The 57671-nt window shown below is 30.5% G+C and carries 55 protein-coding genes and 1 riboswitch (2 of these 56 running past the window's edge); of the genes, 39 read left to right on the top strand and 16 right to left on the bottom strand.

All coding sequences use genetic code 11. The features are described from left to right. From BN1075_RS14355 to BN1075_RS14380, 6 genes are all read left to right on the top strand, one after another. Positions 1-830, top strand: partial view of an ABC transporter permease gene (locus BN1075_RS14355; RefSeq protein ID WP_040193910.1) — the 3' portion only. The gene continues 274 nt to the left of window position 1, outside the view; the window shows 830 of its 1104 coding nt (coding positions 275-1104); the start codon falls outside the window, past its left edge; it ends in the stop codon at positions 828-830. A 1-nt stretch (position 831) separates the two neighbouring features. Continuing rightward, a complete protein-coding gene (locus BN1075_RS14360; RefSeq protein WP_040193911.1) occupies positions 832-1746 on the top strand; it encodes an ABC transporter permease in 915 nt (304 codons plus the stop codon). Positions 1747-1811: 65 nt separating this feature from the next. Further along, complete coding sequence (locus tag BN1075_RS14365; protein WP_040193912.1) at positions 1812-2387, top strand: hypothetical protein; 576 nt, start codon at positions 1812-1814, stop codon at positions 2385-2387. 45 nt (positions 2388-2432) lie between these two features. Beyond that, complete coding sequence (locus tag BN1075_RS14370; protein WP_052406562.1) at positions 2433-3527, top strand: BMP family ABC transporter substrate-binding protein; 1095 nt, start codon at positions 2433-2435, stop codon at positions 3525-3527. Between the two features lie 117 nt (positions 3528-3644). After that, positions 3645-4031, top strand: coding sequence for a hypothetical protein (locus tag BN1075_RS14375; RefSeq protein WP_040193914.1), 387 nt, complete (start codon positions 3645-3647; stop codon positions 4029-4031). 158 nt (positions 4032-4189) lie between these two features. Further along, positions 4190-5854, top strand: a complete 1665-nt coding sequence (locus BN1075_RS14380) for a ribonuclease J (protein ID WP_040193915.1) — start codon at positions 4190-4192, stop codon at positions 5852-5854. A gap of 47 nt (positions 5855-5901) precedes the next feature. On the opposite strand, the gene BN1075_RS14385 is transcribed toward BN1075_RS14380, so the two are convergent. Continuing rightward, complete coding sequence (locus BN1075_RS14385; RefSeq protein ID WP_040193916.1) at positions 5902-7188, bottom strand: MFS transporter; 1287 nt, start codon at positions 7186-7188, stop codon at positions 5902-5904. A 210-nt stretch (positions 7189-7398) separates the two neighbouring features. Between BN1075_RS14385 and BN1075_RS14390 the strand changes: the two genes are divergently transcribed. Next, entirely contained in the window at positions 7399-8310 is a 912-nt protein-coding gene (locus tag BN1075_RS14390; RefSeq protein ID WP_040193917.1) for a LysR family transcriptional regulator, read from the top strand. Here the strand turns inward: BN1075_RS14390 and BN1075_RS14395 are convergent. The 3 genes from BN1075_RS14395 to BN1075_RS14405 form a co-directional block, all read right to left on the bottom strand. After that, positions 8279-8839 (bottom strand): chromate transporter, encoded by a 561-nt coding sequence (locus BN1075_RS14395; RefSeq protein ID WP_081911614.1) that lies wholly within the window; start codon positions 8837-8839, stop codon positions 8279-8281. The genes BN1075_RS14390 and BN1075_RS14395 overlap by 32 nt on opposite strands. 2 nt (positions 8840-8841) lie before the next feature. Continuing rightward, the gene (locus tag BN1075_RS14400; RefSeq protein WP_040193919.1) at positions 8842-9426 is read right to left on the bottom strand and encodes a chromate transporter; all 585 of its coding nucleotides are present in this window, start codon (positions 9424-9426) and stop codon (positions 8842-8844) included. Between the two features lie 327 nt (positions 9427-9753). Next, complete coding sequence (locus BN1075_RS14405; RefSeq protein WP_042387358.1) at positions 9754-10092, bottom strand: FMN-binding protein; 339 nt, start codon at positions 10090-10092, stop codon at positions 9754-9756. Between the two features lie 168 nt (positions 10093-10260). Between BN1075_RS14405 and BN1075_RS14410 the strand changes: the two genes are divergently transcribed. Continuing rightward, the gene (locus BN1075_RS14410) at positions 10261-11274 is read left to right on the top strand and encodes a DUF7309 domain-containing protein (RefSeq protein ID WP_040193920.1); all 1014 of its coding nucleotides are present in this window, start codon (positions 10261-10263) and stop codon (positions 11272-11274) included. A 126-nt stretch (positions 11275-11400) separates the two neighbouring features. Then, complete coding sequence (gene ebgA / locus BN1075_RS14415) at positions 11401-14475, top strand: beta-galactosidase subunit alpha (protein WP_040193921.1); 3075 nt, start codon at positions 11401-11403, stop codon at positions 14473-14475. Between the two features lie 55 nt (positions 14476-14530). Here the strand turns inward: ebgA and BN1075_RS14420 are convergent, their stop codons facing one another. Next, positions 14531-15433, bottom strand: a complete 903-nt coding sequence (locus BN1075_RS14420; RefSeq protein ID WP_235777818.1) for a cation diffusion facilitator family transporter — start codon at positions 15431-15433, stop codon at positions 14531-14533. Between the two features lie 357 nt (positions 15434-15790). On the opposite strand from BN1075_RS14420, the gene BN1075_RS14425 reads away from it, so the two are divergent. Beyond that, positions 15791-16261 carry a L,D-transpeptidase gene (locus BN1075_RS14425; protein WP_040193922.1) on the top strand — a complete coding sequence of 157 codons (471 nt, stop codon included), beginning with the start codon at positions 15791-15793 and terminating at the stop codon, positions 16259-16261. 366 nt (positions 16262-16627) lie between these two features. Continuing rightward, positions 16628-19213: a bifunctional acetaldehyde-CoA/alcohol dehydrogenase gene (gene adhE / locus BN1075_RS14430; protein ID WP_040193923.1), complete on the top strand. Its 2586-nt coding sequence runs from the start codon at positions 16628-16630 to the stop codon at positions 19211-19213. Positions 19214-19267: 54 nt separating this feature from the next. Here adhE and BN1075_RS14435 read toward each other — a convergent pair whose 3' ends face one another. Continuing rightward, positions 19268-19642, bottom strand: a complete 375-nt coding sequence (locus tag BN1075_RS14435) for a DUF1622 domain-containing protein (protein WP_040193924.1) — start codon at positions 19640-19642, stop codon at positions 19268-19270. A 173-nt stretch (positions 19643-19815) separates the two neighbouring features. Between BN1075_RS14435 and BN1075_RS14440 the strand changes: the two genes are divergently transcribed. Continuing rightward, a complete protein-coding gene (locus BN1075_RS14440; protein ID WP_040193926.1) occupies positions 19816-20184 on the top strand; it encodes a pyridoxamine 5'-phosphate oxidase family protein in 369 nt (122 codons plus the stop codon). Between the two features lie 35 nt (positions 20185-20219). Here BN1075_RS14440 and BN1075_RS14445 read toward each other — a convergent pair whose 3' ends face one another. Beyond that, a complete protein-coding gene (locus BN1075_RS14445; RefSeq protein ID WP_040193928.1) occupies positions 20220-21068 on the bottom strand; it encodes a DegV family protein in 849 nt (282 codons plus the stop codon). Between the two features lie 19 nt (positions 21069-21087). Beyond that, positions 21088-21543 carry a MarR family winged helix-turn-helix transcriptional regulator gene (locus BN1075_RS14450; protein ID WP_040193929.1) on the bottom strand — a complete coding sequence of 152 codons (456 nt, stop codon included), beginning with the start codon at positions 21541-21543 and terminating at the stop codon, positions 21088-21090. Between the two features lie 274 nt (positions 21544-21817). Here BN1075_RS14450 and BN1075_RS14455 point away from each other — a divergent pair, with 274 nt between their 5' ends. Continuing rightward, a complete protein-coding gene (locus BN1075_RS14455) occupies positions 21818-22213 on the top strand; it encodes a ribosomal maturation YjgA family protein (protein WP_148315565.1) in 396 nt (131 codons plus the stop codon). 107 nt (positions 22214-22320) lie between these two features. Here BN1075_RS14455 and BN1075_RS14460 read toward each other — a convergent pair whose 3' ends face one another. Next, complete coding sequence (locus BN1075_RS14460; protein WP_040193931.1) at positions 22321-23571, bottom strand: HlyC/CorC family transporter; 1251 nt, start codon at positions 23569-23571, stop codon at positions 22321-22323. Positions 23572-23804: 233 nt separating this feature from the next. Here BN1075_RS14460 and BN1075_RS14465 point away from each other — a divergent pair, with 233 nt between their 5' ends. From BN1075_RS14465 to fsa, 7 genes are all read left to right on the top strand, one after another. Further along, positions 23805-24587: a ZIP family metal transporter gene (locus BN1075_RS14465; RefSeq protein WP_040193933.1), complete on the top strand. Its 783-nt coding sequence runs from the start codon at positions 23805-23807 to the stop codon at positions 24585-24587. A 657-nt stretch (positions 24588-25244) separates the two neighbouring features. Continuing rightward, complete coding sequence (locus tag BN1075_RS14470) at positions 25245-25727, top strand: TspO/MBR family protein (RefSeq protein ID WP_040193935.1); 483 nt, start codon at positions 25245-25247, stop codon at positions 25725-25727. Positions 25728-25988: 261 nt separating this feature from the next. Beyond that, entirely contained in the window at positions 25989-26549 is a 561-nt protein-coding gene (locus BN1075_RS14475) for a TetR/AcrR family transcriptional regulator (RefSeq protein WP_040193936.1), read from the top strand. Positions 26550-26619: 70 nt separating this feature from the next. Continuing rightward, positions 26620-27033, top strand: coding sequence for a DUF2871 domain-containing protein (locus BN1075_RS14480; protein ID WP_040193938.1), 414 nt, complete (start codon positions 26620-26622; stop codon positions 27031-27033). Positions 27034-27421: 388 nt separating this feature from the next. Next, positions 27422-27523, top strand: a riboswitch (purine riboswitch). Positions 27524-27585: 62 nt separating this feature from the next. Next, a complete protein-coding gene (locus tag BN1075_RS14485) occupies positions 27586-28887 on the top strand; it encodes an NCS2 family permease (protein ID WP_040193939.1) in 1302 nt (433 codons plus the stop codon). 138 nt (positions 28888-29025) lie between these two features. Further along, positions 29026-29175, top strand: coding sequence for a CPC_1213 family protein (locus tag BN1075_RS21645; RefSeq protein ID WP_268871558.1), 150 nt, complete (start codon positions 29026-29028; stop codon positions 29173-29175). Positions 29176-29393: 218 nt separating this feature from the next. Beyond that, complete coding sequence (fsa, locus tag BN1075_RS14490) at positions 29394-30041, top strand: fructose-6-phosphate aldolase (protein WP_040193941.1); 648 nt, start codon at positions 29394-29396, stop codon at positions 30039-30041. Positions 30042-30191: 150 nt separating this feature from the next. Here the strand turns inward: fsa and BN1075_RS14495 are convergent, their stop codons facing one another. After that, positions 30192-30767: a manganese efflux pump MntP gene (locus BN1075_RS14495; RefSeq protein ID WP_040193942.1), complete on the bottom strand. Its 576-nt coding sequence runs from the start codon at positions 30765-30767 to the stop codon at positions 30192-30194. Between the two features lie 406 nt (positions 30768-31173). Between BN1075_RS14495 and BN1075_RS14500 the strand changes: the two genes are divergently transcribed. Further along, a complete protein-coding gene (locus BN1075_RS14500; protein ID WP_040193943.1) occupies positions 31174-31992 on the top strand; it encodes an alpha/beta hydrolase in 819 nt (272 codons plus the stop codon). Positions 31993-32033: 41 nt separating this feature from the next. Here the strand turns inward: BN1075_RS14500 and BN1075_RS14505 are convergent, their stop codons facing one another. Then, positions 32034-33242: an NAD(P)/FAD-dependent oxidoreductase gene (locus BN1075_RS14505; protein ID WP_040193944.1), complete on the bottom strand. Its 1209-nt coding sequence runs from the start codon at positions 33240-33242 to the stop codon at positions 32034-32036. A gap of 251 nt (positions 33243-33493) precedes the next feature. Between BN1075_RS14505 and leuB the strand changes: the two genes are divergently transcribed. The 8 genes from leuB to BN1075_RS14550 all read left to right on the top strand — a co-directional run bounded on the left by leuB (position 33494) and on the right by BN1075_RS14550 (position 45301). Further along, a complete protein-coding gene (leuB, locus tag BN1075_RS14510; RefSeq protein WP_040193945.1) occupies positions 33494-34573 on the top strand; it encodes a 3-isopropylmalate dehydrogenase in 1080 nt (359 codons plus the stop codon). A gap of 307 nt (positions 34574-34880) precedes the next feature. After that, complete coding sequence (locus BN1075_RS14515) at positions 34881-36221, top strand: DEAD/DEAH box helicase (protein ID WP_081911616.1); 1341 nt, start codon at positions 34881-34883, stop codon at positions 36219-36221. Positions 36222-36379: 158 nt separating this feature from the next. Further along, positions 36380-36724: an FMN-binding protein gene (locus BN1075_RS14520; protein ID WP_040193947.1), complete on the top strand. Its 345-nt coding sequence runs from the start codon at positions 36380-36382 to the stop codon at positions 36722-36724. Between the two features lie 540 nt (positions 36725-37264). Beyond that, complete coding sequence (locus BN1075_RS14530) at positions 37265-38014, top strand: SDR family NAD(P)-dependent oxidoreductase (RefSeq protein ID WP_040193948.1); 750 nt, start codon at positions 37265-37267, stop codon at positions 38012-38014. A gap of 84 nt (positions 38015-38098) precedes the next feature. Beyond that, on the top strand, positions 38099-38368 hold the full coding sequence (locus tag BN1075_RS14535; RefSeq protein ID WP_042387363.1) for a YgjV family protein: 270 nt from the start codon (positions 38099-38101) through the stop codon (positions 38366-38368). Positions 38369-38532: 164 nt separating this feature from the next. Next, entirely contained in the window at positions 38533-42900 is a 4368-nt protein-coding gene (locus BN1075_RS14540) for a 2-hydroxyacyl-CoA dehydratase (RefSeq protein WP_081911617.1), read from the top strand. Positions 42901-43141: 241 nt separating this feature from the next. Beyond that, positions 43142-43546, top strand: a complete 405-nt coding sequence (locus tag BN1075_RS14545) for an RDD family protein (protein WP_040193949.1) — start codon at positions 43142-43144, stop codon at positions 43544-43546. 102 nt (positions 43547-43648) lie between these two features. Beyond that, positions 43649-45301 (top strand): bifunctional metallophosphatase/5'-nucleotidase, encoded by a 1653-nt coding sequence (locus tag BN1075_RS14550; RefSeq protein WP_052406564.1) that lies wholly within the window; start codon positions 43649-43651, stop codon positions 45299-45301. A 41-nt stretch (positions 45302-45342) separates the two neighbouring features. Here BN1075_RS14550 and BN1075_RS14555 read toward each other — a convergent pair whose 3' ends face one another. After that, positions 45343-45945: a histidine phosphatase family protein gene (locus BN1075_RS14555; RefSeq protein WP_040193950.1), complete on the bottom strand. Its 603-nt coding sequence runs from the start codon at positions 45943-45945 to the stop codon at positions 45343-45345. 165 nt (positions 45946-46110) lie between these two features. On the opposite strand from BN1075_RS14555, the gene BN1075_RS14560 reads away from it, so the two are divergent. Further along, positions 46111-46641 carry a 2'-5' RNA ligase family protein gene (locus BN1075_RS14560; protein ID WP_040193951.1) on the top strand — a complete coding sequence of 177 codons (531 nt, stop codon included), beginning with the start codon at positions 46111-46113 and terminating at the stop codon, positions 46639-46641. Between the two features lie 105 nt (positions 46642-46746). Here the strand turns inward: BN1075_RS14560 and BN1075_RS14565 are convergent, their stop codons facing one another. After that, positions 46747-47007: an ATP cone domain-containing protein gene (locus BN1075_RS14565; protein ID WP_197072326.1), complete on the bottom strand. Its 261-nt coding sequence runs from the start codon at positions 47005-47007 to the stop codon at positions 46747-46749. A gap of 301 nt (positions 47008-47308) precedes the next feature. Between BN1075_RS14565 and BN1075_RS14570 the strand changes: the two genes are divergently transcribed. After that, complete coding sequence (locus BN1075_RS14570) at positions 47309-48244, top strand: DMT family transporter (RefSeq protein WP_040193953.1); 936 nt, start codon at positions 47309-47311, stop codon at positions 48242-48244. Positions 48245-48285: 41 nt separating this feature from the next. Here the strand turns inward: BN1075_RS14570 and BN1075_RS14575 are convergent, their stop codons facing one another. Then, positions 48286-48843, bottom strand: a complete 558-nt coding sequence (locus tag BN1075_RS14575) for a metal-dependent hydrolase (protein WP_040193954.1) — start codon at positions 48841-48843, stop codon at positions 48286-48288. Positions 48844-49022: 179 nt separating this feature from the next. After that, entirely contained in the window at positions 49023-49760 is a 738-nt protein-coding gene (locus BN1075_RS14580) for a superoxide dismutase (RefSeq protein ID WP_052406566.1), read from the bottom strand. Between the two features lie 149 nt (positions 49761-49909). Here BN1075_RS14580 and BN1075_RS22240 point away from each other — a divergent pair, with 149 nt between their 5' ends. The 5 genes from BN1075_RS22240 to BN1075_RS14605 all read left to right on the top strand — a co-directional run bounded on the left by BN1075_RS22240 (position 49910) and on the right by BN1075_RS14605 (position 55948). Then, entirely contained in the window at positions 49910-51913 is a 2004-nt protein-coding gene (locus BN1075_RS22240) for a S9 family peptidase (RefSeq protein ID WP_040193955.1), read from the top strand. 192 nt (positions 51914-52105) lie between these two features. Then, positions 52106-53941 carry an asparagine synthase (glutamine-hydrolyzing) gene (gene asnB / locus BN1075_RS14590; RefSeq protein ID WP_040193956.1) on the top strand — a complete coding sequence of 612 codons (1836 nt, stop codon included), beginning with the start codon at positions 52106-52108 and terminating at the stop codon, positions 53939-53941. Positions 53942-54173: 232 nt separating this feature from the next. Then, positions 54174-54653, top strand: coding sequence for a peptide deformylase (gene def / locus BN1075_RS14595; RefSeq protein WP_040193957.1), 480 nt, complete (start codon positions 54174-54176; stop codon positions 54651-54653). Between the two features lie 327 nt (positions 54654-54980). Next, positions 54981-55376, top strand: a complete 396-nt coding sequence (locus tag BN1075_RS14600; protein ID WP_040193958.1) for a hypothetical protein — start codon at positions 54981-54983, stop codon at positions 55374-55376. A 2-nt stretch (positions 55377-55378) separates the two neighbouring features. After that, entirely contained in the window at positions 55379-55948 is a 570-nt protein-coding gene (locus BN1075_RS14605) for a flavodoxin family protein (protein ID WP_042387366.1), read from the top strand. 5 nt (positions 55949-55953) lie between these two features. Here BN1075_RS14605 and BN1075_RS22530 read toward each other — a convergent pair whose 3' ends face one another. Further along, positions 55954-56136 (bottom strand): aspartyl-phosphate phosphatase Spo0E family protein, encoded by a 183-nt coding sequence (locus BN1075_RS22530; protein ID WP_040193959.1) that lies wholly within the window; start codon positions 56134-56136, stop codon positions 55954-55956. A 211-nt stretch (positions 56137-56347) separates the two neighbouring features. Between BN1075_RS22530 and BN1075_RS14615 the strand changes: the two genes are divergently transcribed. The 3 genes from BN1075_RS14615 to BN1075_RS14625 form a co-directional block, all read left to right on the top strand. Beyond that, a complete protein-coding gene (locus BN1075_RS14615) occupies positions 56348-56557 on the top strand; it encodes a DUF896 domain-containing protein (protein ID WP_235777819.1) in 210 nt (69 codons plus the stop codon). 29 nt (positions 56558-56586) lie between these two features. After that, positions 56587-57495: an HPr(Ser) kinase/phosphatase gene (hprK, locus tag BN1075_RS14620; protein WP_040193960.1), complete on the top strand. Its 909-nt coding sequence runs from the start codon at positions 56587-56589 to the stop codon at positions 57493-57495. Positions 57496-57617: 122 nt separating this feature from the next. Then, on the top strand, positions 57618-57671 hold the start of the coding sequence (locus tag BN1075_RS14625) for an aminopeptidase (protein ID WP_040193961.1). Its footprint extends 1353 nt past the window's final position; 54 of the gene's 1407 nt are visible here — the first part of the coding sequence; its start codon is at positions 57618-57620; its stop codon lies off the right edge, out of view.

The following is a 57671-nucleotide window of genomic DNA, read 5'->3' on the forward strand; positions in this document are numbered from 1 at the left end:
TGGGTGGAGTTATCGCAGCATTCATAGCACTAAAGTTTCCAATAGCTAATGGGATAAATCAAGCATTGATTCTTACTGTGGCAGCAATTACTGGTGGTCTTATATGTATGCTTCCGGTAATTATAAAGAAGTATACAAATGCAAATGTAACAGTGTTATCAATTATGTTTAACTATATATTTTATTATATTGGAGTTGCAATTGTCAGCAACACACTTCTTGAAAAGGGAGCAGGCTGGAGAAGTTATGAGTTCCCATCAACTGCGAAGTTAGGAAAATTAATAGAAGGTACAAATATGCACTGGGGCTTCATAATTATGATTGCAGTAGTGATATGTATAGTAATTTTAATGAATAAGACATCTTTTGGTTATAAGCTGAAAGTAACAGGAATGAATAAAAACTTTGCAAAAGCGTCAGGCATAAACACAGTTAAAACAATTCTCCTTGCTCAATTTGTTGGAGGTATGCTTGCTGGTATGGGTGGAGCTATAGAAATGATAGGTCTAAATAAGCGTTTCACATGGCAGAATCCAGTTAATTATTTGTGGGATGGAATATTGGTTAATCTTCTAGCAGGGAGTAAGCCACAGTTAGTACCAATAGCTGCATTTGGTCTTTCATATTTAAGAGTTGGAGCAGATATAATGTCTAGATCAACGAGCATAGATACAGAAATAGTAGCAATAATACAAGGAATTATAATTTTATTGGTTGCTTCTGAAAGATTTTTACATGGTTTGAAAGTGCGTCAAGAACAAAAGGAAGCATTAAGAGAAGCGGAAGAAACATTAACTGTAGAAACTGGAGTACAAGGAGGAAGGATTTAATATGGATTTTATAATGTCACCAAATTTCTGGTTTGCTGTATTAAGAGCAACAACTCCTGTATTGTTCGCCACACTCTGTGCGAATATAGTTAGTAAATGTGGAATGGTAAATTTAGCAATTGAGGGTACAATGCTAATTTGTGCCTTTACTGGAACAGTTGTAAGTGCGTATAGTCAAAGCTTGCTTATTGGATGTCTGGCAGGTTTAGCAGCAGGAGTTATAACATCGTGGATATTAGGGTATTTTTCAATAAAAATGAAAGCAAATATGGTAGTGTCAGGTGTTGCAATAAACTTAGCGGCAAATGGAGGGACTATATTTATGCTTGCAACTTTAACGGGTGATAAAGCTGTAAGTACATCTTTAAATAGTTTATCTTTCCCTAATATAAATATTCCTATAATTGAAAATATACCAGTCATAGGGGAAATATTTTCAGGACATAATGCCTTGACATATTTAGCATGGATTAGCGTTGTTGTGTTATACATATTGATTTTTAAAACTGAATTAGGGGTAAAGATCAGAGCTGTCGGAGAAAATGAGATAGCTGCAAAATCAGTAGGAATTAATACTACAAGAACAAAATTTATTTCTCTTGCTATTGGAGGTATTCTTGCAGGATTTGGAGGAATGTATCTTTCAATGGGATATCTTTCAGTATTTACTGCTGGAATGGTATCAGGAAGAGGTTACTTAGCCTTAGCAACTGATTCAATGGCTGGTTCGAATCCTATTGGTGGATTATTAAGTTCTTTAATTTACGGATTCTCTGATTCGGTTTCAATATATTTACAACAAAGTAATATACCTTTAGAGCTTATAAGAGCATTTCCATATATATTCATAGTAGTAATTTTAATCATTTTTACTGTAATAAAAAATAAGAAACATAATGTGACAATAGAGATATAAGAGCATATTGCTTCCATTTGGAGGTTATATATAAATAAAAGTTATATACTTAGGAGGAATTTAAAATGTCAAACACGTATTATGATCCATGGTCAAACACTTTAACAAAAAATGGTGTAGAGGCAGACTTAGTTATTTCAGCAATGCAAAAATGTATACGTAGAGGTGAGGAAGATAAGGCTTTACGTATGGCTTATGAATTATACATAACTTCAAACTTCCATGAAGAAAAAATGTGGAATAGATTATTAGTAATAAGTGTAGAAGATATAGGATTTGGAGATGTTACTGCACCAAATTTTGTATATACAATGAATCAGTTAAGAAAAGAATTCCCATATGGTGATGGAGACAGACCAATATTCTTTATGCATGCCATCCGTTATATGTGTAAATGTAAAAAAGAACGTTCAACAGACCAAATAAAGAACATAATCATGAAGGAATTTGAAAAAGGATATAAGGTTGAAATTCCTGATTATGCTATGGATATGCACACTATAAAAGGAAGAGAAATGGGAAGAGATGTATTCTATTTCTTAAATGAAGCAAGTAAGGTTGAACCACTTTGGGAAGAGTATGATGACTCTTATCGTCAACAATTAATTAAAATGTGTGAAGAAGAAGTAAATCAAAAATAGAAATCAACTTTGTTAAGGTATAAATATGAATAAGGGGTGTAAGATATGAAAAAAATTACAGCATTAGTATTAGCAGCAGCTATGTCTATGACTATGTTAGTTGGTTGTGGGAGTAAGGGGAATGGAGATGGAAAACCTTCAGGTTCCGATGAGAAGGTTGTAGTAAAATTTTTAGGAAAAGCCTTTGGAGACAAGTCTTACTGGGATAGTGCAAAAGAGGGAGTAGAAAGAGCAAAAACTGATTTTGCTGATAAAGCAGATATAGAAATTGTTGAAACTACTGCAGATGAACAAAAGCATTTATCTGCGATGTATGAAGCTGTAGACGCAGGTGCAGATTATATTATTACTGCTGACTTTGTAGATAATCTAATGGAAGTAGCAGAAGCTAATCCAGATGTTAAGTTTATAACATGGGATGAACCAATCGAAGGGGTAGATAATATATATTCTATTGGATTCCAAACATCAGAAGCTGCATTTTTAGGTGGAATAGTTGCTGCTGACATAGCTTCAGGAGATTTAGAAGGTACAAGTGAAGAGAAAAGAATTGGTTTTGTTGGAGGAATGGACGAAACTCCAGTAATTCAAGAGTTCTTAGCTGGATATTTACAAGGGGCTAAGTTCTATGATGAATCAGTTAAATTTGATGCATCTTATGTAGGTAGCTGGTCAGATTCAGCAAAAGCAAAGGAATTAGCTTTTGCTCAATTTAACAATTCTAAAGATGATGTTATATTTGCATGTGCTGGTTCTTCAGGAATAGGTGCTATAGAAGCAGCTGCAGAAACAGGAAAATATATAATTGGCGTTGATGCTGATCAATCAGAGCTTTATGTTGGAAAAGATGAAAGAAAAGTATTTGTTACATCTGTTCTTAAATTAATTGGTAATGCGTTATATGGTGCCATAGAAGATGCTGTTACTGGAGAATATAAAAGTGGTTATGAGATTTTAGGTTATGCTGATGGAGTTGTTGATATAGTTAAAAACGATTTATATGAGCAATATGTTTCTGAAGCAGGTAAAGCAAAAATTAAAGAAGCTGAAGAAGGCTTAAAAGCTGGTACTGTTGAAGTTAAGAGCATAATGGGAAAAAGTCAAAAGGAAATAACAGAATTTATAAATCAATTCAAATAAGAAAAAGCCTCGGATAACGAGGCTTTTTTATTAATAAATAAAATATTAAGAAAATTAGAAAAATAAATTGATATGTGCGCAAAAAAATAGTAAAATTGTAATGGGGGTGGAATCAAAATGTTTGAAATTGGAAAAGTATATAACAAAACGCAACTTCATGAACAATTTGGTGCACAAGAGATAAAAAGTATGATTACACAGAAGAATTTTCCTCCGATAATGATAGTCACAGGTGATAGAGCAAAAATTTATGGTGACAGCGGTGAATGGATTTCCGAGGATACATATGTATACACTGATCATTTGTTAAATAGCAAACTAAATTTAAAGCCTGAAAGCAAAGAGCATGCTATTGATGAGGGGGATGTATACCTATTCAAGCATGTTAATGAAGAAAAGGTTGAGTTTGAAAATAAAATGAAGCTTGTAAAGTTGAGAATTGAAACAGGCTATGATGAAGAAGGTAGTTATACAGAAAGAATAAGATATGAATTGAAAAAATAATTAATTTAAAAGTGAAACTCTCTAGAGATAATTCTAGGGAGTTATTTTTATTTAAATATATTTATAATTATTTTCGCAATAAAGATTTAAATATAAAGATATGACAAATAATATGAGTAATAATAAATGAACGACTTTAAACGAAGGGAAGGGATCTGATGGAAGAAAAAAAATATTTAAAAGTAATACCTTTAGGTGGTTTAGGTGAAATAGGAAAAAATATTACGGCAATAGAATATGAGGATGAAATAATAGTTATTGATTGTGGAATTGCATTTCCGGATGAGGATATGTACGGAGTGGATTTGATAATTCCGGATATATCATATTTAAAGGAGCATTCATCAAAGGTAAAAGGTTTCTTTTTAACTCATGGTCATGAGGATCACATTGGGTCATTGCCGTATGTTCTAAAGCAGCTTAACGCACCTATATATGGCACCAGATTGACATTAGGCATAGTAGGAAATAAGCTTAAAGAACATGAAATGTTAAGTGAATGTAAACTTAATAATGTGGAAGCAGGAGATATAATTAAACTTCAGAAAATGCAAGTTGAATTCATTAGAAACACACATAGTATTGCAGATTCATGTTCACTTGCTATACATACACCAGCTGGGGTGGTTCTTCATACAGGAGATTTTAAAATAGATTACACACCTATTGATGGAAAAATAATGGATTTAGAAAGGTTTGGGGAGCTTGGAAGAGAAGGAGTTCTTCTTTTAATGGCTGATAGTACTAACGTAGAAAGACAAGGGTATAGTTTATCAGAAAAATCTATTGGTCACACATTAAATAAGATTTTCTCAACTGCTGAGGGGAGGGTAATAGTTGCAACCTTTGCATCCAATATTCACAGAATGCAGCAAATTGCTAATGCATCTATTATTCACAATAGGAAAATTGCATTTATCGGAAGAAGCATGGAGGGAATCTCTAAAGTAGCTATGGATTTAGGTTATTTGCATATTCCGGAAGATATTTTGATTGATGTTGATGAAATAGGAAATTATAATAATGAAAATATAACAATTATTACGACAGGAAGCCAAGGGGAGCCCATGGCAGGACTTGCAAGAATAGCTTTTTCAAATCATAGAAAGATTCAACTTGAGAAAAATGATTTATTTATTATTTCTGCATCTCCAATTCCTGGAAATGATAAGCTTATAGGTAGGGTAATAAATGAACTTTATAAAAGAGGAGCAGAAGTTATTTATGAAGCCTTAGAGGATGTTCATGTTTCAGGCCATGCTTATCAAGAAGAACTAAAACTTATTCATACTTTAGTGCAGCCTAAATATTTTATGCCAGTACATGGAGAGTATAGACATTTGAAACATCATAAGGATTTAGCAATATCTTTGGGAATGGAAGAAAAAAACATTTTTATTTTAGGAACTGGTGATGTTCTTCAATTAAGCAGAGATGAAGCTAAAAAATGTGGAAGAGTAAGTACTGGTTTAGTATTTGTTGACGGTATAGGTGTTGGAGATGTTGGAAATATTGTCTTGAGGGATAGAAGATATTTAGCACAGGACGGAATGCTTACGGTTGTAATTGCAATTGAAGCTGAATCTTATTCCATAATAGCTGGACCAGATATTATCACAAGGGGATTTGTATATGCTAAGGAAGCAGAAGCTATGATTAAGGAGTGTAAAGAAATTGCACGTAAAGAAGTAGAGTGTGCTTTAAGTAGTCAAGTTAAAGAATGGTATGTATTAAAGTTAAATATTAAAAGGTCCTTAGAACATTATTTATATGGACAGACCAAGAGAAGGCCAACGATTTTCCCAATAATTATGGAGATTTAGTAGTGTAAAGATAAATCCCCTTGAGTATTTAATCTCAAGGGGATTTATTATGCATCTCTGTTATATATTAATTTAACATGTTTTCTTCCTCTGTACATTATACATATAGCAGCAAATATACAGATAAGATTTGCTGTCAATATCAAAGGACGAATTGGAAGAAATTCTCCAAGCCCACCAGCTAAAAGCTGACCGAATATACCTCCAAATGTCACTAGCATTTGAAATGTTCCGTTAAATCTTCCGCGAAGCTCATTGGGAACATAATTTTGTGTTGAAGATATTCTTATGTTGTAAGAAGTAACTGTAAGCATACCTGTAATAAAGTTTACAATCATCATTAATATGATTGGCATAAAGAGATAAGAACCTTCAATTACTGAAGAAATGATGTATACCATTAAAGCAATTGCAAATTTTTTGTTTGTTGGATACTTAAACTTATAATGAACTAGCCCACCTATAAGCCTACCGAATACTCCACAGCCCATTACATAGGTATACGCAACAACGCCTAAGGCTGCAGTTGATTTGAAATAGGGCATAACTAAGGTGCCGGACACACTTCCAACAAGAGATGTAACAAAAAAGTATGCAGTAATAACTAATAAACCTGATTCGTACTTAATATAATTAACACCTTGAACAAAATCATCTTTATATTGCTTTAATGTATATTTTGTTGAAGGCTCAGCTGGTGTATTTTTTACAGCGTTTAAATGGGTATCGTTAGTTTTTATTTGAGTTTCAAAAATTGCTGCAATAAAAAATGTTATTGCATTGAAGAGGAATAGGGGTTCAAGACCAATATTTTCATAAAAATATGCAGCTACAGGAACCATCATGGCAGCTAAAGGGTAAATCATGCTAGAGATAGAGTATGCTTTAGTAAAATTACCCTCACTTATTAAAGTAGGATAAAAGCTATCATAAGCAACTATATATATGCTATCTATAGATCCTATTATTAAACATATTCCAAGAAAAGCTGGATAATTAAATATATTATTTGTAATTAAGAAGTAAAAGGCTAAAAACAAACCGCCAGAAATAAAATCAAGTGTGTAAATAATTTTTTTCCTTGAAAATCTATCAACATAGGGACCTGCTATAAAAGGCATTATAATTTTAGGTAGATTATAGGTTACAGCAAATAGAGCATATAAAAATGTAGAACCAGTATAATCTAGAACTAAAAGACCTATAGCAAATCCAGCAATTGAATTGCCAAGCATTGATATTACTGTTCCTAGAGTTAGTATTGTGAAATCTCTAGTCCATAGAGGTGGTGGTGAAAAGCTGCCTTTAGTTTCAAGGGAATTTTCAGGATTCATATTTGATACCTCCTACATTTATAATAAAAATAATTTGATTTAAATTACATATAAAAGTATAATACCATAAAATGTAAAAATAAAATATACGTAATTAGTTACATAAAAATATATTTTTTTTTATTGATATGCTAAAATATGATTAATGAATTGAGATATTCAAATACAATATTAATTTATATTGTAATTTAAAGGATTGGAGCAGAATAAATGACTATTAGGCATCTAGAAATATTTGTTGCTGTGGCAGAGTGTGGAAAAATGAGTCTTGCAGCAGAAAAGCTCTTTATATCACAGCCATCAGTAAGTCAAGCTATAAGTGATATTGAGTCTTATTATGGGGTTAAGTTATTTGAGCGTTTGTCAAAGAAGCTGTATATAACAGAGGATGGAGAAAATTTATTAAAATATGCTCGTCATATAGTGAATACATTTAAAGATATGGATAGTGAAATGAAGCATAAAAATAAGGAGGTATGTCTTAAAATAGGGGGAACTGTTACTGTAGGAACATGTATTTTATGTCCATTAATTAAAATCTTTGAAAGAAAAAATCCAGGGGTATCCGCTAAGGTTACTATAAATAACACTAGTGAAATAGAAAAAATGCTTCTTAATAGCAGTTTGGATATTGCAATTATTGAGGGGGAAATTTTAAATAAAGATATTATAAAAGTACCAGTGTACCAAGATGAACTTGTGCTTATTTGTAGTGCTCATCATCCTTTCGCGAAGATGGATAAAGTAAGTTTGGAACAATTAAATAATCAAGACTTCATTGCAAGAGAGCAAGGAAGTCGTGATCGTAATATTTTTGAACAATTTTTGAGGGAGAAGGGGATATCTGTCAATGTGAAATGGACCAGTACTAATACAGAGGCCATAAAAAATGCAGTAGTTGCAGGTCAGGGAATTGCAGTTCTATCTTCTGCCATGATAATAAAGGAATTATATCATGGCACGCTAAAGGTTATTTCTCTTGATGAAATTCAAATTAAAAGAGATATCTGTATGGTCTATCATAAAGATAAATTTATATCTGAAATTATGCAAAAATTTATAGAGGTTTGTACAACTTACAAAATGGGAGTTATAAAATCATGTAAGCCAAAGTCCCAATAACACCTGAACCGAAGATTACAGCTATTGGATTTATTTTAAATTTTCTTAAAGCAACGATACCGCATAAGAACAGAATAAATTCAATAGGTCTAAAGTTTGATAGTAAAATAGCTGATTTTTCAGCATTGAATAATGCTAAAGTCAATATTGACAAACCAGCAGAACATATTAATGCAACAACAGCTGGTCTTAAGCTGCTTAAAATTGTTTGGAGTCCTTTTAATCCACGATACTTATAATATAGTTTTGCTAAGATTAAACATATTATGAAGGCAGGTAGTACAACTCCTATTGTACATAATAGGGCTCCAGGCAATCCTGCAAGTCTAGTACCAACAAAGGTAGCTGAGTTTATAGAAATTGATCCAGGAGTCATTTCTGCAATAGTGATTAAATCTGCAAATTCTCCCATAGACATAAGGTGATGTACATCAACTATTTGATTTTGAATTAAGGGAATAGCAGCATATCCACCTCCAACGCTGAATAAGCCTACTTTAATAAAACTAAAAAATAATTTTATAAGCATAATTATTTACCTTCCTTTCTCATATCATAAAGCAGATTACATACACCAATAACAACACATAAAAGGATTATTGTCATAGCACTTACGTCGAATACGTATGTCATAATAAAAGCGATAACCATCATTGCAATATATAATATATTTTTAGTTTTAGTAATATTTTTTGCTAGGTTTAAAACAACATCAAAGATAACTGCTGCAACCCCTGCACGCATAACTTGAAGTGCTAATGCGATAACTGTATTTTCTCTAAACTGCTGATAAAACTTTGAAATTACTGAAATAATTATTAGTGGTGGCAATGAAGTACCTATAACAGCGATAAGTGCACCTAAAATTCCGCACATACGATAACCAAGGATAACAGATGCATTTATTGGTATAGGACCAGGTGAGGATTGAGCAATAGCAGTTATATCAAGCATTTCACTTTCTTCTAACCAGCCCAGTTCTTCAACAAACTTCTTTTTCATTAAAGAAACAATTACAAATCCACCTCCAAAAGTGAAGGCACTAAGTGAAAAAGTAGAGATAAATAATTTCCAAAGCATTTTAGCTTTTGATTCATTTTTTAATGTATTTTCCATAAAAGTTCTCCTTATTATTTATTTATTTATTTATTTATTTGCCGCGGACAATCATCTCAAGATTATTTTATAGAAAATATATACATATGTAAAATATATATATCTTATTAAAAACATAGGTAAAAGGTTATGTATGAAAAGAGTAAATTTTAATAATAAGTACTTGAATAGAGGTTATACGAAATTAAAAATGAGGTTGATGATTTATGTTGGACTGGGGGGATTTTGTAGTAGAAGAAAGAGGCAGATAAATAAGTATAGCACTCTTGGAAGAGATAATAAAAAAGAGATAAAATTTAATTCATCTCTTTTTAGTAAAAGTTAAAGTTACATTCCATCAAAGGTTACATTTCCTTTTTTTAGAGCATCACGTGTTGCTTCAATTACAGCTTTACTAGTCACTGTAGCTCCACTAACAGTATCTACATTGAGAGATTGTTTTTCCTTAATGCTTTCAGCTATTTTAGGAGCAGCCTCTCCACCTATTGCTGGAGTTTCATTAGCAGCATCCACAGATATTTCTGTAACCTTTCCATCTTTATCTACTGCAATTTGAACAGTTATTTCTCCTCCATATCCTTCTGATTTCCCATCATAAGTATTTGTTTTATTACCACAACCAACTAGTAATAGTGCAGATAAAGTAAGTATCAATGCTTTTTTCATAAGTCTCATACCTCTCTTTTAGTATTTTAAATATGAATTTAGTATGCGTTATATTTAAACTTTTAAAACAGCAATAAAAGGAATATATTTATTAGTTTGTGGAAAGATTATGTAAAGAAAGAGAAGTATTTGTATTTAGATGTGATAAATTATTTTAGGAGAGAAATCATGAGAAAAGAACCGACACTAGAACAGTGGAGAGAGTTATATAAATTAGGCTTGAAAATCAGAGATATGGAGCCTTGGAATGACTTTCAAGATTTAGATATAATTGCAATGGAAATACCAGAAAAAAAAGAACCATATTTCTGCAGTATATTAGGTGCAGGTGGACAATGTTTTGGAATTAATACCTTTGTAGGTTACGATGGACTTAGAAATTTTTTGACCATTGCTGATAGTGAAAATTATATGCCCTTGGATTATATAATGGTTGAGCAAAGTAATTTGGCTTGTTTTTTTGGAGATAAGGATATTGTTCCTGAACATCAAATAGAAGTTATGAAGGAGCTTGGAATAAAGTTTAGAGGAAAAAATAAATGGATTTATTTTCAATCATATAAGAAGGGGCATATGCCGGCAGCTATGGATGGGGAAGAAGCAGAGGTGCTTATTGTTTGCTTAAGAGAATTAATAAGTGCTATTAAAGATTGTAATAAGTTACAGCTAACTTTAGATTTTGATGCAGGAGATGTATTAGTAAGACGTTTTTATAAAGAAAAAGGAAAGTGGGGTACAACAAAAGAGCGCTTAACTCAATATTTGTACGGGTATCCATCCTTAGTATTGAAAGATGAAATTTTAGCTGCAAAATTGAAAAGAAAAACAAGGATAGAAGAAGTTTTAGAGTTTGATATGGTATATATAAACGTTACAATTGAAGATGAATTATATGAACGTCCTATAAGACCTAAGCTTTTACTTCTTGTTGAGCATTATGAAGGGCTAATAAGGGGGCAGCATTTTTTTGCTCCGGGATTAGATGAGATTCAAGCAATTATGGAATTACTTATTAATTATATTATGGAATATGGAAGACCAATGGAGATTTATATTAGAAATCCTTTTATAGAAAATATTTTAAAGCATACATGCGATATATGTGGTATAAAATTGACAATGAAAAAATCATTAGAGGTAGTAGATGAATTTGTTAATGGATTTGAGGTTCTTGGTCTTTAAATAACTTATTTATGTACCTGGAAAGATAATCAGTGTTAAATACTCTGTAAAAATCAGAGTATTTTTTTTGAAAATATATTATAATGAAAATTAGAAATATTTAAACAAACAAAAGGAGATGAAAATATGAAGTTGTGGGAAGATATAAGTATTGACCATATAAATAGGGAAAAGCCTAGAGCTAGTTTCTTGAGATTTCCAACGAAGGAAGCAGCTTTGTTAAATCAAAAGAGATATTCTCATAATTATAAAAATTTAAATGGTAATTGGAAGTTTTTATTTTTAGAAGCACCAGAATATTCTCCAGAGAATTTTTATGCAAACGACTTTGATAATTCTAAATGGAATGAAATAGTAGTTCCTGGAAATTGGCAGTTGCAAGGTTATGGAAAAATGCACTATTCGGATTTATGGTACAACTTCCCTATAAATCCACCCTATGTCCCTACGGAAAATCCTACAGGAATATATAAAAGACAGTTTTCTATTGATAGTACATGGATGGGAAAAAGAATTATTTTAAAGTTTAATGGTGTAGATTCAGCATTTAATCTATGGATTAATGGAAAAGAGATTGGTTATAGCAAAGGAGCAAGAATTCAAAGTGAGTTTGATATAACTGATTATGTTGTAAAAGGTGAAAATACCTGTACTGTAAGAGTTTATCAATGGAGTGATGGAACATACCTAGAAGACCAGGATATGTGGTGGCTTAGTGGTATTTTTAGAGATGTAGAATTATACTCAGAACCCTATGGTGGTTTAAGAGACTTTAAAATTGAAGCTGACTTGAATGAAGATTATATAAATGGAAAATTAAAAATAAATTTTGATTTTGTAAAAGCAGATGGACAAAAAATAGAATTGGAGCTTAAAGATAAAAATGGACAAGTGATCTTTAATGATTTTATTAAGGGTGAAGATTTCTTAACTTTTGAGAAAGAGATATCAAATCCATACAAATGGACAGCTGAAACACCGGATTTGTATAATTTAATTATTACTGTTTATGGAAGTGATGATTCTATAATTGAAGTTATCCCTCAAAAGATTGGATTTAGAAAGATTGAGTTAAAGGGAGAAGTTTTTACTGTAAATGGTGTTGCTATAAAATTCAAAGGAGTTAATCGTCATGACTATAATCCTCGTAATGGAAGAGTAGTTTCAAAGGAGGAAATAGAAGACGATATTATTTTAATGAAACAGCATAACATTAATGCTATAAGAACTTCACATTATCCAAACTCAGAGTGGTTTTATGATTTATGTGATGAATATGGTATGTATGTAATAGATGAGACTGATCTTGAATGTCATGGTTTTGAGCTTACAGGAAGATATTCTTGGATTAGTGATGATCCAACATGGGAAAAGGCTCATGTAAATAGAATGGAAAGAATGATTGAAAGAGATAAAAATCATCCTTGTATTATAATGTGGTCATTAGGTAATGAGTCCTCTTTTGGAGTAAACTATAAAAAAATGGCTGCAAGAGCTAAAGAAATTGACAGCACAAGGCTTATACATTATGAAGGTGATTTTAATGTTAATGAAGAAGAGGGGCCTGTATCAGAAGTTTACAGCACAATGTATACTTGGCTTGAACATGAAAATAAACTTACCATGGATAAAATTATAAAAGATATAAAAAAGCCTCATATTTTATGTGAATATTGCCATGCCATGGGAAATGGACCAGGAGGTTTAAAGGATTATCAAGATTTATTTTATAAGTATGATAAGCTTCAAGGTGGATTTATTTGGGAATGGTTTGATCATGGAATTGAGACCATAACAGAAGATGGACAAGTATACTATAAATATGGTGGTGATTATGGTGATGATCCAACCAATGGTAACTTCTGCATTGATGGTTTGCTTATGCCTGATAGAACGCCATCACCAGGGTTACTTGAATATAAAAAAGTAATTGAGCCAGTGAAGACTATAGCTAAGGATATAGAAAAAGGAATTTTTGAATTGGTTAATAGGTTTGATTTTGCGGATTTAAATCAGTTATCTTTAAATTGGAACATTACTGAAGATGATAAAATTATCCAAAGTGGTTATTGTGAAATTCCATCAATTAAAGGAAGAGAAGCAAAGGAGCTTTGTATTCCATATAAAATAAATATAAGACCTGTATCAGGAGCAGATTATTACTTAAATCTTTCTTACACTTTAAAGGAGGATACTTTATGGGCAGCTGCGGGACATGAATTAGCAACATCACAGTTCGAGCTACCTTTAAAAGCAGATAAAGTATTAATTGTACCTAAAGGAGAATTAAAGGTTGTTAAGGAACACTGTGTTCTTAAGGCAATAGGAGACGAGTTTGAAGTCCACTTTGATTTAGTTAAAGGGAAGATTATAAAAGCTATAAAGGACAATTGTGAAATAATTGAAGAAGGACCACAGTTGAATTTCTGGAGAGCTCCAATTGATAATGATATGTATTTAGTTGAAGATTATAAGAAGAAATATTTTATGCATTTATGGCATCAAATTGTGAAGTCTATTGAATACAGTTATAACGACAATAGTTTAATTTTCAAGGTTAGTACAATTAATGGAACTACTAATTCAGCCTGGTTTTATGATTCTGTATATGAATACAGAGTATTTGGAAGTGGTGATATTTTATTAAACATTTATGGAAAACCAAGTGGAGTTATTGAGAATGCTCCTGAAATGATACCTAGAATTGGGGTTAATTTCAAATTAAATAAAGAACTCACTGAAGTTATGTATAAAGGTAGAGGACCACTAGAATCTTACGCTGATTCAAAAGAGGCTGCTTTATTTGGAGTGTATAAAAATAATATTGATGGTTTATTTACAAATTATATAAAGCCACAGGAAAATGGAAATAGAAGTGACTGTTCATGGGTTAGTCTTACAAATGATAGAGGAATAGGAGTAATTGCTATTGCAGATGATAAAATTGATTTTAGTGCATCCTATTATGATGATAAGACTATTGAGAGTGCAAAACACACCTATGAATTAAAGAAAAATGATTATATAACCTTTAATATAGACTATAAACAAAATGGTCTTGGTACGAATTCTTGTGGACAATGGCAGCTTGAAAAATATAGATGTAGATTTGAAGAGTTTAAGTTGAATTTTAGAATTTCTTTATATAATAATAAAGAGATTGATACTGTTTCATTAGGAAGAGAAAGATTAGAATATTAGTTGCCTTGTAAAAAAGCTATTGAAAAGCATAATAACTTTTCAATAGCTTTTCATGTTAAACAGCCCATTTACGATTTCTTGTAAAGGATATGTTTAGCCACTTCTTAAGGTTTATTGTATTGGTTGAGTATTCAACCCTGTCGCGGATTTTATCCATTTCTTCAATGGTATCAATTTTTGAGTGCTTACTTAGAATAAAGTCAATTTCAATTCTGAGCATATTTCCTATTTTGCTGACCCTAGTAACAGATTCAGAAATACTATACTCATTTTCAATGTCTTTAACCACTTTTGTAATTTGATCATAAATGTCGTCACTAGCTTTGCCTTGTATAACTTCCTTAAAAGAGTTACACAAGGAAGTTATAGGAAACTTAAGAAATAGTGAAGAACTTATTATAACCATTAGAGGATCGATATAATTACATAAAAAAGATAAAGAAGTTCTTTTTAAAATTAGAACTAAGATAAAACCTATAAATACTCCAAGGCTTATTAGCCCATCCATAAGCCATTGATTACTTTCAGCTTTCAATATATCGGAATTAAGTTTTTTACTTGATACATACATATAAAGATAAATGGAGCCACATCCAATTATTGAGATTACTGTATATAGGATAGCAAAACTGATTTCAATTGAGTTGCCTCCTAGAAATATAGTTTTTAATGAGTTAATTAACGAAATTGAACACATAAGTATAAGAACTGTTGATTTAATTATTACAACGATTGGACGTAATGTTTCCTTACCAAAGGGAAAGTTTATTTTGTCGTTTTTATCCATATAAGAACAAATAAATATGGCTAGAAGAGAGAGCAAAAGACTTATTAAAGAATAAAGTCCATCAAAGAATAACATCTCTGAATTTAATCCAAGTCCCCAGGCTAATCCTAAAACTGCGAAGAAGAGCCCTCCAACGGCAGATAGTTTTAATAGTCTTTTTTCCATTTTCATAATATACCTCTTTTCAATTACTTTGTACTTATATTGTATAAAATGACAATATAAAAATTAACTGATTTACCAGTGCATTAAATAGTATTAATAAGTTATTATATCTTTTAAAATAATCTATATATAACGTAAAAGTACTTAAATTTGTGTATGATTCATTAAATTAATTTGTAACACATTCAAAAGTATTAGGAAAATAATTTTAGCGTTTTGCAAATTTAATTCATTGAAACTATGTATTGTATAAGCTGAAAATTAGCATTATTAAAAAATAGAGATATAAAGAAAATGAAAAAACTAAGGAATTATATATTATGTAGGCATATACTATTACTAAAAATGATAATGGAGTGCAATATGATATGTGTAAATAGTTTTCTAAAAAGGTTTTTTAGAGGTGAAGATTATGCTATTACAGCAACAAATTTTGTAAACAACAATAGTTTTGAAAGTAAAACAGATTATCTGATATGGGTAGATTTGAAAAACTTTAAAACTAATATTTTTAAAGTTCAAAATGGTAGGTGGTTGCTAGTTAATAGCTATTTATGTACTATTGGTAAAAGGTCAACGCCTACACCAACTGGAAGATTTAAAGTTGGTATAAAAGGATTATATTTTGGTGTTGAGAAGGGATATAAGTGTTGGTATTACACTCAATTTAAAGGTAATTACTTATTTCATTCTATAATTTATAATTTAGATGGATCAGTAAGAGATGGAAGACTAGGAATGAAATTATCTGATGGATGTATAAGGTTAGAAAAAGTTAATGCAAAATGGATATATGATAATGTGCCACAGGAAACTGCAGTAATAATAACTTAAAAATTGAAAATTTTAATATGGATTTTTTTATCAAAGTCAGATTAATTATGCTAAATTAATCTGACTTACTTGCAATTAAAGTTAAAAAAATAACAATGTATTCATTGATGTTAGAATATAATAAATAAAAATATAACAAACTTCACTATATATTTATAAAAAAAGAAAATGTAAAAAAGAAATAAAAATTCATGGAAAACAAGCTAATGTAAAGGTTTTAGAAGAAAAAAAGAAAATTGAAATCCTATACATAGACAAAATAAGAAAAAAATATAAAAAAAGATTGACAAAAATTAAACAGGGAACTACAATTGAGATATAAATCGAGTTAAAAAATTAACAAAGAGGGCAATGGGAGGAATAAATATGAAGGTTACAAATATTACAGAACTAGGAACGAAAATGGAGGAGCTTAGAATCGCTCAAAGAAAATTTGCTACTTACACTCAAGAACAGGTTGATGAAATTTTTAGACAAGCAGCTATGGCAGCTAATGATAATAGAATTAAGCTTGCTAAAATGGCAGTTGCTGAAACAGGTATGGGAATAATTGAGGATAAAGTAATTAAGAATCACTTTGCCGCAGAATATATATATAATCAATACAAGGAAATGAAAACATGTGGAGTTCTAGAAGAAGATAGAACTTATGGAATAACAAAAGTTGCAGCACCTATTGGTGTAATAGCAGCAATTGTTCCAACAACAAATCCAACATCTACTGCAATATTTAAGACTTTAATAGCTTTGAAAACTAGAAATGCAATGATAATATCTCCTCATCCAAGAGCTAAAGAATCAACAATTGAAGCAGCTAAAATTATATTAGAAGCTGCAGTTAAAGCAGGAGCACCAGAAGGAATAATTGGATGGATAGATGAGCCAAGTATAGAGTTATCTCAAGAAGTAATGAGGGAAGCAGACTTAATATTAGCTACGGGCGGACCTGCAATGGTTAAATCAGCATATTCATCTGGTAAGCCAGCTATAGGGGTTGGAGCAGGAAACACACCAGCAATAATAGATGAAACTGCTCACATAAAAATGGCTGTAAACTCAATTTTACTATCTAAAACCTTTGATAATGGAGTTATCTGTGCATCAGAGCAATCAATTATAGTATTAAAAGATGTATATGAAGAAGTTAAGGAAGAACTATTAGAAAGAGGAGCATATATTCTTAAAGACAGTGAAGTTGATAAAGTAAGAAAGATAATTCTAAATGAAAGAGGAGGGTTAAATGCAGGTATCGTTGGACAATCAGCCTTCAATATTGCTGCACTAGCTGGAGTTGAAGTTCCTGAAACTGCTAAAATTTTAGTTGGGGAAGTAGAATCTGTTGATTTATCAGAACCATTTGCTCATGAGAAATTATCTCCAGTATTAGCAATGTATAAAGCTGAATCTTTTGAGGAAGCTCTTGATAAAGCTGACACATTAATTATTCAGGGTGGAATGGGACATACTTCAATTCTTTACACAGATGCTTTAAAATCTAAGGATAGAATTAAAGACTTTGGAGAAAGAATGAAAACAGCTAGAACTTTAATTAATATGCCTGCATCTCAAGGTGCTATAGGAGATATTTATAACTTTAAACTAGCTCCATCATTAACTTTAGGTTGTGGTTCATGGGGTGGAAACTCAATTTCTGAAAATGTTGGTCCAAAGCATTTAATAAATGTTAAGACTGTTGCTGAGAGGAGAGAAAATATGCTTTGGTTTAGAACACCTGAAAAAACTTATTTTAAATATGGATGTTTACCAGTAGCTCTTGAAGAATTACATGAGATGGGTAAAAAGAAGGTATTTATAGTAACTGATAGTGTGCTATTTGAATTAGGATATACAAATAAAGTGACAGAAGTTTTAGAGCATTATGGAATAAGCTTTAAAATATTCTCTGATGTTGAGCCAGACCCAACTTTAAAATGTGCTAAAGCTGGTGCAAAAGAAATGCTTGAGTTTAACCCAGATGTAGTACTTGCATTAGGTGGTGGTTCAGCTATGGATGCTGCTAAAATTATGTGGGTAATGTATGAGCATCCAGAGGTTAGATTTGAAGATTTAGCCATGAGATTTATGGATATAAGAAAAAGAGTTTATAAATTCCCAACTATGGGTAAAAAGGCTATGATGGTTGCAGTAGCAACATCAGCAGGAACAGGTTCTGAGGTTACACCATTTGCGGTAATAACAGATGAAAGAACTGGAATAAAATATCCACTAGCTGATTATGAACTAACACCAGATATGGCTATAGTTGATGCAGAGCTAATGATGACTTCTCCTAAAGGGTTAACGGCTTGTGCAGGTATAGACGTATTAGTTCATGCTATTGAAGCTTATGTTTCAATAATGGCATCAGAGTTTACAAATGGTTTAGCGCTTGAAGCAATAAGATTAGTATTTAAATATTTACCAGATGCTTATAATGAGGGAACAACTAATGTAAAAGCTAGAGAAAAAATGGCACATGCATCTTGTATGGCTGGTATGGCATTTTCAAATGCATTCTTAGGAATATGTCACTCTATGGCTCACAAATTAGGTGCTTTCCACCACCTTCCACATGGTATGGCAAACTCTTTATTATTAAATGAGGTAATTAAGTTTAATGCTGCAGATGCACCAACTAAACAAGCTGCTTTTGCTCAATATAAATATCCAAACGCTGCTTGGAGATATGGAAGAATTGCTGATTACCTTGGATTAGGTGGAAGCACAGATGAAGAAAAAGTAGATTTATTAGTAGAAGCAATTAAAGAACTTCAAAGAAAGGTTAATATGCCAGCAACAATTAAAGAAGCTGGAGTTAGAGAAGAACAATTCCTTGCAACTTTAGATGATATGGTTGAGCAGGCTTTTGATGATCAATGTACATCAGCAAACCCAAGATACCCACTTATGAGTGAATTAAAAGAAATGTATTTAAATGCATATAATAAATAATAAATAACAAATAAAGATAGCCACTTAGGAATTTGAATTTCCAAGTGGTTATCTTTATTTTGAGTCAATCATTTTGCTTTGACTCTTTTTTTCAGATTCTTCAATTTTTATTTCTCTTTCAAGAACAAAAGTCATTACGACTCTAAGGATAAATATAGTACCAACAAGTACGAGTTCACTCATACTTTGAATTATAACTGTTTTTAAAATTTCAGCAGCTAGTTTGAAATCCAGTGCAGTTACAAGGGAATTAGCTAAATCATATTTGATAGAGGTCTTTTCTTTGGACTTTAAGTCCTTTATATATTTATAAAAGGCCGAAAAAACACCGATGACTAATATGATTATCCCCATTAATTCAAATATTTTTATTAGAATCGGTAGGGTGGTATTAAAAAGTGTTTCAAAAAGTGAATTTAAATATTCCATGTATTCTAATACTCCTTAAGTGAGAGTCTAAATCTCTGGTTTAGTTCCTCGAACTTACTCCTTTGAATGAATATGAAAAGGAGTAAGTTAATAATCTTAGTATATCCGAAGTAATTAAATTTATTTCTGAATAATATATTATAATGTAAGTATTTTATTGAAGGAATATATATATGAGATCTAATAGCAGAGAATTAAATTTAAATGAAATAATCAATATGTTTAATAAGGTGCAGTATTGTAGATTAGCAGTTTGTGAAAATAATCAACCCTATGTAGTACCAATGTCTTTTAGATATAAGTGTGAAGGAAATGGTTTTAAGTTTTTATTTAATAGTTTAAATGAAGGGGTGAAAATTAAGTTTCTAAGCAGAAATAGTAAAGTGTGTATAGAATTTGATAGAAATGTTGGGAATGCAATTGATAGCATCATTGTAATAGGGTCAGGAAGAATATTTAATGATCCCTGTGGGGATAGAAGTGTTATTTTAGAGGTAATTTCGTCAAAGGTTACGGGTAAAAGAACTTTTTTGGAGATATAAATAAAGGTGTAAGTTTTTTACTTACACCTTATGCTTTATTTATTTGGAGCAAAGTATGCAATACCACAAGCTCCAGGTCCTGCATGTACACCAACAGTACTTCCTATAATACTTATTGGTGAATTAGATAAGTTGAAGGCTTTTTCAATGAAGGGTTTAAATGCATCTAACGATTCAGGTGAACCACTATAACCTAATGTATATGGCATTGACATATCTATTCCACCGTTTTCTTCAATTAAAGAGGAAATTTTGTTAAAGGCACTGTTTGTTCCTCTAGCTTTAGCAGCCATTAATACCGAGCCATCCTCAACCTTTACTATTGGTTTTATTCCTAATAAAGTTCCTGCTATGGCAGCAGTTGAAGAAAGCCTTCCTCCTTTTTTTAGATACTCTAAGGTTCCTACAACAGCAAAAAGTTTAATTCTTTTCTTAGAAGTCTCTAATTCAGATATCAGTTCTTCAAAAGATAATCCTTCATTTCTAAGTTTAACTGCATAATCAATTAGTATCTTTAATGACAGGGTAACAGTCTCACTATCAATTACATGTATTTTATCATACTCACACATTGATTTTGCAAGCATTGCGCTTTGATAAGTACCACTAAGAGTGCTTGAAAGTGTTATTACGATTACTTCATCATTTGCAGCTTTAGCTTCTTCAAAATGATTAAGGAACTCATTAGGAGAAGGCTGGCTTGTAACAGGAAGTATCTTTGAGGCTTCTAGTCTTTTATAGAAGTCTTCACTTGATAGTGTTACTCCATCTTTGAACTCCTCATCACCAAAGCGAACACATAATGGTACTATTGTAAGGTTTCTTTCCTTAGCTTGATTTTGCGGTATATCTGATGTTGAATCTGTTATTATTCTTATACTCATAATTTCCTCCAGAAATTTGTTATTTATTTTTTAAAGTGATAAAAAATCTATGAAGAGTTCCTAAAGCAAGGGTTAGTGCGGCCATTTCTGCTTCATTTAATGTTTTTGAAACACTTGCTATTAAATCTTTATGAAATAATTTGTGATGTTTATAGGCTTCATTACCAAGTTTTGTAGAAACTACTGTAACTTTACGTTTATCTTCTTTATCCTTTTGTCTTACTAAATATCCTTTTTGTTCTAAAGTTTTAACTGCTATAGTTAAACTGCTGGCAGTAATCATTAATTTATTTGATAATAATTTCATGGTATTGGTACCATCAGCTTCACTATCGCACACTGCTTCTATTACATGAATTTCATTAACTGAAAGATTTTTGAAGTTTCCTTTAGCTAGTGACTCTTCTTCTAATCGAAGTATATCGTTAAATATATCTACAAAAAAGTGATTTAACTGTTCTTCGTATATATTCATGGTTTACCTCCATTTCCTTTGAAGTTCAAAGTAGTTTTATTATATAGGCACTATGAGGTGTTGTCAATATAATTTGAAGTTCAAAGTAAATTTATTTTGAAATTCAAATCATTTTTAGTATTATCATAAAATAATGTTTATAAAATCAAGGGGTTACTAAACATTAAATTAAATAGAGATTATTAAAATGAAATATAAAATATGTGGAAAATATGTTATATATAATATATAAAAGTACTTTGTCTTATTAGCTAAATTTATTATGAAAGGAAGTATTGAGATGAAAAGAAGCAGAAAGCTTTATTTTTTATTTATTACTATTACCATGGTATTGGGATTGATGTCTAGAAAAGTTTCCTTTCTCCCTTATACAATAGAAGCATATTCAGGTGATGTTTTATGGGCTCTAATGATTTTTTTCATAGCAGGATTTATCTTTAATGAAAAGAAAAACTGGGTAGTTGCATTAATGGCCTTAGGATTTTCGTATTTCATAGAACTTACACAGCTTTATCATAGTCCTTGGATTGATAATATTCGCGGTACAATTCTAGGAACTTTGATTTTAGGATATGGTTTTTTATGGAGTGATATTTTGTGTTATACCATAGGGGTAGCTTTAGGTATAATTATAGAAAGTATAATAAAAAGAAAAAGCTCAGTTTCTTGAAACCTATAAAATGTAATGAGTTTGAAGAATCAAGGCACTGAGTTTTTATATGTTGTCTAAAAATTGAAATTTTATTATTAATAAATGTGGGAATAAACATATTGCCACTATTCTTCTATAGGGTTTAAATGTACTTCAACCAGAATCTCTAAAACTCGCCGATGGTCAGTTTTAGATACAGTGATGTTCAGATTTTCATAGGTGAAGTTATCACCAACATTGGGGATTTTACCAAGTTCATATGTAACCCAGCCGCTTACTGTTGTTATGTCTAGTTCGTTTTTCAGGTTGAACAGTTCAAACATTTTATCAAGGTTAGCTTTACAAGCAATCTTATATTGATGTTCTCCAACTTTGATAAATTCATTTACAACTTCGTCATGTTCATCCCATATTTCACCGACTAATTCTTCAATGATATCTTCCATGGTAACTATTCCTAAGGTTCCTCCATATTCGTCAGTAATAATTGCCATGTGAGATTTAGCTTGTTGAAGAAGTTTTAAAAGTTTTGATATTTTAATTGTACTAGTTGTATATATGGTTGGTTTAATTGCAGAATCAAGGGGTAAATTTTTTTTTAGAACATAATTGAAGTAGTCTTTATGAGTAATTACACCAATAATATTATCGATTGAATCCAAGTAAACTGGCAGCCTGGAAAATCCAGTTTCAAGAAATATATTACTTATAGTTTCATTATCATCAGCAGATGATACAGCTGCTAAATCAACCCTTGGAGTTAGAACATCAGTAACGATAAGATCATTAAATTCTATTGCACTTCTGATTAATTCACCTTCTTGAGCATCTATACCACCATCTTCTTCGGCTTCCTTTACAATGGTAATTAGTTCTTCTTCAGTTATACTTCTATCAGATGAAATTTTAAATAGCTTAGCAATGAAGTCCTGCCAAAGTAAAAATAAAAAATTAAGTGGTGTAAGAAGAAAAATGAGAATTTTTAATATTGGGGCAGAAAACATTGCAAAGTTTTCAGGTGCTTCTTTTGCTAAGGATTTTGGAGATATCTCCCCAAAGATTAAAACTAAAATAGTCATGACTATGGTTGAAATTGTAATACCTGCATCACCAAAGGTATTTACAAAAATTATTGTTGAAAGTGATGCAGAAATTATATTTACTATATTATTTCCTATTAAAATAGTTGAAAGTACTTTGTCATAGTTTTCAACTAAATCTAATGTTATTTGTGATCTTTTATTGCCATTGTTAGCGAGATTCTTCAATCTTATTTTGTTTAAGGATGAGAAGGCAGTTTCTGTGGCAGAGAAAAACCCAGACATTATTATTAGAAGGATTAAAATTATTATCATTGGTAAGCTATTATTGTCCATTAATATACTCCTTTTGCTTAAAGTAATATTGTTATTTTAACTTTTATTGCGTACAACTATGTATGAAATAAATATACAACGAATACAAAAGCAGCAAGAAAGTAAATCTATATTTGTACAATATAGAAATTCAATTATTAATTTAGGCAGATTGATAATGTATTCTGAATGGTAGTGATTTTTGAAGCAGTTTTTGGTAAAATAAAAGGAGTTTATTTTAAGGGGAGATTTTTATGTTTGGAACTATTCTCATGGCTAGCGCAGCAGGCATTATAGGAACGGGATTAGGTGGTATTTTAGGACTTGTTTTTGGAACAAGTTCAAAAAAGGCAATGAGTTATGTGCTTTCATTTGCTTCAGGGGTTATGATTAGCATTGCTTGCTTTGATTTAGTGCCAGAAGCTTTAACTTTATCAAGTTTATGGATTGTTGTAGTAAGTATATTTATTGGAATTGGGGTTGTTCAACTTTTAAATGGAGTTATAGATAAGATTACTAATTCTAAGGAAACTCATGTTGAAGCAGAGGAACTTAGGCATCAAAAGGATATGATTAGTAACGAGAGTAGAAAGTCTTTTATTAGATCTGGATTAATAATGCTTGCAGCTATTGCATTACATAATTTGCCTGAAGGGTTGGCTATTGGTTCAGGAGCAAGCCATGATGCAAATTTAGGTTTAACCTTAGCATTTTTGATTGCACTACATAATATTCCAGAAGGAATGTCTATAGCAGTTCCACTTGTGGCAGGTGGAATGAAAAAATGGAAGGTAGGTTTATTAACAGCATTGTCAGGGGCACCTACTTTAGTTGGTGGACTTTTAGGAGCTGTTTTAGGCAATATGGGTGATTTTATGGTGGCAGGATCTTTAGGAATTGCAGCTGGAGCAATGCTTTATGTAACCTATTGTGAAATTTTGCCTGAAGTGATTCTTCTAAATAAGGGGAGAAGACCAGCGCTATTTTCTATATGTGGAATTATTTTTGGATTAATTATAACTAATATTATGATTTAAAAACATCAGTTAAGATGTTTTTTTATTTGCATAAATTAGTATACCCTATATTTTAAAAAGGATAAGTCTTAATTAAAAAAGACTAAAGATTAATTTGTCTTTAGTCTTTTGAAAATTTTATTAAAATAATTTTTTAGCAGCCGGAACGAACTCCAGTAATATAAAATCCTCCTAATAACCATAACTTTGAATGGTCTATTACTGTATTTCTAATATAAGGCTTTAAACTGGTATCGTAGGCTATTTTTATTCCTTGAAATTCCTCGATTATATCATTTGGGTTTTCTTTAAGTTCTTCCAGAACTATTTTAAAGCTAGGGCCTCCTCAGCCAACACCTGCAATATCTATACGGAGCATTGGAATTTCTTTAAAAGATAGTTTTTCTTTATTATAAGCAGTGATAGATTTTTCTGTAAGCTTGATCATAATATATTCTCCTTTCATTGATTTCAATGTATTTGCTGTTATCTTATTTTTAGTATAGCAATAATTAAATAGTAATTATGTGATAAAATCACATAATTGAAATTAAATCTTATAGTTGTTAGGAGTAAATTATATTTATGAAGTATTTTTGAGTAAAATAGAAAAGAAAAACTAGTGATTTTTGTCATAAGTAGCATTGGTTGGAATAATATTAAGTGGGGGGTGCTAATATGGCAAGAATATATACAATTAAACTAAGACCATTAATTTTAAGTATTTTATTATCTTTAGGTGTTGGCCTTTTATCAGGATTTTTAGTAGGGAATAGTTCAGCAGTTTATATGAATCTTGTTAAACCGCCATTATCACCTCCAGCAGCAGTATTTCCTGTTGTCTGGACAATTCTTTATATACTTATGGGAATTTCAGCATATTTAGTTTATGTTGCAGAGGCTTCTAAAAAGGAAAAAAAGGAAGCATTGAAGCTATATAAAGTACAATTAGCTATGAATTTCTTATGGTCATTTATATTTTTTAAGTTTAATCTTTATTTTGCAGCTTTTATATGGTTAATGCTAATATTTGTTGTTGTATTGATAATGATTAAAAAATTTAATGAAATTGATGATACTGCCTCTGCACTAATGGTTCCATATGCCTTGTGGTTAGTATTTGCTGGATATTTAAACTTAATGATTATTTTATTAAATTAAAACTATAAGATGTAAATAGCTATGAGACAAAACGACTTATTTCTATAATGGTAAACAAGAATAATTAAGTATTACTAATTTAGATTTAAGAAGTATGTTTTATAGCTATTTTTTAGATATATTAGGTTAATTAAATGATTTTAAGTATGATGCTAAATAATTATCGAAATGGCGTAAGAATAATATATTATTAATATAAGGTTGTTGACAAAAAGTATTTTAAGAAGTAAACTGAACATAGTTCAGTATGGAGGAAAATAAATGAATAAAGTCATAACTTCAAAAGAAGCAATCCTTAAGTCAGCAAAAGATATCGCATATAGAGATGGGATTTATAAGATTAATATAAGAGCTGTTGCATCTGAGTGTGGAATATCTATAGGATCTATCTATAATTACTTTCCAACAAAAGATGATTTAGTAGTGGCTGTTATCGAGGATTTTTGGAAAAATATATTTGCACGAGGAATGTGTGATCACCAAAGCAATTTATGTTTCGTACAGTTTTATGAACAACTTTATTTAAGATTTTATGATTACCTAAAAATATTTAAAGAGGACATGTTTAATCAAATATCTTTTTTTAGTGAAGAAGTTAAAGGAAAAGGTCGTAGCAAAGAATCGCAGTATTTTGACAGAGTGAAACAAGTAATGTTGTACCATCTGGAAATGGATGAAGGAATAAAAAAGCATGTATGGAATGAATATTTTACAAAGGAGAGATTTGTAACCTTTGCATTTGAAAATATGATAATAATGTTAAGGGTAAATGAAGGGGATATATCTTTTTTTAAAGAAATAATTATAAAATTATTGTACTAAAAATTTAATTCGCTGAAGCGAATTACTTTTATAAAATAATATGAACTATGTTCAGTAAGGAGGAGAAAATATGAAAAAAATAATTAATACTTCATTTTTGTACGCAATTTTGGCAATGATAGGGGGAGTCTTCTATAGAGAATTTACTAAGTTTAACCATTTTGTTGGAAAAACAACATTATCTGTAGTTCATACTCACTTATTCATGCTAGGCATGTTTTTTTTCTTAGTAATTTTATTACTTGCCAAGCAGTATAAGAATTTAATAGAGGATAAGAAGTTTAAGTTGTTCTATTATATATATAATGGTGGACTTCTATTAGCTACAGCTATGTTTGTTTGGCGCGGAGTTTTACAAGTTTTAGGTAGTGATATTAGTAGTGCTCTCAATGCATCAATTTCAGGCATGGCAGGAATAGGACACATTTTATTGGCAGTTGGGATAATAATTTTCTTTACTATACTAAAAAAGCAAGAGAAGTAGATAAGAGACATCAATTATTTTGTTTATTCCATAAACAATAAATATGATAGTAAGATTAAAACCACATCTTGAAAATAGATGTGGTTTTAATCTTTTGTAAGTTAGTTGAAGAGAATAGTAATAATAATTGATAAAAATAATAATAGAAATACTCCTATGTTTATGATATGGAGGAAGAAATAATTGGTCCTATGAAATAGTTAAATAGAAGAAACCTCATTGTTAGAAGTTTTTTTATTTATAAACTTTATGTTACAATATAAACAATTTCGACACAATTATCTTTTAAATTACAAGATAACAATTAATTTAACTCAAAAGTATGGACAAACTATTAAATGTGTACTATTATATACTTAATTCAAATTTAAATATTTTAACAATTCAAATTAAATAGTAATCGAACTGTCGTATAGCGTTGATAATATGGATCAACAGTTTCTACCAAATCACCGTAAATGATTTGACTACGATAAGGAATTATTCACATTTTAAATTTATTTTCCTATGCGATAGACAATGATTACGAGAAAAACATAGGAGGATATTATTATGAGATTCATATCAAATTATTTTCAATTCGAAGAAAATAACACCGATTTCAAAACAGAAATAATAGGGGCTTTAACTACATTTTTAACAATGGCATATGCATTATTTGTTATTCCGGAGGTATTATCTCAAGTTGGTATGCCAAAAGAGAGTGTTTTTGTTGCAACAGCATTGGCAGCTGCGTCTGGAACATTTATCATGGGTGCATTTGCTAAATTTCCAATGGTATTGGCACCTGGAATGGGATTAAATGCTTTCTTTGCTTTTGGAGTTTGTATAGGAATGGATATTCCATGGGAAATGGCATTATCAGGAGTATTAGCATCTGGAATTATTTTTATAATAATATCAGTTACTGGTATAAGAGAAATGGTAATTAAGGCAATTCCTAACCATTTAAAATATGCAGTTACTGCGGGAATAGGATTATTTATTGCATTTATTGGATTAAAAAATGCAGGAATAGTTATTGCTGATGAGGCTACATTTGTGGCTCTTGGAAATTTAATAGACAAATCAGTATTATTATCAATTTTTGGACTAGCAGTTATGTCAATATTAATGGTTAAGGGTGTAAAGACTGCTATATTCCTAGGTATAGTTTGTACAGTTGGAGCAGGAATGATATTTGGAATTGTTGAAATACCAACAGCAATAATTTCTATGCCTCCATCAGTTGCCCCAACCTTTGGAGTAGCAGTAAAGCATTTAAAGGATATATTTAATCCTGAAATGATGATGGTAGTGTTTACCTTCTTATTTATGGATTTCTTTGATACTGCAGGTACATTAGTAGCAGTTGGTTCAAAGGTAGGATTATTAAAAGAGGATGGGTCCGTAAAAAATGGTTCAAAAGCGTTATTAGCAGATTCACTTGCAACTTGTGTAGGAGCAGTATTTGGAACGACTAATACAACTTCATGCATGGAATCATTATCAGGTATTTCTGTTGGAGCAAAAACAGGTTTTTCAAGTGTGGTAGTAGGAGTGTTATTTATAGTTTCATTATTCTTTTCACCACTTTTATCAGTTATTACTTCTCAAGTAACAGCACCGGCATTAGTAATAGTAGGATCTCTTTTATGTAGTTCTCTTTCAGAAATAGATTGGAACTCAGCAGAAAATGCTATTCCATCTTTCTTTATATTAATTTTAATGCCTTTAACTTACAGCATTGGAGAAGGTATTGCCTTTGGATTTTTAGCCTATGTAATATTAATGATGTTTAAAGGTAAAAGAAAAGAGGTTCATCCAGTAATGTATGGATTAGGTGTTCTATTTGCTTTTTATTTTATGATGTAAATAAAAGCTGATGATTATTTTATAATCATCAGCTTTTGCTTTTTACAAATACATATTTCATATTTATTATTTTGGAATAATTAAATTAGTGAAAGAAATACTAAAGAGGAGAAATTAAATGGAGGTTAGGTGAAAAATATGGGCAAAGAAAATAAAATGAAGAGTACACAAAACAATAAAAAGAGTGATGGTAAATTTCATTCAAAGCATATTAAGCATGACCCACAAGCAGAAAGTGCTAGAGCTGTATTTGGATTAAATACAACTGAATTTAATAATAAGAAGTAATATAGTGATATTAAAACCAGTAGAAGAAAATAACTTTTAAAGCTTTGTTAAAGCAATAAGTATTTTCATATTTTACTGGTTTTAGTTTTTTTGATAAGAATGTATAGTGCATGGTAAAAAGTGTAATAATTAAGAGGTATATGAATAACTATATTCTAAAATCTACTTTTATTTTATGTGAATAACAATAGAAATATTTTAGTAAAGGAATGGTTAAAGTGAAACTATTTATTGATACAGCTAATATTGATGAAATTCGTGAAGTAAATGATATGGGCGTCATTTGTGGTGTAACTACAAATCCTTCATTAATTGCAAAGGAAGGGAAAGATTTTTGGGATACAATAAAGATTATTACTTCTATTGTTGATGGTCCTATTAGTGGAGAAGTAATTAGTGACGATGCTGAAGGGATGATTAAGGAAGGAAGAAATATTGCTAAGTTTCATGAAAATATGGTCGTTAAAATTCCTATGACATGTGAGGGGTTAAAAGCGGTAAAAGTTCTTTCTAAAGAAGGCATAAAGACTAATGTTACTTTGATTTTTACAGTAGCACAAGCAATTTTAGCAGCTAATGCTGGAGCAACCTATGTAAGTCCTTTTTTAGGTAGGCTAGATGATATTTCAACTCCTGGAATGGCGTTGATTAAAGATATTTCTCAAGTATTCAAGGTTCAAGGAATAGATACAGAAATAATTTCAGCAAGCATAAGAACTATACCTCATGTGACAGAAGCGGCAGCATCGGGATCTCATATTGCAACAGTACCATACAAAGTAATAATGCAAATGTTGAAGCATCCTTTAACTGATGCAGGAATAGCTAGATTTAAAAAAGATTGGGAAGAAGCCTTTAATAAATAAAAAGAAGAAGATTAATCTTCTTCTTTTTATTTATTAACCTAGTAAGCGAAGTGTAAAAATCATATAATTTATGAAATAAAAATTTGTGAATTTAGTATAAGAGGAGTATTTTGTTGTTTGTAATCCTTAACTTTAAATCTTATGTATATATTATCCTAATAGATGTTCAAGTAGTATTTTAGCACCCATTAGAATAAGTATTATTCCGCCAGCTAGTTCTGCTTTTGACTTATATTTTGTACCAAAAATGTTTCCAATTTTAACACCTACCATTGAGAGTACGAGTGTTACAATTCCAATAAAGGATACAGCAGGTATTATGTCTACATTTAAGAAAGCGAAAGTAACGCCTACAGCTAAAGCGTCAATACTTGTAGCTATAGCTAAAATAGTCATATTTTTAAAACATAATTCATCACTTACCTCATCTGATGCAATTTCATGTTCAGGCTCTTTTTCTAAAGCTTCTTTTATCATTTTAAGTCCAATGATTCCAAGTAAGACGAATGCAATCCAATGATCAAATGCTGTTATTTTATCTTGAAACTGTACTCCTAAGATATAACCTATCAGAGGCATTCCGCCTTGGAATATTCCAAAATAAAGTCCTACAGTAAGGGCATTTTTAAAGTAAAGTTTTTGTAGGGAAAGTCCTTTACATATTGAAACTGCAAAGGCATCCATTGATAAACCTACAGCAATAATAAATAATTCAAGTAAATTCATGTTCAATCTCCTTAAGTAAGCATCCAAATCTATGAGCTGGCTAATGCTAGCTTACTCCTTCGAATGAATATGAGAAGGAGGTTCTATAAGCAAAAATCCAAATCTATAATTTATGGTGCAAAATAAAAATATAATAAACAAAATAAAATGAGACTTATCTGCGCATAAAAAACGCAGACAAGTCTCATTATTTAAAATAAAGCCAGATACGAATATCAGAATGTTGACTTTATTACACTTCGTGCTAACTACTCCCTTATCTAATTAAATTTTACGCTAATATAGTTGATTTGTCAATTGTAGTAAAATATAAATTTAAATTTGCGTTAATAGTTGAACATATAATTTAATTGTTAGTTATGGTATAATATACAATAGATTCTAAGTAATGGATGGAGGGGATTCTATGAAGAGTGGAACAGTTAGGGTTATCGAAAATTTCCCTATGAAGAAACTTAAAAGGTTGAGAAGCTTGAGAATATATTTGCCACCAGATTATGAAAGGAATAGCAGCAGGTATCCTGTTCTATATATGCAGGATGGACAAAATCTTTTTTATGAAGATACGGCGGACTATGGCGAGATATGGAATATAAAGAAAACTCTAGACGAACTTTACAATGAAGGTAAAACTAAAGGAATTATTGTAGTTGGTATTGATAGTGACCCTAGATTAAGATTTTTGGAATACTCACCATGGAACAATGCAAATATGCAGGAAACAATGCCTCATGTAGCTATTACAAATCTACCTGGAGGGGGTGGATTTGGGTATATAGATTACATTGTTAATGAGCTAAAGCCGTATATTGATAAAAATTACAAAACCCTTAAGGAAAGAGAATTTACAGCTATCGGTGGCAGTTCAATGGGAGCTTTTATAGCTTTAGCTGCAGCAATAAAGTATCAGCATGTATTTTCTAAAGTAGCGGCATTATCTTCTGCAAGTTTCTTTGCAGAAAAGGAGATGAAATCTTTAATTGAGAATACTGGCAAAAAGTTACCGATGAAGATTTATATGGATGTTGGAACAAAGGAAACTAATAATCCAGAAGTTGGTAATTTTCCGCAAATTTATATGAAGTCAAATAAAGAAATTTATAAGGCCTTAAAACGAATTGGATTAAATGATGATGAAATTAAATTTGAAATAATAGAGGGAGCAATTCACAATGAAGGGGAATGGGCAAAAAGGTTTCCTGAAGTTGTAACATGGTTATTTTAAATAAATGCAAGGCAGATTTTATTTGCCTTGCATTTTTAGTTTTATCTATTTAGGTTAAATATTTCCATATCAGGATCATCTTGATTTTTTAGTAATTTGGATAGATATTGACCACCAAGTATAGAAAATATCAATCCATTGGCACCATAGCCTAAACAGTAGTAGAGATTTTTATGAAAACCATCCCTACCGATAAAACCTAAATTGTCTCGAGTAGAAATAAATTCACCACATAATTTAAAATCAATTTGTATATCATCTTTAATACTTGGAAGAAGTGATTTTAATCGTTCTGTTAGAATTGAGTATTTTTTTTCAGCCATTGCTTTATTGAATATGCTTTGTTCATAGGGTTCATCTTCACCACCTAAAATAACTCTATTATCACTTGTCATTCTTAAATAGTTATATGGTGAACAATTATCCCTTACTATTACTTCTTTTAGTTGTGGGTCGAAATTATCAATTGGAGAAGTAACTATATTATAGGTCACAAGTTTTGTTCCATATGGTTTGTGGGTAAATAAACTGATATCATAACCTGTAGCACAAACTATATACTTGCAGGTTATTTTATGGCCAAATTCTGTAAAAGCCTCTACAGAATTTTCTTTATATATAATTTTATTAATTAATGTGTTTTCATAAATTTTTGCGCCTTTTTTTTCAGCATTAGATAAAAGCTGGTGAGTAAATTTAAAAGGATCTAATACTGCTCCGCCTTCTTTGCTTAATATCCCAGCTTTAATATCAAACTCAAAAGGATTAGAACTGGTATCAATAAATTGAATATCAAAACCTGTATTTTTTCTATGTTGATATTCTTGGAAGATTTCTTTTTCTTCTATTGTTTTGTTTGTGAAAAGAAAAGAATCTGTTGCTTTATAATCACAATAATTTCCTTGAGCAGATATTATATCTTTCAAATCAGATAAAGCTTTTACTCCTAGTTTATAAGATTTAATACAATTTTCAAGGGAAGTGTACTGGTTTAAATAAGCAAGATTATCATCCAGATCATATTTAAGCAAGGCTGTTGTTATACTAGTACTTCCGTGACCAATTCGTGATTTTTCTACTAACATACAGTTTATTTTATTTTCAGTCAAGTAATGAGAAATAAGTGCACCAGTTACGCCACCACCAATAATCAGAACTTCTGTTGAAGCATCTTTAGATAAATATTTATATTGATTAAATTCAGTGTTTATATTTGTAAAATAGGGTTTTCCTTGTACCAAGCTGTTCATAGAATTCCACCTCGACAATTTTTATATATCTATGTTTTGTTCTATATGAGTAGATTATACTTAGTAGAAAAAATATCAATCATTGCAAGAATAATTGTAGTGAATTATAATTATTAATAATGTGTGTATACAAGAGGTAAAAAGTGTATACAAAACCAAGATGGATAAAAAATGATATTATATTTTATAATGTAAAATTTAAATATATATTTAATTATTTTTAATATGACATTAAAGGAGTGGGGAAAACAATGGAATTTAATGTAGCTGTAATTAACGGAGATGGAATAGGTCCAGAAATTATTACTGAAGCTGTAAAGGTGCTAAAAAAGGTGGAAGAACTTTATGGCCATAAATTCAATTTTCATGAAGTTATTGGTGCAGGAGAGGCTGTAGATAAAGTTGGAAGTCCATTGCCAGAAGATACAATAGAAGTTTGTCAAAAATGTATTGGAACTTTAGTTGGAAATGTTGGTGGAAGTAAATGGAAAAATAATCCTTTAGAATTAAATCCAGTAAGAGCGGTTTTAAATTTAAGAAAAAAGCTGGATGCAAACATAAATTTAAGACCTATATATTTGAATAAGGAGCTGTTTGAACTATCTCCTTTAAAAGAAAGAGTATTAAAAGATGGAATAGACATTATAATGGTTAGAGATATAATGGGTGGTATGATTTGTTCTAAGAGATTAACCGATGATGGGTTTTATGGAAGAGAAGCAAGTGATATAGAATATTATAATGAATCCATTGTTAGAAATATGGCTAAAATGGGCTTTGAGTTAGCTATGAAGAGAAGAAAAAGATTAGCAAGCTTAGATAAAGCAAATGTTTTAGCAAGTTCTAAATTGTGGAGAACTGTTGTAAATGAAGTTTCAAAACAGTATCCTGAGGTAGAATTGGAACATTACCTTATTGATAATGCAGCTATGGAAGTAATTAAGGATCCAAGTCATTTTGATGTTATAATTGCATCGAACATCTTTGGAGATATTATGGCTGATGAAATCAGTCAAATAACTGGTGTTGCAGATATGTTAGGGTCAGCTGAAATAAGCACAGATGGTGTTGGTATATATACTCCTAATCAGCTTCATAATCCAAATGAAGAGATTATCGGAAAAAACATTGCAAATCCAATAGGAATGATTTCTTCTGCAGCTTTAATGCTTAGACATTCAATGGGATTAGAAAGCGAAGCTAAGGCAGTTGAAACAGCCATAAATAAAGTTATTAAAGAAGGGTATGCCACTGAAGATATTTTCTTTGACGGGAAAACATTAGTAAGTACATCTGAAATGGGAGATTTAATTGCTGCAAATCTTCAATAATTAAAGTGAATGTTGAATTATTTAATTTTAAATATAGGATGTATTTTTAAAAAAAAGTATGTATAATATATGTATTGCTTCTCTTATTATATAAGACAGGTAATTGAAATTAATTAATCGTTAAGTAATAATTAATTAAAGAGATTAGGTTTTATGAGTACTTTAATTTCATAAAATATCATGTCTCTTTTTATTTTGTTATTAATTAAAGGATGTAAATATATATATCATTTAAAATGATAAAACTTTTTAGTTGAGTTACATTAAGATTTATTAAGTATAAGAATATAATCGCAAAGGAGAAAATATGCAATTTAATGATTTAAATATTATCAAACCAATTCTTAAAGCTTTAAAGGATGAAGGGTATGAAGAAACTACAGCAATCCAAGAAAAAGCTATTCCGAAGGTTTTAGAAGGAAAGGACTTACTTGGGTGTGCACAGACAGGTACAGGAAAAACTGCTGCTTTTGCACTACCTATATTGCAGAAGATATATGAAGCATCTGATAATAATAGAAATATAAAAGGAAATAGATCAATAAGTGCTGTAGTTTTGGCACCAACAAGAGAACTGGCTATTCAAATTACAGAAAGCTTTAAAGCATACTCATGCTATATGAATATAAAGACTTCTGTAATTTATGGGGGAGTTTCACAAAGCATTCAAGTTAAAGAGCTTGAGAAGGGTATGGATGTTTTAGTAGCAACTCCAGGAAGACTATTAGATTTAATTAATCAAAGATATGTAAATTTAAGTAATGTAAAATTTTTAGTTTTAGATGAAGCTGATAGAATGCTAGATATGGGAATGATAGGTGATGTTAAGAGAATAATCTCCTACATGCAAAGGAAGAGACAGAATTTATTATTTTCAGCTACTATGCCTAAAGAGATTGAGGAGTTAGTAAAAACTATTTTAAATAGTCCGGTTAGAATAAATATATCACCTATATCTTCAACCGTTGATACTGTGGTACAAGGGGTATACTTTGTTGATCAAAATAATAAACTGAAGTTATTATTAGAAATGTTAAAAAAAGAAGAAATTAAGTCAGTATTGGTATTTGTGAGAACTAAGCATGGGGCAAATAAGTTAAAGATTGATTTATCAAGAGCTGGAATTAAATCAGATGCCTTACACGGAGATAGATCTCAAGAAGCAAGAGAAAAGATCCTAAAGGAGTTTAAAACAGGTAAGATTCAAGTGCTGGTTGCAACAGATGTTGCAGCAAGAGGAATTGATATTGAAGATTTAAAATATGTTATTAACTATGAGTTTCCAAGTGCACCAGAAACCTATGTTCATAGAATTGGAAGAACAGGACGTGCAGGGTCAAGTGGATTTGCTTATTCCTTCTGTGATATTTCAGAAAGAGATATGTTTCATGTCATAGAAACTCTAATTGGGAAAAAGATACCTACAGTGTTAGAAAATCCATATCCAGCAATTAATTTAACTATCGAAAAGAAGATGAATACAAGAAAGGCTTCTTCTGGAAGTAAAAATTCTAAGGGGACAGCTCCAATGAAAAAGAATGAATTGCCTAAAAAGCTGAATCAAAGTGGAAATGCTGCAAAGCCGAAGAAAAAATGGGATTATGGTAGTACAACTAATAAAGGAAAAAGTCAACGAAAAAGAAAGTAAATTGAATTTAATTAAATTTACTTTAAAATAGTACCTTAATATATATTAATTAAGTGTAAAAAAAGTGCGAAAAAAGGTTAATAGACTCAACAATAGCTTGTATTTTGCAATTAATGTGATATAATGGTTAAGAAAATGATGACAGGGGGGCTTACCATATGAAAAAAATATCAAGTATAGTATTAGCAGTATCTTTAGCTGCAGTTGCATTTGTTGGATGCGGAAGCAAGTCAACAGCTTACAAAGCAACAGCTGAAGGGTTCGGTGGAGACGTAACTGTTGAAGTTAAAGTTTCTAAAGATGGAGAATTAGAAGAAGTAAACGTAGATGCTTCTAGTGAAACTCCTGATATCGGTGGAGCTGCTGCTGATGAAATAGTTAAAGCAATAGCTGAATCTAAGAGCTTATCTGTAGATACAGTTACTGGTGCAACAGTTACTAGCGAAGCAGTTATAAAAGCTGCTGGAGATGCTTTAGCTGAAGCTGGAGTTGAGTTAAACTAGTTTTAACTAAGTAGAGAAACCCTTTAATAATAACACTCATTTTAAGTAATAATAAAATGAGTGTTATTTTTTTTATTTATAAATGAAGTAAAGTAATATGAGAATTGAGGTATTTTTTATGGAAAGTACAAAAATAAGAATTGATGTTACGGATCCCTCATCCTTGAGGTTATTTGGTTTTTACTGTATATATGACAATTGGCACAATGGAAACTCAAAAGGTATTGTTTAGCATATTTGTATTGATTGACTTTTTATATATAGGACTAACATTCTGTACTTTTGGGATAATGGAGTATACGATACATTTAATTGCTGTATATTCAGAATTATTAATTGCAGTATTTTCATTTTAGGGCTCAGCAGCTTCAGTACTTAATAATCATTTTGAAAAAGTTTTTTTACCAGTAGGCAAACCATTTGAAATATTCAAAAGTAAGTAAAGATAACTATTTAGCTGTTTTTATTAAATACAGTTAAGTAGTTTTTTTATATTCTATTATTTGGTATTATAAAAGGGCATATATAAGGAGGAATTTTATGAAGGTTTTAATTACAGGTGCAAGTTCAGGTATAGGTAGAGATATGGCTGAAATTTATAGTAATAAAGGTTATGAGCTGATTTTAGTTGCTAGAAGTAAAGACAAATTGGAATTATTAGCAAACAAATTGAAAACTAAGGTTAAGATTATTCAAATGGACCTTTCGATACCTGAAAATTGTTTTAGGTTATATGATTTAGTAAAAGATGAAGAAATAGATATTTTAATAAATAATGCTGGTTATGGTGTTTTTGGAAAGTTTCTTGATACGGATTTAAATGAGGAATTAAATATGATCGATTTAAATATCAAAGCAGTTCACATTTTAACAAAGCTATTCTTAAGAGCCTTTAAAGAAAAAAATAAAGGGTCAATTTTAAATGTTGCATCTTCAGCTGCATTTTCACCAGGACCTTTATTTTCAAGTTATTATGCTTCAAAAGCTTATGTTGTAAGATTAACAGAGGCATTATACGAAGAACTTAGGAGAGAAAATTCAAGGGTATATATCGGTGCACTTTGTCCAGGTCCAGTAGATACAAATTTTAATGATAGAGCAAATGTTGCATTTAACCTTAAAGGACTTAAATCTTATGATGTTGCTGACTATGCCATAAGAAAGATGGAAGAAGGGAAATTAATAATAATCCCTGGAACACTTATGAAAATATCCTATTGCTTCACAAAAATTACTCCAAATAAGATGATGCTTAAGGCTGCATATAAAATTCAAAAGAAAAAGTGTTAGTAGAAATTTAAATAAATAATTTACCATAAATAAATTCTTCTAAAGGAAGCAAAATAAAGATAGACGTTTTAAGGAGGATTATTTATGTTTGGAATTCCATTAATAGAATGGGTAGGGTATTTAGCTTCTATATTAATTGCAGTTTCAATGTTTATGAAAGACATAATAAAACTAAGGTTTATTAATTTAGTAGGATCATTATGCTTTGTAATCTATGGACTTGTGATAAAAGCCTATCCAGTAGCATTAACAAATGTCGTAATAGTTTTTATAAATCTATATTATCTTTATAAGATAACCAATGAAAAGAATAATGGAGAAAGTAAAAACAATTCAAAAGGAAGTGGAAAGTAGAGGAACTGCTTTTCATTTTTCTTTTTTGTGTAAATAATAAAAAAACTTAAAAGTAATACATATATTGAAAAGCTGGAAATATTTATTTAGAGTAGTATAATATTATAAATGATGTTTTTTAAAACAAATGATAATTAAATTAGGAAAGTGGGGAAGTGGAAAATATGGAAAGTTATAAAATAGGATTGGATATTGGGTCTACAACAGTGAAGATTGCTATATTAGGTGAAAATAATAATTTAGTTTATAGCAAATATGAAAGACACTTTTCTGATATAAGAACTACCATAATTAACCTTATTAATAGTACCTTTGAGGTAATGAAAGAAATAGAATGTACAGTGGTTGTAACTGGTTCAGGTGGATTGTCTGTATCAAAGTGGCTTGGTATTGAATTTGTTCAAGAAGTTATAGCTTGTACAAAAACTGTTGAAACCTTGATACCTGATACGGACGTTATTATCGAGTTAGGTGGAGAAGATGCAAAGATTACCTACTTTGGAGGTGGCATAGAGCAAAGAATGAATGGAAGCTGTGCTGGAGGTACGGGAGCATTTATTGATCAAATGGCCATGCTCTTAAATACTGATGCTATGGGGTTAAATAATCTTGCTAAGAACTATAAAATAATTTATCCAATAGCTTCAAGATGTGGAGTTTTTGCAAAAACAGATATTCAGCCACTGATTAATGAAGGAGCTAATAAAGCAGATATTGCAGTATCTATTTTTCAGGCGGTAGTTAATCAAACAATTGGAGGTTTAGCATGTGGAAAGCCTATAAAGGGAAAGGTGGCGTTTTTAGGAGGGCCGCTATACTTTTTACCAGAGCTTAGAAATAGATTTATAGATACTTTGAATTTAGATGAGGAGCACTATATTGCACCAGAAAATTCACAGCTTTATGTTGCTATAGGTGCTGCACTTTTATCGGAAAAAGAAAATATTGTTAATCTTTCTAGTATTGTAAATAAAGTGAATAGAATTTCACATATTAAGGATAAAGAAACTCAGAGACTTGAGGGGTTATTTGCTTCTAAAAGTGAGTATATAAAATTTGAAGAAAGACATAACAAGGCTGTGGCTGAAACTAGTGACTTAACTAGTGAAAGTGGAAAAATATTTTTAGGCATTGATGCAGGGTCAACCACAACAAAAGCTGTGCTTATGGATCAGAACGGTAAACTGCTGTATCATTTCTATGAAAGCAATGAAGGAAGTCCATTAGAAAAAGCAGTTAGCATTTTAAAGGATATTTATAGTAAGCTTCCTGAAGGAGTAGAGATTGTAAATTCTGCTGTAACAGGATATGGCGAAGGCTTAATAAAGACGGCGCTTCATATTGACATTGGGGAAATTGAAACAATGGCTCACTATAAAGCAGCTGATTATTTTCTTCCAGGGGTAGAATTTATCTTAGATATTGGTGGACAAGATATGAAATGTCTACGAATAAAAAATGGTGCAATAGATAGTATTCTTTTAAATGAAGCTTGCTCATCAGGATGTGGTTCTTTCATTGAAAGTTTTGCTAAATCTCTAGATATGAGGGTAGAAGATTTTGCGACAGAAGCTTTAAAATCAACTGCACCGGTGGATTTAGGTTCTAGATGTACAGTTTTTATGAATTCCAGAGTGAAACAAGCTCAAAAGGAAGGTGCATCAGTTGCAGATATATCAGCTGGGTTATCTTATTCCGTAATAAAAAATGCTCTGTTTAAAGTCATAAAGCTAAGAGATAAAAGTGAAATAGGAGATAAAATTATTGTTCAAGGTGGTACTTTTTATAATAATGCCATACTGAGGTGCTTTGAGTTAATATCTGAGAAAGAGGTTGTTAGACCTAATATTGCTGGATTGATGGGTGCATTTGGTTGCGCTTTAATTGCTAGAGAAAGATATATTGAGGGAGAAAAATCATCAATAGTTTCAAAGGCAGAGGTTGAATCTTTTTCAATGGAGTCATCATTTAAAAGATGTGGACAATGTGGGAATAACTGCTTATTAACTTTAAATGAATTTAAAAATGGTGAAATATTTATTTCAGGAAATAGATGTGAGAGAGGATTAGGTATTGAGAAAAGTAAAAAAGAACAAGCACCAAATCTTTACAAATACAAGTATAAAAGAACTTTTTCATATAAAAGTTTAAAGGTAGAGGATGCAATAAGGGGAGAAATTGGTATACCAAGAGTGTTAAACATGTATGAAAATTATCCATTTTGGTTTACTCTTTTAACACAGCTTGGTTTTAGTGTGAAATTATCTGCTCCATCTAGTAAAAAGATCTTTGAGTTAGGAATAGAGACAATTCCATCAGAATCTGCATGTTATCCAGCAAAGCTTGTACATGGACATATTATGGATTTGATTAAAAAAGGCGTGAAAACTATCTTCTATCCATGTATACCTTATGAAAAAAGAGAGTTTAAGGAACCAACCAATCATTTTAATTGCCCTATGGTGACATCATATCCTGAGGTAATAAGAAATAATATGGATGAGTTAAAGGATAATGGGATAAGGTTTATTGAACCATTCTTTTCTTTGGATGATGAGAAGGGACTCCCTAAAAGAATTGTTGAAGAGTTTAAAGAGTATAATATATCCTACAAGGAAGCAAAAGAAGCTGTTAATGCGGCTGTGGAGGAAATGAAAAAATTTAAAAAGGATATTGAGAAAAAGGGCGAAGAGGCCTTAGTTTATTTAAGAGAGAATAATAAAAAGGGAGTTGTATTATGTGGAAGACCATATCATGTAGATCCCGAAATTAATCATGGTATTCCGGATATAATTACCTCCTATGATATGGCTGTTTTAACTGAGGACAGCATTGCTCACTTAGGGCAGCTAAAAGATGATTTAAGAGTCGTAGATCAATGGGTATATCATTCAAGGTTGTATAGAGCTGCTGCTTTTGTAGGAGATAATCCAAATTTAGAAATAATACAACTTAACTCCTTTGGTTGTGGATTAGATGCTGTGACTACAGACCAAGTTTCTGAGATAATTGCATCAAAAGGTAAATTATATACTTTATTAAAAATAGATGAAGGTAACAATTTAGGGGCAGCAAAAATTAGAATACGTTCATTAAAGGCAGCTATAGATGAAAGAGAAAGAAAAAATTATGTTCCAGTTGAAGAGAAGATTGAATATAAGAATCCTCCTTTTGATGAAAATATGAGGAAAAAACATACTATATTATGTCCTCAAATGGCACCAATACATTTTGATTTAGTGGAAGCAGCTGCAAGAGCTAGTGGATATAATGTTGTTGTATTGCCATCCATGGATATGACGGCAGTAGATGAAGGTTTAAAATATGTAAATAATGATGCTTGTTACCCTTCTATAATAGTTGTAGGACAGATGATACAAGCTTTAAAGTCAGGAAAATATGATTTAGATAATACTTCTGTTATCATTACTCAAACAGGGGGAGGCTGCAGAGCCACAAATTACATTGGCTTTATAAAATTAGCACTTAAACAGGCTGGCTTTGAAAATATTCCAATTATATCATTGAATACTTTAGGCATGGGAGAACAGCCAGGCTTTAAGTTAACACCAGGATTTTTAAACAGAGGAGCTATGGCCTTAGTTTATGGAGATTTGTTTATGAGAGTTCTCTATAGAGTTAGACCTTACGAAAAAGTAAAGGGCTCCGCTGATAGTTTATATAAAAAATGGAGTGAAAAAGTAAAAGAAAACCTTGTGAATGGTAAGAGAAAGGAATTTAATTTTAACATTATAAGTATTATAAAGGAGTTTGATAACTTGCCAATTATTGATTCAAGGAAGCCTAAAGTTGGAGTTGTGGGTGAGATTTTAGTAAAGTTTCATCCAACAGCTAATAACGATATAGTAAGGGTTATTGAAAGTGAAGGTGCAGAAGCAGTAGTACCAGATCTAATTGATTTCTTTTTATATTGTATCTATGATACAAAGTTTAAGGCTGATTATTTAGGTAAAAGTAAAATAACAAAAGCTTTGAGCTTTGTTGGTATTGAAATTATAGAAAGTTATAGAAAAACCATGAGAAAAGAGCTTGATAGAAGCAAGAGATTTAGCAGCCCTAAAAAAATTAATCAGCTAGCAGAATTAGCTTCACCATTGATATCTGTTGGAAATCAAACTGGGGAAGGATGGTTTTTAACAGGTGAAATGCTCGAATTAATTGAAAGTGGTACAACCAATATTGCGTGTATTCAGCCATTTGCATGCCTTCCGAATCACGTTACAGGAAAGGGAATGATAAAGGCGTTAAAGGATAAATATCCAAGTGCTAATATTGTTGCCATTGATTATGATCCAGGAGCATCTAATGTTAATCAGCTCAACAGAATTAAGCTAATGTTATCAGTTGCCTTTAAGAATTTAGAAAAAGAAATCTATGTTGATAAAGGTAAAGAAAATAAGGAGAAAAATAAATCTGATGAAATAGCAATAAAAGCAAAAGAAATAGTTGCAATTGCTAAAGATATAGTAAGTAATGATGATTCAATTACATCTATAGAAAGTAGAATATAGTTAAAAAGCGGTTATGTTAGGTGTTTCTAAACATAACTGCTTTTTTAATTATAAAATTTAAAGTACAGCTAAGTTTCGCTAAGTATATTAATTTTAGGTGGATGTAATATTTTTAGTTAAAATTGCACAAATATAAAAAGATTTATATTAAATTTACATCCACGTAATTTACATATATAAGGAAATATAGTATATTAGTCGGAGGGCATAAAGTGAACAAGAAAGTTTAGGAGGAATCATCATGAATAATAGAGAAGAAGAAGAAAAGGAAATTCAATCAACAGAGGAAGTGGAAAACGTTGAAAATGTTGGTGAAGAAGTTTTAGTATCAGAAGAAGATATTAAAGACAATGAAGAGATATTAGTCGAAGAGAAAGTAATGGAGTCTGAAGAAATAAAGAAAGAAAAAGGTTTCGGATCTAGATTATTAGCATCAATACTTGATCAAGTATTTTGTGTTGGAATTAGTATAATTTTATTATTTATAATTAGTGCGATAATACATATGATTGGTTATAGATTTGTTTTAATTGGTAAATACAATATGTTTATTATTATATATATAATAGTTAATATTTTTTACGCTCCGATTATGACGGCTTCAAAATTAAAGAATACTTTTGGTAGAACGCTTTTAAAACTTTAAAATTATTTAAACTCATGAGTAAGATTACTCATGGGTTTTATTTTGATTAAAGGTAAGATTTTGTATATAATTAAGGTGAATTAAAGATAGGAGTAGATTTGCATGTTGAAGAAAATAACGATACTAGCAACAACGGATGTACATAGTAATATTTGGGGATATAACTATGAAAATAACAAAGAAATGCCTCAATGTGGAATGGCAAGTCTTTATACATATATAAATGAAGTAAGAAAGAAGAATCCTAATACTATCCTTGTTGATAATGGAGATATACTCCAAGGTACCATTTTAACTGATGACTTATATAATAGAGGGTGGGAAAAGGAACATCCCTTAGCCACTGTGATGAATTATATGGGTTATGATGCAATGAATTTAGGAAACCATGAGTTTAATTTTGATTTGCAAATACTTAAGAATTTTGAAAGAGAATTAGAATTTCCTGCAATATCTGCTAACACTGTCTACAAGTTGAGTGGGAAGGAATTTGTTAAGCCCTATACCATTGTAGAAAAAGGTGGAGTAAGTATAGGAATAATTGGTGTAACGACTCCCATGGTACCGCAATGGGTTGGAAGTAAAGTGGAAAATTTAAAATTTTTGCCTCTGGTTGAAACTGTAATAAAATATATAGATGAAATAAAGGAAAAGTCAGATATAATAATACTTTTAGCTCATTGTAGCCTAGATGGAGAGATAAACCCATGTGAAGATGCTGCTAGAAATATTGTTGAGGCATGTCCGGAAGTAGACGTCCTTGTTGTAGGACATTTTCATATAACTGTAAAGGATAAAATTAATAAAACTATAATAGGTGGTGCAACAGATAAAGGAAGAGAAATTATTCACTTTGATTTATATTTAAATAAAGAGAATAATGTAGTTAATAAAGAGGTAAAAATTGTTGATATGAAAAATTTTGAGCCTAGTAATGAAATTAGAGAACTACCAATAGTTAAAAAGGCACACAATGAAACTATTAATTTAGCTCATGGCGAAGTTTTAGGAAAAGCTTTGAGGGATTTTCAACCTAGCAATGAAATCAATTGGATACCTCAAGGAAGGCTGGAGGAAACTCCTGTAATTCAATTAATAAATAGAGTTCAATTATTAAATTCAGGAGCAGAGGTTTCAGCAACGTCCTTAATACGAGAAAATTGTAATATTCCAATGGGTAATATTACATATGGAACTATATGTGGTATATATAAGTTTGATACTAAGTTATATGTTGTTGAGGTTACAGGGGAACAGTTAAAGGAATATATGGAGTGGACTGCATCAGCATATAATCAGTTAAAAGAAGGCGATGTGTCTATAAGTTTTTCTACAGATATTCCAGGGTATCAGCATGATTTCTTTTCAGGAGTAACCTTTAATATTGATTTAAAACAGCCTATAGGAAAAAGGATTATAGATTTAAAATTAAAGGGGGAATTAGTTAAAAAGGGGCAGATAATTAAACTAGCTGTGAGTGATTATTGTTATTACACTACGTTGAAGGGCAGGGGATTTACAAAAGCTGAGCCTATTTGGAAGTCTAAACGTTTGGTGAAGGAAATGTTAATAGATTATATAAAGAAAGTAAAAAATATAAATCCTGAATTGGATGGTAATTGGAAGCTTCTTGGAATGAACTTTGATGAAGATATAAGAAGTGAGTTGATTTCTAAAGTAAATAAGGGAATTTTGGATATACCTTATAATAAATCTTTAAATGTTTTGGAACTTAAGGAAAGTGGGATAATATAGAAAATAAGGTATGAGTACTTTGGTGTATTCATACCTTATTTCTATATATGTTTAATATGTTCGGTGTTATTTGAATATACTAATCTTCTATGAAAATTATTTATTTGAAGTAGGTGAACGCCGGTATCACCCGTTGAAAAAAATATTGAGCTATTTAAGGGAAGCTCGAGAAAACTTCTTAGAAGCATGTTTATTATTCCGCCGTGGGCAACAATAGCTATTGTTGAGTAAGGGTTATTTTCAGCTATTATCTTTGAAAGGATTGCTTCAGCCCTGCTTCTGAAGTTGATCATAGATTCCATGCCGTATAAAGCAGTATGTGGATATCTAACTTCAGGTTCAGGGTATTTTTCGTTTGCTTCTTCTCTTGATAGACCTGCTAGAAGACCATTATTGAACTCCATTAGATTATCCTCAAAGGTGATAGGTGCATGTGTGGCTTTTGAAAGGCTTTGAGCAGTTTCCTTAGCACGTAGTAAGGGGCTAGAGTAGATTTTTGATATTTTATAGTTGGATGATAAAGCTTCAGCCATTACAGTAGCTTGTTTTATTCCAAGATTAGTTAAGGGAAAGTCGGCTCTTCCTTCGTGTACATTGAGAATGTCTGCCTCAGACTGTCCATGTCTTATTATAAGTATGTACAATAATAATCATCTCCTTTATATAAAATAAAATTTCAAAAAATTCTAAACAAAACGATGAAAATATTATATCATAGGTATTAACAGGATATTGTTAACGTTATTTTAAAATACTAAGAAGTTAATTCAGATTTATATATTTTAAATATACTTAAAGGAGGTATTTTATTGAGGTATGTAATTGTTTCTGTATTAAAAGGTAAGGGTGGCGAGTTTAATAATTCTTTAAGAAAAGAGGTCTTTAAAAAGTTTAAAGCTAGATCGTCTAAATTGCCAGCTCATTTTACTATAAAGGCGCCTTTTGAATATGATGGAAGTATATTAGAATTAGAAAATGCTATATCGAAGTATTGCAATTTAAATAAAAAACAAAATTATAAAGTTGAAGGATTTAATCATTTTGATGATAGGGTAATTTTTATGGATGTGAAGATGGATAAACAATGCAGAATGCTTCATGATACTTTAATAGATGAACTTACTAAGATATCCTTCTTGAAATTTTCTGATATAGATGGAAGAAATAAAAAAGTTCACGTAACTGTGGCATCTAAAAAAATAAATAAAATATTTGAAAGTTTATGGGCATACATAAGTACACTAAGTTGTAATTTTGATGAAGATTTTGATAACGTGACAGTTTATAAATGGCAAGGGGATACTTGGGTGCTTCATAAGGAATTTAAATTTAAAGGTTAATTAAAAAAATAAAAAATAGATAAAAAAAGTAAGTGACAGCTACATAATGAACTGACCCTTTCTACTATAAAAGGAGCATATCATAAGATGAGCTGTCATTCACTTTTAAAACATATTGGACATGTATGATTTAGCTATGTTTTTATGCCCATTTTTAATAAGTGTGTCAACAACAAGACTTCTGACTTCGTAGCTGCTAGTATAATTTGCTTCCCTTGAAAGAAGCTTTAAACTGTTTATTATGTCTTCACTTAACAGTTTAATATCACTTGAAGTTACACTTATTCCAATATCATCAGCTGCATTTTCTATCGAAGTTATAATTTTTGAAGGATTGAAGTCTACAATTTTTCCATCTTTTTTCATTAACTTCATAAATATTATAGTAAGATTAATTAATAATCCTACTAAAAATCACCTCTTTTCTATATATGTATATTATAGTATGCCCTATTTAATTCATGTGTTAATTATAATGAAAGTAAAAGTAATAATTATTAAGTATATTTGATGATTATTCTTTAATATGATGTATAAATAACGAAAAATAGCGCAATTAGTCAAATAAACAAGAAAGTCTAGAAGGAATAACATTGGATGTATAGAATATTCATTAAATAGAGGGTTTTTATTAACTTATTATATTTAAAGAAAGGTAGGGATATTTATGACTAAAAAAGAGTTAAAAGCTAATGTGTTACTTTTATTGACTGCAGCAATTTGGGGATTTTCTTTTGTAGCACAAAGAGTGGGATCTGAGCATCTAGGAGCCTTTACTTTTAATGGTATTAGATTTGCTATTGGAAGTATTTCTTTGCTTCCACTTATTCTATTTTTGAGTAGGAAGAAGGCAAAGAATGTTCAGGAGGATGTTAATACAATAGAAGCAGATAGAAAAGAAACTTTTAAAGCTGGATTAATAGCTGGAATAGTTTTGTTCATTGCCGCTGCTTTACAGCAAATAGGGATGGCATCAACAACGGCAGGTAAAGGTGGATTTATAACTGGTATTTATATGGTAATAGTACCTGTTTTAGGATTATTTTTAAAACAAAAAACCAATAAAAATACATGGATTGGAATTGTTCTTGCCATTATTGGATTGTACTTATTAACGATTACAGACGGATTATCAATAGGAAAAGGCGATTTACTGGTTCTTATGAGTTCTTTTCTATGGGCAACGCATATATTAATAATAGATAATTTCACCAAAAAGATAGATCCTTTAAAATTATCTAGTATTCAATTTGCAACATGCTCAATTTTAAGCTTAGTAGTTGCTTTGGGTTTTGAAACTATCACAGCTGCAGGGATAAAAGGAGCGTTAATGGCAATTTTGTATGGCGGCCTTTTATCTGTTGGAGTGGCATATACCCTGCAGGTTGTTGCTCAAAAGGATGCAAAACCAACACATGCAGCAATTTTATTAAGTATGGAGTCAGTATTTGGTGTTATTGGCGGAGCTTTATTCTTAGAAGAAAGCTTAAATGGTAGAGGCTTGATAGGATGTGTGTTAATATTTGTAGCAATTATTATTTCTCAAATAAAGCCTGCGGATGAATTAAAGTCAGTTAATGAGGAGACTGTAACTATAAAGTAAAGATAAAAAGCTATTAATCAAGAAAATGATTAATAGCTTTTTTATCGTACATAGTCAAGTAATTTCAAATAAGAAATACAATAATAAATTAAAAGCAAGCTTGAAAGGAGATTTAAAAAGCCATGAAATAGCTTTTCAGATGTGGAGTTAGTTTTTATATAAAGTATTTTAAAGTTGATTTTACAGGGGTAAAAAAGCTCAACTCCTTGGGGATTAAACAAATCTAATAGAATATGTGAGCCATACCCTACATAAAACCCAAAGGTTATTGAATGAACAACTATATTGAACTGACTGATGTAGTTTAAAGCAATGCAGACAATTCCGAGAAGAAGTAAGAAAACAATACTGTGAGTAAAACCACGATGTTTAAAATTTTTTCCAAAATGTTTTGAAAGAAATGGATATCTTTTGCTTACATAGGAACTTTTCATATCTATGTCAGGAAAAGATGAACCTAAGTCTGCAAAATGAAAATATAGAAATATTAACAACAGCTTATAAGGCAAGTTATAGTTTTCTATAAATTTAATTATAAAAGGATATATCGCAAAGGCTGCAATCAAAAATCCTCCTGATGAATGCGTTTGTTTTGTCATTTGTGCACCTTTAATATCTTCACCTTATTTATATTCTGATAATGAATATCATATTGATATTATACAATAATAACAAAAAGGAGTACATATGTTTTCATAATTTATTCTTTATTAAAACAATCATATTACTTCTATTGATTTATGACTGTTTTAATAAAGATATACAAAAAATAGTTAAGTTACTTTTTAAAAGCATTAAGGTAGTTATTTTCTGCAAATTCCCAATTTACAATACTCCAGAAAGAGGTTACATATTCAGATTTTCTATTCTGATATTTTAAATAATACGCATGTTCCCATAGATCTAAACATAAAATTGGATGTTCTTTTTTTACAAGAGGTGTATCTTCATTCAGTGTAGTTTTAATAGATAAATTACCTTTATTATCTGATACAATCCAGATCCATCCAGAGCCACAAAGGTTTAAAGCAGTCTTTTCAAATTCTAACTTGAAATTATCAAATGACTTAAATTGAGTTTCAATAGCATCTCCAATATTAGCAGTGGGATTGCCACCACCTTGAGGTGAAATACTTCTCCATAAAAAGTTATGATTATAAATTCCACCTGCATATTTAAGTATGGTTTCTTTTGATTCTTTCTGTATTATCTTGGAATTATGTAGAATTTCCTCAAAGTCTATGGATTCAAGCTCAGGATATCTTCTGACCTCTGAAATATAATTATCAACATATGCTTGTTCAATTTTTTCATGATGTATGACTATAGTGTCACTGTCCCAATAAGGTTCAAGGGAATCTTGACTGTAAGGCAATGGTTCAAGAGTATAAGTAGAGTTTAAGCATGAGGAATTTGACTTTGGAATGTTATTTAATGGAGTTAATCCATATACGGTTTCAGAACATATGACTATGAATAAAAAAAATCCTAACAGGTATTTTAATTGTTTCTTCAAGTTTATCACCTCTAATATAGTTTTTTTCAATTGGTGCTTTTTTATTTGTAGAAAATATTGGAAAGAGAAAGAAAATATTTAGACATGCGAATTAAGTTTGTGATATAATACATATATTAGGTAAAATGTAATTAGATGGGGGTATTTTTATGAGAAACATTCAATTAGATGATTTTACAAAATACAAATTTTTATCATCACTAGAATTATCGCCTAAAGGTGACAAGGCAGGCTTTGCGGTAACTTCATGTAATTTAGATGACAATAGCTATAGTTCAAATTTATGGGTGTATGATTTGAAAGATAAAAAATCATATCAGCTCACAGCGATGAATGGAGAGCGAAATTATATCTGGCTTAAGGATAATGAAACTATAGTATTTCAAGCAGTTAGAGAGCGCAAGGATAAAGATGCTTTGAAAAACGGTGAAGAATTTTCGCAATTTTACAAAATTAATATTCATGGCGGAGAAGCAGTGAAAGCTTTTAAAATTAATATGAATGTAAACTCAATATATGAAATAAATGATGATTTATTTATATTTACTGCAACCCATAAAGCTGGAGAGAAAAAATATTTTCAGTTAAGTGACGAAGAAAGGAAAGAGTATTTAGAAGCAAAAAAAGATGATAAGGATTATGAGGTTTTAGATGAAATACCATTTTGGAGCAATGGAAGTGGATTCACTAATAAATTAAGAAGTGGGTTATATAAGTATCATGTTAAAGAAAATTTAATTGAACCAATTACTGAGGAGTTTTCTTCTGTTATGGGAATTGAGGTTAATGAAGAGAAAAATCTTATTGCCTTAGTTTCAAGTTCCTATAAGGATATGGCACCATTAAATGATGAGTTATACATATATGATTTAAATGGTGGTAACTTGACTTTAGTTTCTTCAAAAGAAGAATTTTCTTATGGACATGTTAAGTTTATTGGTGAAAATAGCCTTCTGGTTTCAGGAACAGATAGGAAAGACTATGGAATAAATGAAGATGGAAAATTCTATTTGATAGATTTAAATTCAAAAGAAAGAAAGTTGTTAACTTCAGATTTTGATAATAGTTTGTGGAACTCTGTAGGCTCTGACTGCAGATATGGTGGAGGAAAAAATTCAGTAAAAGATGGGCAGTATTTATACTTTATCACAACTGAAAGGGATAGCTCTTACTTAAATAGAATTGATATTGAAGGCAATGTAGAAAGGGTTGATGAAGTAAAAGGCTCTATAGATTGTTTCGATGTTAAGAATGGTAATATTATTACAATTGCCATGAGAGAACAAAAGCTTCAAGAATTATATCTAATAAAAGATGGTAAAGAAGAACAAGTTACTAATTTTAACACTTGGATTCAAGAAGAGTTTAAGGTTATAAAGCCAGAATTAGTTTTAGTAGAATCAGATAAGGGTGTAACAATTGAAGGATGGGTATTAAAGCCAGCAGATTATGTGCCAGGTAAGAAATATCCAGCTATATTAGATATTCATGGTGGTCCTAAAACTGTTTATGGTGAAGTTTTCTATCATGAAATGCAGTTGTGGGCTAACATGGGTTACTTTGTGTTCTTCTGTAATCCGAGAGGCAGTGATGGAAGAGGTAGAGCCTTTGCTGATATTCGTGGAAAATATGGTACCATTGATTATGATGACTTAATGAAATTCACAGATGAAGTATTAAAGACCTATGGTGATATTGATGAGGAAAGAGTAGGGGTTACTGGTGGGTCTTACGGTGGATTTATGACTAACTGGATTATAGGTCATACTAATAGATTTAAAGCGGCTGCGTCTCAAAGAAGTATTTCAAACTGGATATCAAAATTCTGCACAACAGATATTGGATATTATTTTGTTGAAGACCAAAATAGTGGAACTCCATGGAGTGATGTTGATAAACTTTGGTTCCATTCACCACTTAAGTATGCAGATAAGGTAACTACTCCTACTTTGTTTATCCACTCTGAAGAAGACTATAGATGCTGGCTTGCAGAGGGGCTTCAAATGTTCACTGCTCTTAAGTACCATGGAGTTGAATCTAGGCTTTGTATGTTTAGAGGTGAAAACCATGAATTAAGCAGAAGTGGAAAACCAAAGCACAGAATAAGAAGATTAACAGAAATAACAAATTGGTTTGAAAGTCATTTGAAATAGTTTTTAAAGTGAGTGTACGATAATGTGCACTCATTTTATTTTGTGAAAATATTTACTTTAAGTAGCAAAAATGGAGATAAAGAAATATTTTATAATATAGCATTTATACTTATTATCTTAAGAATGGAATATAGCATTTTATCTTAGCTTTATGAAGGCTTAAGCGATTAAAGAACAAAGGGAGGAATCTATATGTGTGGAATTGCTGGTTGGATTGACTTCAACAATAAAATAAATCATGAAGAAAAAATAATAAAAGCAATGAGGGATACTTTAGTAAGAAGAGGTCCAGATGAAGGCGGAGTTTTTAAAAGTCAGAAAGCGGTTTTGGTTCATCGAAGATTAATAGTAATAGATCCTGAAAATGGAAAGCAGCCAATGAACTACCAAGGAAATGGCAGGAATTATACATTAGTTTATAATGGTGAGTTATATAATACTAATGAATTAAGAAAAGAAATTGAAGCTTTTGGATATGAATTTAAGGGTCACTCAGATACAGAAGTCTTGCTAGCATCCTATGTATGCTTTGGTGAAAGTTGTGTTGATAAATTAAATGGAATTTATGCTTTTGCAATTTGGGACAGTGTTAAGGAAGAACTGTTCGTTGTAAGAGATAGAATGGGGGTTAAACCTTTATTTTATTATGACTATGATGGAGGAGTAATATTTGGTTCGCAAATAAGTACTATATTAAGTCACCCAAGAGTTAAGCATGTAATAGATGAAAATGGATTAAGTGAATTATTTATGTTAGGGCCAGGAAGAACACCAGGGTGCGGAGTAATAAAAGGTGTAAAGGAGCTAAAGCCAGGTGAATATTTAAAGCTTTCAAAAGGAAACATGAAACTTAAATATTATTGGACATTAAAAGCTAAAGAGCATTTAGATGATATAGAAACTACAAAAGAAAGAACTAGAGAATTAATAATTGATGCTATTGAAAGGCAGCTAATTTCAGACGTTCCGTTATGTTGTTTTTTATCAGGTGGATTGGATTCCAGCATCATTTCAGCTATTGCTTCAAAACATTATGAAAAAGAAGGAAAGGGAAGGCTTACTACGTATTCAGTAAATTATACTGACAATGACAAATATTTTACTAAAAGTATGTTCCAGCCTAATAGTGATGAAGTATTTATTGATATAATGTCTAAGTTTATTAATTCCGAACATAGAAATATTGAATTAAGTAATGTTGATTTAGACATAGCCTTGGAAGGTGCCATGGAAGCTCGTGACTTGCCAGGCATGGCAGATATAGATTCATCTTTACTCCTATTCTGTCGAGAAATAAAGAAAGACTTTACAGTAGGTGTTTCAGGTGAATGTGCTGATGAGCTTTTTGGTGGTTATCCATGGTATCATAATGAAAAAATATTATTTGAGGAAAATTTTCCTTGGTCAAGGACTTTAGAGCTTCGCCATAATGTTTTAAAAAGTGGAATTATCAAAAATGGAGATGATTATGTATTAGAAAGATATTTAGGTACTGTTAAAAGCACAGATAAGCTTTCAACAGATTCAGCATTAGATAGCCGGATGAGAGAAATGTTCATGCTTAATCTATATTGGTTTATGCAGACTCTTTTAGACAGAAAGGATAGAATGAGTATGTACAATGGACTTGAAGTAAGAGTTCCATTCTGTGACCATAATATAGTGGAGTATGCTTATAATATGCCTTGGAACATCAAATCAAGTGAAGGAAGAGAAAAGGGGATAGTTAGAGAAGCGATGGAAGGCATTTTACCAGAAGAGATTTTGTGGAGAAAGAAGAGTCCATATCCAAAAACTCACAATCCAATATACATGAACCTGGTAAGTGAAGGTGCAAGAAAGATTTTAAATGATAAATCCTCTTTGGCTGCAACATTAATAAATCATGATACTATAAATGGAATAATAGAAAATCCTAATGCGTTAGCTCAGCCATGGTATGGTCAATTGATGAGAGCGCCACAAGTATTAGCATATATTATTCAATTGGATTTATGGTTTAAGAAATTTAATATTGATATAGAATAGTAATAAGGGCTGTTGAAATGTCAACAGTCCTTATTTATTATCATGTTTAATAATAAAATAATAGAAAGGATAAAGGTAGTGTTGTTTTAGAGAGAAAATTGCATTAAAGATAATAAACATCTTATTAAATATATTAAGGTGTTTAAGTATTAATAAAATAGTTAATGAAAATTATATAAAAGTATGGTTTAATATAGTATATATTTATTATAACTGAAGGGAGTGCTTTTTAATGGCAGTTAGAAAAATTGTTCAATACGGAGATAAGCATTTAAATAAAATAAGCGAAGAAGTTAAGGAAATTAATGATGAAATAAAGGGTCTTATTCAAGACTTAAAGGATACTTTAGGAACTGTTAGCGGAGTTGGTTTAGCAGCACCACAAATAGCAGTAAATAAAAGAGTTATATTAATAGATGTAACAGAGGATAATAGTGATCCAATTATTTTAATTAATCCAAAAGTTAAAAGTGCGTCAAAGGAAACTGCAGTTGATTATGAGGGGTGTCTTAGCTATGTAAATCACGAAGGATTAGTAGAAAGACCAACTAGCATGGTTGTTGAAGCATTAAATGAAGAAGGAAAATTAATTACTTATAGTGTTAAGGATTTTATGGCTAGAGTTTTCTGTCATGAGATGGACCATCTTGAAGGTATCTTATATATGGAAAAAGCAACAGAAATGTACGTGCTTGAAGATATAGAAGAATAATTGAAAGTCTTAGGGGAAGATAGATATATAATCTTCGTCTAAGATTTTTTTTAAGTGAATGTCCAAATCTTTGATTTGGTTAACATAAATTCAAGTGGCTATCTAATCTATGCTTTAGTTATTTTTGCTCATTATATGGATTTATATTATATTTTGGATTATTATAGAATAAGTGAAATTTAAATTAATGGTAAGAATATAAGTATAAACATTCAATATATGTTTTAATTTAAATTTTGAAATTCAATTTTATGTTTTCATAGGGTTAAGAGTTTCATTAGGAAAATATAAATGAAATGGGTATGTTGTACTCATAGGAGGATAAGTATGTTTAATAAAGATGAAATAATTGAAATTTTAGAAGATAATGATTTAGATAATGTAAAAGAAATAAAAAAACATGATGAATGTTTTATTGTTAAATTTTCGTATGAATTTGATGACTTGGAATTAGAAGGCGCAAGAGAGTATGCTGATGATGAATGTGAAGATGAAAAAGAGGGAGAAGAATGGTATCAAGAATATCTTCTTCCATATTTAAATGACATGGCAATTGATAATATTAATGATATTATAGATGAAATTGCCGATGATTATTCTTTAGATTATGAGATGTTATCATTTGAATTGTCTGAGGATAGTTATGAGGAAATGTCATTTTTGGTTGCGTTTTACAGAAAGAATCTTCCAATCAGCATTGATGATTTAATTTTAGAGCTATAATTATGAAAAAAATATTAGTAATTAATGGTTCGCCAAATAAAAAAGGACATACAAAAAACATTGTTGAGAAGGTTTTATCAACAATAGATACATCTAAAGCGGATATAATCAATGTGGATTGTTATAAAAAACAAATAATGCCTTGTGTAGATTGTAAAGGCTGTAGTCATAAAATAGGGCAGTGCTCCATAAAAGATGATATGGAACCTATTTATGATTACTTAAAGAACTGTGATATTATTATCCTTGCATCACCAATGTATTTTGGCATGTTTCCAGCACCTTTAAAAGCAATAATGGATAGATGTCAGCTTATTTGGAGTGAAAAATATATATTTAATAAAACTACAAAGCCAAAAAAAGGTATATTAATTTTTGATGGTGGTATTGAGTGGGAAAATATGTATATGCCTATGGAAACTATTGCAAAATATTTTTTTAATACCCTGAATTGTACAATTGAATACAAGTTGTTCATTGCAAATACGGATAAAGATCATCATTATTTAGAAAATAATGCAGCATCTATTTTGAGCTGCCAAGAAACTATAAGTAATTTACTTGAAATTTAATAATGTTATGCTGATTTATTTATCTTAGATTTATTTTTAATTTTGTGGTATTGTACTAAGTATTCATCTAATTGTTGAGAGCATATTACAACGATATTGTCAGTAGGTTTTTTGAATCGAAGTAATACACCTAACATGAATTTGAATGACTTTATTTTTTGTTTTAGTATATTAAATTTTAATAACATACAAATGCACCCCCGAAGTATTATATTTCTATTTTAACAGACATTGGAATTAAAGTTAACATATTTTGGTAGTCAAATTAGTTCATTTTTTTACAATTTACATCAAAATATGGAAAATAGCACGAAAGTTAGTTTACATATTATTACATTTCATAAGCTTATTTAAAAGGATATAAGTAATCAAATAAGCATTATATAGGAGGAAAAGAAAATGGAATTTAAGAATATAGATGATATGAAGATTGAGGAAGTAATAGAAGAAATAAATGCAATGTATAAGAAAAGTCAAGAGGAAGGATTGTCAGAAGAAGAAAAAGAAAGACAAAAGGTTTTAAGACAAAGATATATAAATAATGTGAAAAATAACTTTAGACAACAAATAGCGGGATATAAAAAAGTTGATCCTAGCAAAAATAACTAGCATAATTTTATTGCCATGGAGGGATACTGGTGGGAGTAAGGGTTTCAGATTTAGTAAATAATTATCAACTGGAAGTATTGGTTGAAGGAAATTTAGAATCAAACATTGAGATAAGTGATATAAATAGACCAGGATTGCAATTTGCAGGTTTTTATAACTACTATGACAACAAAAGAATTCAAATTGTAGGGAAAACTGAGTGGAGTTATTTAAATTATTTAGAACCTGATATCAGACTACGCAGGATAAAGAAATTCTTTTCATATCCTGTTCCTGTTATTATAATTACAAGAGGCTTAGAAATGCATCAGGAATTTCTTGATGAAGCAAAAGAAAAAAACATTACAGTTTTGCGAAGTAATATTAAATCTACAAGATTTATTAATAGAATAAGCAATTATCTTGATGAGAATTTAGCACCTGAAACAAGGCTGCATGGAGTTTTAGTTGATGTATATGGTATAGGTATTTTAATAATAGGAGAAAGTGGAATTGGTAAAAGTGAAGCTGCACTAGAATTAATTAAAAGAGGGCATAGGTTAGGAGCAGATGATGCCGTTGATATTAAAGAAATTGATGGTAAGTTGTATGGTTCTTGTCCTTATATCACAAGAGGAATGATGGAAGTAAGAGGTATGGGGATTATTGATGTATCCGCAGTATATGGAAGCAGTTGTATAGTTTCTAAAAAGCAGATTAATTTAGTGATTTATTTGGAAAATTGGGATTCAAATGGTAGTTACGATAGATTAGGTGTAGACAGTGACTATATGGAGATTTTAGGGATAAATGTTGAAAAAATTAAGCTTCCATTAAAACCGGGAAGAAACATTGCAGTTATTATAGAGGCTGCAGCTGCAAACTTTAGATATAAAGCTACTTCAAATACTTCTGCAGTTGAAACAATTGAAAAAAGAATAATGGATGGAGACCAGTGATAAATAATAAAATCAACTTTGGCAATTTTAAATTTTCAAAAATTTCATTGTAAATAATTTGTATATGAAGTAATATAAAGATATACTTTTAGAACTAATAATTATTTTTGGGAGGGATTTCAATGGAAGATTTAAAAAAACTTGAGAAAAAGTATGACTTAGCATGGGATAAGTTT

The organism is Clostridium culturomicium (assembly GCF_000821305.1).
In the GTDB taxonomy this organism is placed as follows: domain Bacteria; phylum Bacillota; class Clostridia; order Clostridiales; family Clostridiaceae; genus Clostridium_J; species Clostridium_J culturomicium.

Bases quoted from the DNA above. Each gene is read 5' to 3' on its own strand.
- BN1075_RS14360 (WP_040193911.1), top strand. From the start codon at position 832: ATGGATTTTATAATGTCACCAAATTTCTGGTTTGCTGTATTAAGAGCA.
- BN1075_RS14365 (WP_040193912.1), top strand. From the start codon at position 1,812: ATGTCAAACACGTATTATGATCCATGGTCAAACACTTTAACAAAAAAT.
- BN1075_RS14370 (WP_052406562.1), top strand. From the start codon at position 2,433: ATGAAAAAAATTACAGCATTAGTATTAGCAGCAGCTATGTCTATGACT.
- BN1075_RS14375 (WP_040193914.1), top strand. From the start codon at position 3,645: ATGTTTGAAATTGGAAAAGTATATAACAAAACGCAACTTCATGAACAA.
- BN1075_RS14380 (WP_040193915.1), top strand. From the start codon at position 4,190: ATGGAAGAAAAAAAATATTTAAAAGTAATACCTTTAGGTGGTTTAGGT.
- BN1075_RS14385 (WP_040193916.1), bottom strand. From the start codon at position 7,188: ATGAATCCTGAAAATTCCCTTGAAACTAAAGGCAGCTTTTCACCACCA.
- BN1075_RS14390 (WP_040193917.1), top strand. From the start codon at position 7,399: ATGACTATTAGGCATCTAGAAATATTTGTTGCTGTGGCAGAGTGTGGA.
- BN1075_RS14395 (WP_081911614.1), bottom strand. From the start codon at position 8,839: ATGCTTATAAAATTATTTTTTAGTTTTATTAAAGTAGGCTTATTCAGC.
- BN1075_RS14400 (WP_040193919.1), bottom strand. From the start codon at position 9,426: ATGGAAAATACATTAAAAAATGAATCAAAAGCTAAAATGCTTTGGAAA.
- BN1075_RS14405 (WP_042387358.1), bottom strand. From the start codon at position 10,092: ATGAAAAAAGCATTGATACTTACTTTATCTGCACTATTACTAGTTGGT.
- BN1075_RS14410 (WP_040193920.1), top strand. From the start codon at position 10,261: ATGAGAAAAGAACCGACACTAGAACAGTGGAGAGAGTTATATAAATTA.
- ebgA (WP_040193921.1), top strand. From the start codon at position 11,401: ATGAAGTTGTGGGAAGATATAAGTATTGACCATATAAATAGGGAAAAG.
- BN1075_RS14420 (WP_235777818.1), bottom strand. From the start codon at position 15,433: ATGAAAATGGAAAAAAGACTATTAAAACTATCTGCCGTTGGAGGGCTC.
- BN1075_RS14425 (WP_040193922.1), top strand. From the start codon at position 15,791: ATGATATGTGTAAATAGTTTTCTAAAAAGGTTTTTTAGAGGTGAAGAT.
- adhE (WP_040193923.1), top strand. From the start codon at position 16,628: ATGAAGGTTACAAATATTACAGAACTAGGAACGAAAATGGAGGAGCTT.
- BN1075_RS14435 (WP_040193924.1), bottom strand. From the start codon at position 19,642: ATGGAATATTTAAATTCACTTTTTGAAACACTTTTTAATACCACCCTA.
- BN1075_RS14440 (WP_040193926.1), top strand. From the start codon at position 19,816: ATGAGATCTAATAGCAGAGAATTAAATTTAAATGAAATAATCAATATG.
- BN1075_RS14445 (WP_040193928.1), bottom strand. From the start codon at position 21,068: ATGAGTATAAGAATAATAACAGATTCAACATCAGATATACCGCAAAAT.
- BN1075_RS14450 (WP_040193929.1), bottom strand. From the start codon at position 21,543: ATGAATATATACGAAGAACAGTTAAATCACTTTTTTGTAGATATATTT.
- BN1075_RS14460 (WP_040193931.1), bottom strand. From the start codon at position 23,571: ATGGACAATAATAGCTTACCAATGATAATAATTTTAATCCTTCTAATA.
- BN1075_RS14465 (WP_040193933.1), top strand. From the start codon at position 23,805: ATGTTTGGAACTATTCTCATGGCTAGCGCAGCAGGCATTATAGGAACG.
- BN1075_RS14470 (WP_040193935.1), top strand. From the start codon at position 25,245: ATGGCAAGAATATATACAATTAAACTAAGACCATTAATTTTAAGTATT.
- BN1075_RS14475 (WP_040193936.1), top strand. From the start codon at position 25,989: ATGAATAAAGTCATAACTTCAAAAGAAGCAATCCTTAAGTCAGCAAAA.
- BN1075_RS14480 (WP_040193938.1), top strand. From the start codon at position 26,620: ATGAAAAAAATAATTAATACTTCATTTTTGTACGCAATTTTGGCAATG.
- BN1075_RS14485 (WP_040193939.1), top strand. From the start codon at position 27,586: ATGAGATTCATATCAAATTATTTTCAATTCGAAGAAAATAACACCGAT.
- BN1075_RS21645 (WP_268871558.1), top strand. From the start codon at position 29,026: ATGGGCAAAGAAAATAAAATGAAGAGTACACAAAACAATAAAAAGAGT.
- BN1075_RS14495 (WP_040193942.1), bottom strand. From the start codon at position 30,767: ATGAATTTACTTGAATTATTTATTATTGCTGTAGGTTTATCAATGGAT.
- BN1075_RS14500 (WP_040193943.1), top strand. From the start codon at position 31,174: ATGAAGAGTGGAACAGTTAGGGTTATCGAAAATTTCCCTATGAAGAAA.
- BN1075_RS14505 (WP_040193944.1), bottom strand. From the start codon at position 33,242: ATGAACAGCTTGGTACAAGGAAAACCCTATTTTACAAATATAAACACT.
- leuB (WP_040193945.1), top strand. From the start codon at position 33,494: ATGGAATTTAATGTAGCTGTAATTAACGGAGATGGAATAGGTCCAGAA.
- BN1075_RS14515 (WP_081911616.1), top strand. From the start codon at position 34,881: ATGCAATTTAATGATTTAAATATTATCAAACCAATTCTTAAAGCTTTA.
- BN1075_RS14520 (WP_040193947.1), top strand. From the start codon at position 36,380: ATGAAAAAAATATCAAGTATAGTATTAGCAGTATCTTTAGCTGCAGTT.
- BN1075_RS14530 (WP_040193948.1), top strand. From the start codon at position 37,265: ATGAAGGTTTTAATTACAGGTGCAAGTTCAGGTATAGGTAGAGATATG.
- BN1075_RS14535 (WP_042387363.1), top strand. From the start codon at position 38,099: ATGTTTGGAATTCCATTAATAGAATGGGTAGGGTATTTAGCTTCTATA.
- BN1075_RS14540 (WP_081911617.1), top strand. From the start codon at position 38,533: ATGGAAAGTTATAAAATAGGATTGGATATTGGGTCTACAACAGTGAAG.
- BN1075_RS14545 (WP_040193949.1), top strand. From the start codon at position 43,142: ATGAATAATAGAGAAGAAGAAGAAAAGGAAATTCAATCAACAGAGGAA.
- BN1075_RS14550 (WP_052406564.1), top strand. From the start codon at position 43,649: ATGTTGAAGAAAATAACGATACTAGCAACAACGGATGTACATAGTAAT.
- BN1075_RS14565 (WP_197072326.1), bottom strand. From the start codon at position 47,007: ATGAAAAAAGATGGAAAAATTGTAGACTTCAATCCTTCAAAAATTATA.
- BN1075_RS14570 (WP_040193953.1), top strand. From the start codon at position 47,309: ATGACTAAAAAAGAGTTAAAAGCTAATGTGTTACTTTTATTGACTGCA.
- BN1075_RS14575 (WP_040193954.1), bottom strand. From the start codon at position 48,843: ATGACAAAACAAACGCATTCATCAGGAGGATTTTTGATTGCAGCCTTT.
- BN1075_RS22240 (WP_040193955.1), top strand. From the start codon at position 49,910: ATGAGAAACATTCAATTAGATGATTTTACAAAATACAAATTTTTATCA.
- asnB (WP_040193956.1), top strand. From the start codon at position 52,106: ATGTGTGGAATTGCTGGTTGGATTGACTTCAACAATAAAATAAATCAT.
- def (WP_040193957.1), top strand. From the start codon at position 54,174: ATGGCAGTTAGAAAAATTGTTCAATACGGAGATAAGCATTTAAATAAA.
- BN1075_RS14600 (WP_040193958.1), top strand. From the start codon at position 54,981: ATGTTTAATAAAGATGAAATAATTGAAATTTTAGAAGATAATGATTTA.
- BN1075_RS14605 (WP_042387366.1), top strand. From the start codon at position 55,379: ATGAAAAAAATATTAGTAATTAATGGTTCGCCAAATAAAAAAGGACAT.
- BN1075_RS22530 (WP_040193959.1), bottom strand. From the start codon at position 56,136: ATGTTATTAAAATTTAATATACTAAAACAAAAAATAAAGTCATTCAAA.
- BN1075_RS14615 (WP_235777819.1), top strand. From the start codon at position 56,348: ATGGAATTTAAGAATATAGATGATATGAAGATTGAGGAAGTAATAGAA.